The sequence below is a fragment of the Faecalibacterium intestinale genome (assembly GCF_040096575.1).
Lineage (GTDB): Bacteria > Bacillota > Clostridia > Oscillospirales > Ruminococcaceae > Faecalibacterium > Faecalibacterium intestinale.
Genome location: NZ_JBBMEN010000022.1, coordinates 1 through 42,398 on the forward strand (window position 1 = coordinate 1; position 42,398 = coordinate 42,398).

Genomic DNA, 42,398 nt, shown 5'->3' on the forward strand with positions numbered 1-42,398 from the left:
GATTTTCTACCGCTTTATCGGCCCATTGGATGCCATCGAGTAACAAAGTCAGAAAAGTCACCTCCGAGAACTATCCTGCAGAAATGGGTTCCATGGCAGACACCAGATGGACACCGTTCTTTTCCAACTGGTGCTTGTAGTTCACGGCATCGTAGCGATTTCGGGCAAAGCGGTCGAGCTTCCAGACCAGAACAATGTCAAACAGCTTCTTGTCGCTGTCTTTTATCATCTGCTGGAACTCCGGGCGATTGTCCGTCTTGGCAGAGATGGCACGGTCAATATAGTGCTTGACGATGGTGATGCCATTCTTTTCCGCATAGGCCGTACACTCGCGAATCTGGCCTTCGATAGATTCTTCACGCTGGCTGTCAGAAGAATAGCGGGCATAGATCACAGCGGTCATGGCAGGCACCTCACTTTACACATCATTAAACGGCGAACGGTTCTTTCAAAATGTAGTTTCGTATAATATATATACCATGTTTTACAACGGTTTGCAATGGGAAAATCAGCGAACAGCATTTAATTCTTTTCGTAAATCAGATACCCACCGACCTATGGTTTTTGCCATAAGCTGGTGGACATCTGTTGTTCTGGTTTATAATTCACTGATGGTTGCAGTAATGGGCTGCATGAGGATTCGCCTGACCGGGTTATATACTGCCAGCACCACAGCCGCCAGCACGACTACGACAATCACGGCAAGACAGCCCCACGGCACCTGCCACGCTGCACCGAAATAATGGGTGATGAGCAGGATATACAGCTTCCGATTCAGCACAAGACCCAGCGCAATGCCCACCACAAGACCGGACACCGCATAGGTGCCAGCTTCGGCAGAGATCATGCGTTTCAGCTGTGCATCATCCATCCCGATGGCACGCAGGATGCCATACTGCTTCATTCGTGCCGACACGCTCATGGAAATGCTGTTGACGATGTTCAGAATGGTGATTCCTGCAATCACGATGAGAAACGCATAGACCACCAGATGGAACGCCCAGTAGGTGCTTTGTATCATCCGATTTCCTTCGATTCGGTTGGAAAAAACAACCTGCTTGTTTAACGTGTCGCTCAGCAGGGTGTGTATTTGTGCAATAGCTGCGTCTGCTGTGGTATCTTTTAGTTGAATATCGATCACCGCATAGCGGTTTTGCCCGGTCAGCTGATGGAAGGTTTCTTCGGTGCAGATAACAATCGGGGAATCGGTACTACTGAACGGGCTGTCGTTCAATACACCCACGACTGTGAGCTTTGCATCCTCCATCTGAATGGTATCACCCACGGTCAGGGAGTTGCTTTTGTCGAATACCGTCAGCACAGGGTATGTGCCATCCTCCGGCTCCTGCGGAAGGGTTCCGCCAATCAGGTCTTTTTTCGCCCAGCCAAACTGTATAGTATCGTATGAAATCAGGTCGATGGACCCCTGTTTTCCCTGATATTCCGCCGGGAGCGGGCAATACATCCGCCCGAATGCGTGTTTGACTTCCGGCAGAGCTTCCAGCTGCTCCACCAGCACCGGGTCAAGGACATTTTGCCCGGATGTTTCAGCCACCGATAAGTCCGGTGTGTAGGGCTGCAACGGATTCAGCGCAAATCCAACCCATCGAAGCAAAACCGAAAAGCTCAAAAACAGGAGAATGCTTAACGCAAAGGAACCTGTCATCAGAAGCAAGTTCTTTTTGGACGAGGTTGCATGGCTCACGCCCAAAGAAAGCTCTGCACGACTTCCAAACAACCGAGCATGACACGAAGAATCCGCTGCATTTTCTACCGCATTCCCAGTTGCTGCTGTGATCGGAGAAGCTTTTGCCGCCCGCCGTGCCGGAGAAGATGCCGCGAACCAAACCGTGATAAGTCCCAGCGCGGAACCACAGATAATACCGACCGGGCTGATGCCAAGCACTGGTAAAGAACTGAACTCCTCGCCGATAAATCTACGCAGAAAGGAACACAATCCCCATGTGGAAACGATTCCCAGCACACATCCTGCTGGAACAGCAGTTTTACACCAGAAAAGGGCTTCCAGCCGGACAAGCATCCGAACCTGATTTTTTCCTGCCCCAAGACAACGCAGCATTCCATAATAGCTGGTACGCTGCGCTACATTGCTGTTGATGCTGCCTGTGATCATAAAAATTCCGGCAAGGACGACCATGCCAGCCAACACAGCCGCTACCGCATATAAGCCTACAATATAATCGTTGTTGCTGCTTGCGTTCAACGCCATCAGGTAAGTATTTTCGGAGATTTTTTCTTCTGAAATTCCGTACTTGTTTTCGATGTTCACAATGGACTGTCGCAAATTGGTACCTGGCTTGAACTGGATGAAATACTGTGTTTCAAAGGATTCTTCTACCTGTGCGGCAATCTGAGAAAATGTACTGCGGTTCATCACCAGCACAACAGCATCATACTGGTTCGCATCGGAGGTATCCTCATTGAAACCTGCGACAGTAAGCGAAATGGTCTGTCCATCCGGGAGCGTCAGCGGAATCGCTGTACCGACCGTAACATCCAGCCAATCCCGAATGTTTGCTGTCACGAGCACTTCGCCATCCGCCGGGGCAGTGCTACACTGCATTCCCGGAAAGATTTGAAGGATCGCATCATCTGCTCCTACCAGTGCGGCACGTTTATCTCCGGCAAAGTAGTTTTCCTTAAGGGAAGCGTTGATGTCGCTATACGCCGAAAATGCAGCAACATCCTCCTGTGCGGCAAGCTCTGCGGCTGTTTCAGGGGAGATGTCCTTTACCATGATATGCCAGTTTCCGTTTTTGTTCAGCTGGTTTGAGGTTTCCATCCGAATCGCCATATCTGCCATACTGAACACCGCCGTGACCAGAAACACCGCAAGGACGATGCACAAAATCGTCATGCGGTTCTGCCGTCTGCGCACCTTGGCAGAAATCGGGATCAGGCTCAGATAGCTTTTCATTTCTGTGCTACTCATTCCCGGCACCTCCCAAAATCGGTCAGGCAGCCGTCCGATACCTGCAACACCCGGTCTGCCGTCTGCGCAATGCTGCGGTTGTGGGTGATCATCAGAATGGTCTGCTCGTATTTCCGGGATGTTTCTTTTAGCAGGGCAATGACCTCGCTGGTGTTCTGGGTGTCCAGATTGCCGGTCGGCTCATCCGCCAAAATCAGGGAAGGGCGGGTCATCAGGGCGCGGCCAATGGCTACCCGTTGCTGCTGCCCACCGGAAAGCTGACTTGGCAGATGCTTCCGACGGTCTTTCAGATTCAGCACGGTCAGCAGTTCTTCCAGATATGCCCTGTCCGGCTTTTGGTAGTCCAGCAGCACCGGGAACAGGATATTCTGTTCTACGGTCAGTTCCGGGATGAGGTTGAATGCCTGAAAGATAAAACCGATATTGCGGCGGCGGAAGATCGTCAGCTCCCGGTCTTTCATGGCAAAAACATCCTTGCCATCAATCAGCACCTTGCCGGAAGTCGGCGTATCCAGTCCGCCAATCAGGTTGAGCAGGGTGCTTTTGCCGGAGCCGGATTCGCCAACGACCGCCACATATTCGCCTTTTGGCACTGAAAAGCTAACATCTTTCAGCGCATGGACAGCGGTTTCTCCGCTGCCGTAGGTCTTGCAGAGATGGTTGACTTCTAATAGTTCCATAGTGTATCCCTCACTTTGCAGGTTCCTTCGATTCAGACGGATGATCTCTGTCTGTGCAGAAAAGGATAACACGTCAACCTTACTGCAAGCCTACACGCAGCCTACAATTTTGTAGGAATCGGAAAATTCAGCGTAAAGGTCGTGCCCTTTCCCAGCTCGCTGTCTACTTCAATGGTGCCGTGATGGGCTTCCACAACGGCTTTTGCCAGCGGCAGACCCAGCCCGATGCCCTGTGTATCCTGTGAAAAGCGGCTGCGATAAAACCGTTTGAAGATATGGTACAAATCTTCCGGGTGGATGCCGCTGCCGTTGTCGCGCACTTTGATCTGAACCATGGACGGCAGTGCATTCCACTCTACCTGAATCGTATCTCCGCTCTTTGTGTGGTCAAGGGCATTCTTTACAAGATTGTCCACAGCTTCCTGCATCCAGTCACGGTCGCACCAAAGTGTAACCGCCTCTGAGCCGGACAGAACGAGCTTTTTCTGTTCCTGCTTGGCACGATAGTGATACTGCCGCGCGATGTCCTGCACCATTTCAGCAACATTTTCGTTTTTCTTCTCCAAGACGACCGAACCGGCATCCAGCCGGGTGATTTTGAGCAGATTCTGCACCAGCGTTTCGATGCGGTCCAACTCCTGTTCGGACAGGTCTGCAAACTCTTTGACCTCCGACGGCGAAACAACTTCGTCCTGAAGCAGACCGTTGTAGATATTCAACGCCGCCAGCGGTGTTTTGAGCTGGTGCGAAATATCTGCAATGGTATTTTTCAAAAAACGCTTCTCCCGTTGCTCGTTGTCTGCGTGTGCGCTCAGAACTGCCGCCAATGCATTAACGGAGTGAAACAGACGGTAAAATTCTCCCTCCCGGTCGCAGTCCAGTCGTGCATCCGGGTTGCCATCCAGACAGCTTTGGATTTGCTGGACTGCCTGTTCCAGAAGCGCGCTCTGCCTTTGGAAATAGCGAAAAAGCACGCCCCAGAGACAGCCGCCCAGAAGCAGAAAAACCAACAGTAATGCGAAAGAGAATGCGTGCGTCGTATGCCATACGATGCCCTGCGTGAGAGCCAATGCCACCGCCCAGACCGCCAGCACGGCTTGGAACAAATTTCGGGTCTCCCGGTTTGCGAATACTTTCATACGGCACCTTTACCCATTCCATTTATAGCCCATGCCGCGGACAGTCAGCAACATCTGCGGTTTGCCGGGGTCGTCCTCAATCTTCATCCGCAGCCGCCGGATGTACACTGTTAAGGCACTGCTGTCAATGTAATCCCCATCGCAGTCCCACAGTGCATCCAGAATTTGTTCCTTGGATAGCACGGCATTCGGATGCTGCATAAAGAAGCAGAGCAGTTTGTACTCTGCGCCGGTCAGTTCCAGCAATACTCCGTTTTTGTATGCCTGCCCCTGCAACAGCCGGACGGTGATGCTACCCGATTCCAGTACGGGTTCTCCTGCGCTGGACGCATTTGCACGGCGAAGCAGTGCATTGACCCGCGACAACAGGACACCCAGCTTAAACGGCTTGGTCAGGTAATCATCCCCGCCCAGTTCCAGTCCCATGATGATATTCATTTCCTCATCCGAAGCAGTCAGGAACAGAATCGGCACGTTGGATGTGCGCCGCACCTTCTGGCAAAAATCGAAGCCAGAGCCATCCGGCAGGGAAACATCCAGCACCAGCAGGTCATATTTTCTGTCTGACCACAGCACCTCGGCTTCTGCCAGCGTCCGGGCTGTATCCAGTGCAAAGCCCTGTTTCTTGAATGCAAAGGTCAGCCCACTGATCAGGCTCAGATCATCTTCCAAAAGGAACAGTTTTCTCATGATTCCCTCTCTTTTCCGCGTTTTGTGTGTCCTACAGGTTCAAAAGCATTATAAGTTTTTTCTGCGAACATTACAATGTGCGAAACGGAAATTGTTTCTTGCCGGGTGTTAAATATAAGTCCTACTATCACTGCTTTACTGCAATAAAATTTGCAAAACCATCTTGACGTGCCCTGCGATCCGTGATACCCTCTATCGCAAATCCCACCGAGCTTGTCGGGGCAAAGCCCCTCCATCTTGCTGCGCAAGACCGCTCTGCCGCTTAAAAGCCCCACTGGGGCTTTCATTGCTACGCAAACGCGGTCCAGCCCAAAACCCTGCTCATGGTTCGCACCTGACGGTGCGAACAGCAACGGCGTGTCGTGCTTACATAACTTCACCGAGGAGTTATCGAACAGACAGGAGGTACAATGACCAAAACGAATGTTCAACCGACCCCTAGCAATTCCCAGCACCACGACACGCCGAACAACAAAACAAGAATAGAGTAGACCGTTCTTCTTTTACACATCCCTCAAATAATTTTTCTGAATCTGCTTGACGAATATTACGGTTAGTGATATATTTATTACGGTAACCGTAATAAGGAGGTCAAACCATGCGAGATAATACAAAAGGTGGTGCGCTTACAGAAGTCACCTTTTATATTTTGCTCTCTCTTTATACGCCAAAACACGGATACGCCGTCATGCAATTTATTGAAGAAAAAACAGGCGGACGGCTTTCCCTAGGCGCAGGCACTTTATATGGAGCATTAAACTCTTTGCAGGACAAGAAGTGGATTGAACCTTATGGAGATAGTGAGGGAAGAAAAAAAGAATACCACATTACATCACAGGGAAAAGAAATTGCAGAAAAAGAGCTTGCAAGACTAAACGAACTTGTATGCGTCGCAAGTGAAATTATTGGAGAGGTACAGTATGAGTAAAAAATGCTATCGCTTCTTTGGTGGATTGCTAAATGCACAGGCAAACTGGTTAAATCAAATGTCTCAAAAAGGCTATCGACTTGTCCGGACAGGAAGAATGCTCTATGAATTCGAAAAATGTAATCCCGACGAAGTGACCTATTGTGTAGAGTTTATCGGAGAAAAATCAAAAGATAACGCAACAGACTATGCTAACTTTTTGGAGGATATGGGTTACAAGGTGTTTTTCAAGAATATCAATCTAAACTATTCTGTCGGAAAAGTTCGATTGCGTCCATGGGCGGAAATGGGCGGTTATATTGCAACAAACGCAACAACTTTTAACCGAGAACTATTGATTGTAGAAAAAGCAAACGACGGAAAGCCTTTTGAACTTCATACCTCTTATGCCGATAAAGAAAAATACTACCGCACTTTGCGTAACCCATGGCTATTCCTGCTGCTTCTATTTGCACTGTTTGCCATTATTAAGCATTCTATTGCCTTGGGTATTTTTTCATTGGTTTCAGCAATTCCCAGCATTCTGTACCAGCTCCAAATTATAAATGTCCGACAAAAAGCCAAAACGTGGGAAAAATAAATAACAATCAAGAGGGTGACAACAAAAGCTGTCGCCCTCTTGATTGTTATTTATAGGAATACAAAAAGATTGCTCTGCAGTCTTTGAGGAGCAGCATCGTGCAGAGCTGACAGCGTACCGGACAGCAGCAGCCTATTTTAAGGCAAACAACATCACCAAGCTGCCCAGCCCGAAAAAGCTGGAAGCCGAGTACGCGCAGCTGGCATCCGAAAAGGCAAAGTTCTACGAGCAGTACAAGGAAGCTAAAGAGGAACTGCTCAAACTGAAAACCGCAAAGCAGAATGTTGCGTCCTTTTTCCGGGAGGAAGAACAGACGCAGCAGGAGAGATAAAGGAGTGTGCGTATGATCAACCTGAAAATCGATCCGGAGTTCCAGTCCCAGATTCCGCCGTTGACTGATGATGAATTTAAGCAGCTTGAAGAAAACATCTTGAAAGAAGGCAAGCTGATTTCTCCTTTGATCGTGTGGAACAACACACTTGTTGACGGACACAATCGTTATGCAATCCTCCAAAAGCATCCAGAGATTTATTTCTCCACCATGCCGCTCCCGTTTGAAAGCCGGGAAGAAGTTCTCGCTTGGATTTGCAAAAATCAGCTGGGACGGCGCAACCTCACACCGGAGCAGAAGAAGTTCCTCATTGGAAAACAGTACAGTATGGAGCATCGAAAGCCCGGTGGAAACGGCAACAACCAGCACACGGCTGCTGCCAAGAAAACCGCCCCGGAGGAATTGTGTCAAATTGACACAATTCCTCCCACCTCTGCGGAAGCGAGCATCCGCAAGCAGATTGCAGAGCGGAACAATGTCAGCGAATCCTACGTTGCCCGTTCTGAAAAGTTCATGCACGGCGTAGAGATCATGGAACAGATGGTGCCCGGTATACAGGAAAAAATCCTGTCCGGGCAGTTCAAAGTCCGTGATGCCGATATGCACCGCCTTGCCAAAGCTGATTTTCCGAACCACAAGCAGATCGTGCACGAGATTCTGCATCCGGAGGGCCGCCCCGCTCCGCAGTCGAGCTACTCACACTACTCTGGAATCAACTACTCCGCGCTGGAAGTCGCTGTCCGGCGGATTCAGCAGGACTTTGATTTTTTGATGAGATACTTGCCTAAGCTGCCGGACGATTCCTACGCCAAAACTGAAACGCTAAAAATCCTCAAGCAGCACAAGGCGTATATGGCACAGTTTGAAGAAATGCTGAACGATAAAGAAATCGCATAACGATAGGCACTTGTAAGCCATCAACGAGCCACCAACCGCAAGTGCAGGGCGGAAAGCATCCGCGCCCTTGCGCCTGATAGAAACTAGAACTTTGATTTTCTCGCCCGACTTTGCTGCGGTGGGACGATCAAAGGAGCGTGCGTTTGAACAAAAAGAAAAAGTCCACAAATACTTCCTCTTATCCCGATGAAGTCATTGACCGTCTGGCGCGGGCATTCTACCCGGCCATCCTTGCCTGCTGGAACAGCGAGGAAGGCCAGAGGGAGTTTGCCGCGTGGCAGGCGGAGCAGGCTCATCACGCAAACAAAAAAGAAATCCAGGAAGTTCCCGCTGGGGAACTCCCTGGTATACATATCGCTATTGTCTGTGGTCTTTGGCAGGGTGCGTCCGGGTGGGCGCACCCTGTTTTTGTTTTATGCAGCAAGGTTATAACCTACAAGATTTTTTTCTATAACTCCAAGCATATATAACTTTTGGATTCCCTCGATAATTTCTTGTTCAGTAAACCTCTTTGCCTTTTCCTCAGACCAATTCTTAAATCCGGAAACAATTCCTTCTGCTGTTAAGCCTCCTGAATTTTCAATTAGAAAACAAATTGTTGCCAAACATTCTAGTTCATGATCAGTTTCAATAGAGTTTACAAAATCACAAGACTTTATGATCCAAGGGAGCAATGCTTGTAAAGTATTATTTACCGACTCACTCGTAAGTTTATTAAATAGAATTTTCTCAGCTTCTTTTGTAGAAGATGTTCCATGAAACTGCTGAAATTCACGAATTCCCTTACTAACTATATCAATGGAATGATCATAAGGACCGTATTTATGAGGAACAAAACGAAAATATTTTTTTGAGGAAAACAAATCCATGAAATACGCCGCTTTTTGCAAACGAAGACTGTTAAACTTTTTTAAATGCCCCTTTAATTCCATTAACACGAGTGCTGATGTGCTCAGTTTTGGCTCCTGCGTTGGCGTTGTGGCAAAGTTTCGAGAAGGCTCATAAATATAAATCGCTACCTGTTTGGCTATGTCCTCTAGTTTTTTTGCCAAAACTTGCTTAACGTCATTCCAAATAAGACCACCATTACCACTTCCCAACGGTGGAATAGCTATACTCTTTATGTTGAGTTCTTTTATTAGTAAAACAAGCGCATCCAACCCGTCCTCAATATATTCCATTCGTGATTTTTCACGCCATTTATCTTTGGTCGGGAAATTAATGATGATTTTTTCACTTTCCTTATAAATATGAAGTTTTCCGGGACGTAGTGTACCATTTTTACACGCCTTAACATAGTCTTTGTTGTTGTTTGGAAATTTAAGTTTAAATTGATAGGCGATTCCCTTTCCCATATAACCTTCACAGTTTACTGTGTTGACAAGAGCTTCCGCATCGGACTGGAGCAAATCTCCTGTTGTATAGAAAAACACTTGAATCACCTCCCAATTTAATTATCGACTTATGGGAAACATACTAGGCATAACCTGTATCCTATCCTTAATAGCTACGGCATTTTCCATTTTTAAAATCTTTTCTTTTGCCCTTTCACTATAAAGATAAATATATGCAAAATCTGATACCGGAACACATCCCTTCACAACACATTCTGCCATACATGCTTTCCGGATCTCTGCATTTTTATAATCGCGATGCTCTCTATCGTCTAATATATTCCATCGAACCTTCTTGAAACCTTCTCCATAAGAATAAAGATCTGGAGCATCACTATCCAATGGATGTGATGGAATTATTTGATAATTATTATGTTCACAAATACTTCTCCAAACAGCGATGATTGCCATATTTTCTGATCCATACTTTTCGCACACTGCACCATCAAATGGATTTTTTGCAAAAAAATGAAATAAGACATATTGTGAAAGAGCTTCCTTATATCGCTCACGTTTACTTAAGATTTCTGGATCGGCAATATCAGTAAAGTGTATGTCGTGGTTTTGTAATATGCATTTTCGAGAGAGCAGACCAAACTTTAAAATCGAAGGAAGATTATCTATAGATGTTATATGATAGATTAGTTTTCCCATGCTTGGCGCAGTAGCCATGATTTCACCTCCGCACATCATCAAATCACGATATATTTACCCATATTGATTATATCATAAAAAGAAAGGCTTTTCAACATAGACCAGAAATTTTCTAACAAGGCGAAATTCCCAAACAAGCAAAAGGCAGGATACCACCGTCATAGTGATACCCTGCCTTTGCTCGTTTACCGTTCCGAGTAGTCCTTCCGCAGAACCTCCGATAAATAAAAAACGTACCCGAACCCTTTTTCGTAAAGAATCGGGTTCGAGTACGAACTGTATGGTGGACGGTACAGGACTCGAACCTGTGACCTCCTGCACGTCAAGCAGATGCTCTACCAGCTGAGCTAACCGTCCATGTCATATCGACTTGGATAGTTTACCACAGCTTTTTGCAAAAAGCAAGACCTTTTGTGCTTTTTTATGTGTTCTTTTTTACTTTTCCGGCGAGAGCGCCCGGCGGATGATGTCGTACAGTACCGGCTTCATGGCGTCGATGTTGTCCGGCTTGCCCTCCAGAATGCTGGAATAGCACACCGACATACACATACTGCCAAGGGCGGTGATGCGCTGATAGACCTCCCGCTCGGTGCGGCCGGCCATCTCCGGGCTGGAAAGCACGATGGCCAGCAGCTTGCGCATCAGGGGCTCGGCTTCCCTGCTGGCTTCGATCTGGTCCAGCCCGGGCCAGACGAAGTTGCGCTCCAGAAACCGCAACACCAGCACATCCTGCCGCAGCGCCTCGATGATATGGTCGATGACGAACACTACCTGCGCGGTAAAGTCGGGCAGCTCGGGGTGCTGCTCGACTGCAAGGCAGGCATCGCTCAGCAGCTGGTAGCTCACCCTGCCCAGCAGCGCCTGCATCACCGCGCCCTTATCCTGAAAATACAGATAAAACGTGCCTTTGCCCACCTTTGCCCGGCTGGTGATATCCTCCACGCTGGTCTTGGCGGTGCCCCGCTCCAGAAACAGCTCGTAGGCTGCATCCAGCAGGGCGCGGCGCTTTTCCTGTTTCTTACCTTCCACGGTGCTCATGCTCTGGGTAGATTCCTCTTTTCTCTGAATTTAGACGCAGGTATGTGCTGCGTCCGGCCTGTGCTACTTAGTTTAGCAGTCCTTTGCCGTTTGTGCAAGCCTGATTTCTTATACAATTTTTTGCAGGTGATAAAAAAACTGACTTTCAGTCACTTTTTCTGCTTGACACTCTGCCCGGGGTGGATATAATAGTGTTTGCCCGGAAGATGACCGGCGGTCAGTTTCGCGGGCTTTCCCAATCAACTTTCTATTCTGGAGGGTTCTCATGAAAAAGATCGCACAAGGCATCGTGCGTCTGCGCAAGCTGATCTTAACAGTGGCCGTGCTGCTGTTGATCCCTTCCGCGATCGGCGCCATTGCCACCCGCATCAATTATGACATCCTCACCTACCTGCCGCAGGATCTGGACTCCATGATCGGCGAGGTAGCCCTTGAGGACGATTTCCATCTGGCCTCCACCGGTATGATCACGGTAGAGGGCCTGCCAACCAATGAACTCATCGCTATGAAAAAGGAGATCGAAGCCGTGCCCGGCGTCACCCAGACCTTCTGGCTCAGCGATGTGATCGACCCCAGCATCCCCACCGCCATGCTGCCTGCCGATGTACAGCAGTTCATGTTCGGCAAAAACGATTCCACCATGCTGATCGTCCGCTTTGACGCCCCCAGCGCCAGCGACGAGACCATGGAAGCCGTCAAGCAGATCGAAAAGCTGCTGCGTAAGGACTGCTTCTTCGGCGGTATGAGCGTCATTCTGCAGGACACCAAGGCGCTGGTCAATCAGGAAATGCCCCTGTACATCCTGATCGCCGTGGGTGCCAGCCTGCTGGTGCTGTTCCTCTCGCTGGAAAGCACCCTCACCCCGCTGCTGTTCATGCTGGGTCTGCTGTTCCCCATCGCGTACAACTTCGGCACCAACATCTTTTTGGGGCAGATCAGCTACATCACCGAGGCGCTTGCCACTGTGCTGCAGCTGGGCGTTACGATGGACTTTTCTATCTTCCTACTGCACCGCTATCAGGAAGAAAAGGAGCTGCGCTCCACCAATGAGGAGGCCATGACCAGCGCTATCTGCAAGACCATGACCTCCATCTCCGCTTCCAGCCTGACCACCATTGCAGGCTTCCTTGCACTGTGCGCCATGCGTCTGACGCTGGGCCGCGATATCGGCCTTGTCATGGCTAAGGGCGTGGCACTGGGCGTCATTTGCACCGTGGTCATTCTGCCCTCCCTGATCCTTACCTTTGATAAGTGGGTGGAAAAATACAAGCACCGCACCGTTATCCCCCGGCTGACCAAGCTGAGCTACTTTGTTTCCAAGCATTCCGTGCCCATCGTGGTCGTCTTTATCCTCATCCTCATCCCCTTTGCCATTGCGCAGAACAAGACCAGCGTGTACTACACCCTGTTCGATTCCCTGCCCCAGGACCTGACCGGCATTGTGGGCACCAACAAGCTGGGCGAGGACTTCGGTATGACCACCAGCCACTTCATTTTGGTGCATGACGATCTGACCGCTACGCAGGTGTCCGACCTGTGCGACGAGTTGAAGGACGTGGATGGTATCACGCAGGTGGTAAGTCTGGACTCCATTACCGGCCCCGGCTTTGACACCGAGCTGCTGCCCGACAGCGTGATGGAGATCCTGCAGTCCGGCGGCTACAAGCTGATCCTTGCCAACAGCTCCTACAAGACCGGCACGGACGCCATCAACAGCCAGCTGGACGAAATGATCGGCCTGATCAAAAACGTAGACCCCGAGGGCGTCATCACCGGTGAAGGCGCTATGACCAAAGACCTGATCGAGGTGGCAGACGTGGACTTCAAGAACGTCAACGTCTGGTCGATCATGGCCGTTCTGGTCATCATCGCCATCTCCTTCAAGAGCATTTCCATCCCGGTGCTGCTGGTTGCCAGCATCGAAGCCGCTATCGCCATCAATATGGGCATCCCGTACTTTACCGGTACGCAGCTGCCCTTTATCGCCAGCATCGTCATCGGCACCATCCAGCTGGGCGCTACCGTGGACTACTCCATCCTGATGACCACCCGTTATCACGAGGAGCGCGCCTTTGGCCGCACCCCCAAGGAAGCTGCCCAGCAGTCGCTGGAACACTGCAGCCAGTCCATCCTGACCAGCGGCCTGACCTTCTTCGCCGCTACGGTCGGCGTGGCAGCCATCAGTAAGATGGAGCTGCTGCGGAGCATCTGCCTGCTGATCTCCCGCGGCGCGCTGATCAGTATGCTGGTCATTCTGGTGGTGCTGCCCGCCGCCCTGATGCTGTGTGACTGGCTCATCCGCCACACCACCCTGAAGTGGATGGTACCTGAATCTGCCAACGCCAAGAAGTCTGAAAAGGAGTAATGCGTTATGAAAAAATCGCTTCGTTTCGCCAGTGCGGCGCTGGCAGTTGCCCTTGCCGCCAGCTGTGCAGCCCCGGCTTTTGCCGCAGGCGGCAGCAGCTTTACCAAGTCTGAGACCGTGTACGCTGTGATGAACGCCGATGGCTCCATCCAGAGCACCACCGTCAGCGAGCACGTTTACAGCGCCTCCGGTCTGTCCAATGTGACCGACCAGAGCACCCTGACCAATATCCAGAACACCGAGAGCAGCGCCGAGTTCACACAGGACGGCGAAAAGCTGGTGTGGAACACCGACGATACCGATGTGTATTATAAAGGTGACACCGACCGCGCCCTGCCCATTCAGGCTACCGTTACCTACGCGCTGGACGGTCAGGAAGCCGCACTGGAAGATCTGATCGGCAAGAGCGGTCATCTGACCATGACTATTGCCCTGAAGAACAACGAGACCGGCACCGTGAACGTGAACGGTACTGACCGCACCATCGTTACCCCGCTGGTCACCGCTGTGGGCGTGATCTTCGGACAGGATGCCACCAACGTGGTGGCTGCCCACGGTCTGGTGGAAAGCGCCGCCAAGAGCAATGTGGCTGCCTTTGTCACCCTGCCGGGCGTGAAGGATTCCCTGTCCGGTCTGCTGCCGGACGAACTGGACACCATTGAGGACTATCTGCAGGACACCATCACGGTGGAAGCAGATGTCACCGGGCTGACCTGCCCGCAGGTGATGATGGCCTGCGCCACCAGCGCTGCGGCTCTGGGCACCGACAATGTGTTTGACCTGAGCAGCATCAACGACCTGACCGATGGCATCAACCAGCTGAACGATGCCATGAGCCAGCTGCTGGACGGCGCTTCTCAGCTGGAAGATGGTACCACCCAGTTGGCCAGCGGCGTGCTGGCACTGCTGGACGGTGCCAACACCCTGAACAATGGTGCAGCCGCACTGGACGAGGGTCTGGGGCAGCTGACCACCGGTCTGGACACCCTGAGCGCCAACAACAGCGCCCTGAACAGCGGTGCACAGCAGGTGGCTGACGGCGTGCTGGCTTCTGCCAACAAGACCCTGAAAGAGGGCGGTCTGATCGACACCGACATGACTTGGGACAACTACGCCGCCGTCATCGACAACATCCTGACCATGAACGACAAGACGCTGGCTGCCGGCCGCCGCAAGATGGTGCGCACCATCTGGGAACAGGCTCCCAGCTTCAAGGACAGCCAGCTGGATCTGGCGCTGTACCTTTCCGCTACCAAGACGAACCATGATCTGGAGGCTGCTCTGCACCTGATGCAGAACTACGATCCCTCCATGCTGTGCGGCCTGGTGCAGCTGCTGACCAGTCAGGAGGCTAAGGACACCGCCAAGGCAGAGCTGAAGTATCAGGTAGAGAACAGTCAGGATATCGCGGATGTACGTGCCCTGAAGGACAGCCTTTCCAAGATCCAGCTCTTCGTTTCCAGCGTGGGCCAGTACACCGCCGGTGTGCAGACCGCCGCAGACGGTGCCCACTCTGCCAAGGACGGCAGCGCAAAGCTGGCCGCCGGTACCAAGACCCTGTACGATGGCGTGAACACCCTGAGCGATGGCGCAAGCCAGCTGAATGACGGCACCCACCAGCTGAACGATGGTCTGAACCAGTTCAACGAGGAGGGCATCTCCAAGCTGACCGGCGCACTGGATCAGGATCAGCTGCACGGCCTCAAGACCGTGCTGGACGAGATGACCGACCGGCTGGAAAACTACACCAGCTTTGCCGGTGCACCCGAGGACGCCGAGAGCAGTGTGAAGTTTGTCTACAAGACCGCCGAGACCGTGGCCGCTGCCGACAATGTTGTGGCTGAGACCGAGACGGTGAAGGAGGGCAACATCTTCACCCGCCTGTGGCAGCGCATCGTGGACCTGTTCAAGTTCTGATAATGCCAACATCCTTCCAGAATCGTATATAGATGCACAAGGAGCGCCCCGCAGCCATTCGGCTGCGGGGCGCTCTTTGTCTCTGCGGGAATATTTCAGGATGAAAGGCATACAATAAAAAGAAAGCATCTTGATTGCATTTTGCTTTCTCTTGTGGTAAAATCAAAGAAAGAAGGAGGTGCTGGATATGGCACAGATCAGTGTACGCGTAGATGATGCCGTGAAGCATGAAGCGGAGCAGACCTTTGACGAGATCGGTCTGAGCATGAACACGGCCATCACCATCTTTCTCAAGGCCTGCGCCCGGGAAAAACGTATTCCGTTCGAGCTGACCGCAGACCCCTTTTATTCCTCTGCCAATCAGCGTTATCTGGAAGGCATCATGCGGGATGTGCGCAGCGGCAAGGCGCATTTTGCCCCGCATGATCTCATCGAGGAAGCCTGATGCGGCTGCTGTGGGAAGATCGCGCATGGGAGGATTATCTTTATTGGCAGATGCAGGACAAAAAGACATTGAAACGCATCAACGCGCTGATCAAAGATATCGCCCGCAACGCCTTTGACGGCATCGGCAAGCCGGAACCGCTGCGCGGTACGCTCAGCGGCTGGTGGAGCCGCCGTATCGACGATGTGAACCGCATCGTTTACTACGAAGAAAACGGCATTGTGTTTATCGTTTCCTGCCGCGGACATTACGATGACACCTGACAGCAGCTGCTGTATCTTCACGATCTACCTAAAAAAGGACACCGGACAGCCCGCAGGCTGTCCGGTGTCGCTTTATCTTTTATTTACCGCTTACTGGTCCTTTTCCACCATCATCTTGCTGGCTTTATAGATATCGCCGCAGCCGAGGGTGATGACCAGATCGCCGGGCTGGGCGTTCTGCTTTACCCAGTCGGCGGCTTCCTGCAGGCTGTTCACCAGCACGGAGCCGGGGATCTGTGCTGCCAGCTTTGCGCTGGTAATGGTGGGGTCGTTGGGCTCGCGGCTGCCCATGATGGGGGTCAGCACCGTGATGTCCGGGATCTTGAGCACATCCACAAAGTCGTTGAACAGCATCTTGGTGCGGCTGTATGTAAACGGCTGGTGGACGGCGATCAGGCGCTTGTAGCCCATCTCCTTGGCGGTGTTCAGGGTGGCGCGCAGCTCGGTGGGGTGGTGGGCGTAGTCGTCGATGACCAGCGCACCGTTGCACTCACCGTACACCTCAAAGCGGCGGCCTGCGCCCTTGAAGTTCAGGGCAGCCTCGGCGCACTGCTCTGCGCTCAGGCCCACAAAGCGGCACACGGCGCACATGGCCAGTGCATTATAAATATTGTGGCGGCCGGGCACGGACAGGCGGATGCGGGTGGTGTCGGTCGTATTCCACTCCTTCAGGTCGAACTCGAAGAAGCCGGGCTTATACTCGTTGACATTGACAGCGCGGTAATCGGCGTGGTTGTCGATGGCAAAGGTGCGCACCCGGCGGTCCAGTGTGTACATCACGTCCATGGTGTTCTTGTCATCGGCGTTGGCAAAGATCATGAACTGGGTCATCAGGGCAAAGCGCTTGAAGGCGAACTTCAGCTCACCCATGCTGCCGTAGTAGTCCAGATGGTCGTTGTCGATGTTCAGCACCACGGACAGGTAGGGGGTCAGCTTCAGGAAGGTTTCGGCAAACTCGCAGGCCTCGATAACGATATCATCGCCCTTGCCGGCCTTGCCGTAGCCGTTGATGAGGGGCAGCTTACCGCCGATGACGGCAGAGGGGTCGCGCCCTGCCAGTTCCAGCGCAGTGGTGATCATGGAGGTGGTAGTGGTCTTGCCGTGGGTGCCGGACACGCAGATGCTCTGCTTGTACAGACGGCTCACATAGCCCAGCAGCACGCTGCGCTCCACGGTGGGGATGCCGTAGGAGGCGGCTGCGTTCAGCTCCACGTTGTCCTTGGAGATGGCGGCAGAGTACACCACCATGTCCGCACCGACAACGTTATCCGCATTGTGGCCAAGGCTGACCTTTACGCCCATCTCCCGCTCGTAGCGGATGATGCTGCCGTCCAGCACATCGCTGCCGGACAGCTCGTAGCCCTTGGCGGCAAGGATCTGGATCAGCGGGTACATTCCGCTGCCGCCGCAGCCGATAAAATGGATCTTCTTTACATGGTCCAGCAGATGCTGGCTATAATCCGAGTACATGAACATAGTAAGGCTCTCCTCCAAATATTAACGGCTGCAGCGCAGACCGATTCCTTCCAAATATGGGGACACACCCTTATTATATAATTTTTGCAGCATAAAATAAACAGGTAAGGCCGAATTTTCGGAAAGAACCATAAATCTTTTGTGGATTTTGTGATATGTGTACAACAAAATCCCGGCAGTATTACTTTTTTGCCCGCCGCCGCAGGATCTCGTCCAGAATGGCATCGGCCACGTCTGCCTTGCTCATCAAAGGCAGCTCCCGGGTGCCGTCCGGGGTGATGAAGGTGACCACGTTGGTGTCTACGCCAAAGCCTGCACCGGCCACCTTAAGGTTGTTGGCCACCACCATGTCCAGATTTTTCTTGGCAAGCTTTGCGGAAGAGTTTTCCACAAGATCCCGGGTCTCCATGGAAAAGCCGCACAGGAACTGGTGGGTCTTGCGGGGGCCGATGGTGCCAAGGATGTCCTCGGTGCGCTCCACCGGGATGGAGAGGTCGCCTTCCTTCTTTTTGATCTTGTCGTCCGCCACGGTGGCGGGGCGGTAGTCCGCCACGGCAGCTGCCATGATGAGCACATCGGTGGCGTCAAAGCGGCTGGTCACCGCCTCGTACATCTGCCGGGCACTTGTCACCGGCACATCGGTGGTGAATTTGACCGGCGGCAGCGCGGTCTGCCCGTGGATCAGGGTCACCTCTGCGCCCCGCATGGCGGCGGCGCGGGCAAGGGCGTAGCCCATCTTGCCGGTGGAGTGGTTGGTCAGGTAGCGCACCGGGTCCAGCGCTTCCTGCGTGGGGCCGGCGGTCACCGCAATGCGCAGCCCTGCCAGATCCTTCGGGCGGGCAATGGTGTGCAGGATGTACTCCAGCAGCACTTCCTCCTTGGGCAGGCGTCCGCTGCCCACATCCTTGCAGGCCAGCACGCCGCTTTCCGAGGGGATGACGGTAAAGCCGTACCGCTCCAGCGTGGCAAGGTTATCCTGCGTGATGGGGTTTTCCAGCATGCCGGTGTTCATGGCGGGGGACACAAGCTTTGGACACTTGGCAGCCAGCACCACGGTGGTAAGCATATCGTCTGCAATGCCGTGGGCCATTTTGGCAATGACGTTGGCGGTGGCGGGGGCGACTAAGATCACATCTGCCTTTTTTGCCAGCGAGATGTGGGTGACCTCAAACTTGAAATCCCGGTCAAAGGTGTCCACCATGCACTTGTGGCCGGTCAGGGTCTCAAAGGTGAGAGGGGTGATGAACTGGGTGGCGTTTTTGGTCATGATGACCTCCACATCCGCCCCCAGCTTGCGCAGTGCACTGGCCACATTGGCCATCTTATAGGCGGCAATGCCGCCGCTCACGCCCAGCAGGACGCACTTGCCGTTCAGATCCATGGTTCGTTTACCTCCCGGAAAAACAGTTCTTTTCCACATATCTTACCTTAGTATAATGCAAAACTTCCACCAGCACAACAAAATCTTTGCCGGGAACTTGTATCCGGAGCAAAAATGCGGTAAAATACGCTTGACAAAGAGCAAACCGGTTCTTTTCTTTTACTTTGAAAAGGAAAACAGAATTATGATCTTAGCCATTGATATAGGCAACACCACCGTCGCCCTTGGGGGCATCCGGGACGGACGTGTATGCTTTGTGGCGCGCATGGACACGGTGCGCACCCGCACGGCTGCGGAATATCGTGCCGAAATGGATAAAATTTTTGCGCACCGCCGCCACCCGGAGCGCCCCATGCGCTTTGAGGGTGCGGTGCTTACCAGCGTAGTGCCCCAGATCACCGGGGCACTGGCGGAGTGTGCCCGTCACTACACCGGCAAAAAGCCGGTCATTGTTTCGCCGGACATCCGCACCGGGCTGACCATGGGGGTGGACGAGCCCCGCGCCGTGGGCAAGGACCGGCTGGTGGATGCCGCCTACGCGGCGGCAAACTTTCCGCTGCCGGTCGTCACGGTAGACCTTGGCACCGCCACCACCTTTAATGTGGTGGATAAAGACCGGGTGTTCCGGGGCGGCGTGATCTGTCCCGGCCTTTCCACCGGGCTGCGCGCATTGGGCGAGCGCTGCGCCCAGCTGCCGCAGGTGCATCTGGGCTCCCCGAAAAAAGCCATCGGCACCAATACCGAAAGCTGTATGCTGTCCGGCTCGGTGCTGGGCACCGCCGTGCTCATTGACGGCATGGTGCAGCGCATCGAAGAGGAGCTGGGCAGCCCGGCTACGCTGGTGGTCACCGGCGGGCTGGCAAAATACGTCACCCCGCTGTGCCGCCACCCCCTGGCCTATGACCCGGAGCTGCTGATGAAGGGGCTGGCATTGCTGTACCAGCTGAACGCCCCGCAGGAGCACGGCCGCAGCCATGGCGGCGGCAGACACTACGGTCAACAGGGACGCCCCCGGGCAAAGCACCCGCACCCCAACCGCCGCACCCGCCGCGAGCCGGAGACGCTGGTAGGCTGAGGGGACAAGAGGATAAGGGAGAGCATTATGAAACTGGGCATTCTTGGCACGGGTAAGATCGTGCAGGAATTTTTGCCATGGCTTGTGGAGCACACGCCGTTTACTGTGCAGGCGGTGTGCAGCACCCCACGCTCGGCGGCAAAAGCCGCAGAGCTGTGTGCGCAATATCAGATCCCACAGCACACCACCAATTATTTTGAGCTGCTGCAATGGGTAGACGTGGTCTACATCGCCGTGCCCAATTTGCAGCACGCCCGCTACGCCCGGGTGGCGCTGGAGGCGGGCAAGCACGTCATTGTGGAAAAGCCCATGGCGGTGACCGCCGCCGAGACCGAGGAACTGGCAGCGCTGGCACAGCGCAAGCGGCTGTTCCTCTTTGAGGCGATGACCACCCAGTACCAGCCCAACTACGCAAAGCTCCGGGAGCTGCTGCCCCGGGTGGGCACGGTGCGTATGGTGCAGTGCAGCTTCAGCCAGTATTCCAGCCGGTACGACGCCTTTTGCGCCGGGCAGACCCCGCCGGTGTTCGACCCGCTGTGCGCGGGCGGCGCACTGATGGATTTGGGCGTGTACAACGTCAGCTACATCGTGGGTCTGTTCGGTGAGCCCAACAAGGCAGTGTATGCCGCCAACATGGAGCGCAACATCGACACCAGCGGTGTGCTGATGATGGATTACAGCGGCTTCAAGGCGGTAAGCCTTGCCGCCAAGGACTGCGCAGCCCCTGCCCGCTGCATCATTCAGGGCACAAAGGGCTACATTTTGCAAAAATCCACCCCGAACTACTGCGGCGGCGTGACCTTCCATCCCAACGAGGGCAAGGAGGAGCACTACAACCTGAACGGGGATCGTCCCCGGCAGGCGGCAGAGTTCGAGACCTTTTACCGCGCCATGACCACCGGAGATCAGGAGCTGTGCGCCCGGATGCTGGACACCAGCATCGCGGTGAGCCGGGTGCTCACGGTGGCGCGCCGCAGCGCCGGGGTGCGCTTCCCCGGTGACAGATTTTAACGCATTTTTCTCTGGAACACGCCCTGACAACCACGCGCTTCCAAAGATTTGAATATTCACCTTAAACCCGCACAGAGCGGGCAGGTTTGCGCCGTATCCGACAAAAAGGGCGGAACGGCAGCAGGAGGAAAACTGAATTATGAAGAATACCAATACGAAGACTCTGACTCGTGTGGCCCTGCTGGTGGCCATTGAAGTGGTGATGAAGCTTGTCGGTCTGGGCAGTGTGCCCATGGGCCCGCTGTACATGAGCTTCCTCACCCTTCCCATCGCCGTGGGCGCTATCACCATGGGTCCCGCCGTGGGTGCCCTGCTGGGCGGCGTGTTCGGCGCTGTGAGCTTCTACGATGCCATCACCGGCGCATCTGCCATGACCGGCGCACTGTTTCAGGTCAGCCCGCTGAACACCTTTATCCTGTGCGTGGGTATGCGTGTGCTCATGGGTCTGTGCTGCGGCCTGATCTTCAAGGGCCTGCAGAAGCTGGATAAGTCCCGCACCTGGAGCTACATCGTCAGCGCCATGACCGCACCCGCCCTGAACACCCTGTTCTTCATGGGCTACATCGTGCTGGCCTTCTACGGCTGCGATTACGTGCAGAAGCTGGTGTCCGTCAAGGGCGCTGCCAACCCCTTCATGTTCGTAGTGCTGCTGGTTGGCGTGCAGGGCGTAGCCGAGTTTCTGGTGTCCGGCATTCTGGGCGGCATCGTTGCCCGCGCCGTGGCAAAGTTCCTGAAGTAAGACCGGCTGCGCACCATGTCAGGGCGGCGCATCCGTGTTTAGAATAGAAAAATGAATGCTCCTCCGGCAACCCGCCGGGGGAGTTTTTTGTTGGTAGACTTAGAAAGAACCCCCTCAGGCTCACTGCGTTCGCCAGATTCCCTCTTTTGTCACCGCAGGTGACAAAAGAGGGAATCTGGCATCGCCGCAGGCGATGACGGAAGGGGTGCCCCGCAACGCGGAGCGCATTCAAAATTGTCCCCCTCACGCATTTTCATCTTCCTGCATAGGATGGCGCACAGCGGAAAAGGGGAGATGACGGCATGAGACAGACAAAGCGGTTTGCGGTGGTGGGCAGCGATGCCCGGCAGGCGGCGGCAGGGCGTGCACTGGCGCGGGCAGGGTATACGGTGGGCGGCGTGCAGCAGCTGCCGCAGGCAGACTGCATCCTGCTGCCGCTCCCGCTGGAACAGGCTGATTTGCCGCTGGCGCAGCTGCTGGGTACGGCAAAGCCCGGTGCGCTGGCGCTGGGCGGTAAGGTGACGGAGAGCGCGTTGTCCATCGCCCGGGCGGCGGGGGTGGAGCTGGTGGATTATTTTGCCCGCCCGGAGCTGACTGTGTATAACGCCATCCCCACCGCCGAGGGCTGCATCGGCATTTTGCTGGAGCGGCGCAGCCGCACCCTGTGGGGCGCGGCGGTGCTGGTGCTGGGCTTTGGCCCGGTGGGGCGGGCGCTGGCGGTGCGTCTGGCGGCGCTGGGTGCGCGGGTGACCGTGGCGGCACGCCGCCCGGTGCAGCGGGCAATGGCAGAGGAGCTGGGTCTGCGGGCGGTGCCGCTGACAGAGCTTGTCGCAGAAGCTGCCGCCTTTGATACGGTGGTCAACACCATCCCCGCGCCGGTGCTGACGGCACAGGTGCTGGCGGCGCTGCCAAAGAAAAGTCTGATCGTAGATCTGGCTTCCAAGCCCGGCGGCACAGACTTTGCCGCAGCCCGGCGGCTGGGACACACAGCGCTGCACGCGCTGAGCCTGCCGACGGTCTGGGCACCGGAAACGGCAGGGGAGGCGCTGGCACGCACGGTGCAAGCCATTTTGCAGGAGCGGGAGGGAACGGTATGACCATAGAGAAAAAGGGCTGTCTTGCGTTTGCGGTGTGCGGCAGCTTTTGTACGCTGGAGGATGCCTTGGGTGCGGCGCAGGCACTGACGGCACAGGGCTGGACGCTGCTGCCCATTATGAGCTTTGCTGCGCAGCAGGATACCCGATTCGGCACCGGGGAAAGCTGGCGGCAGCGCCTGCAGGCCGTTGCCGGGCAACCGGTGCTGGACACCCTGCAGGCGGTGGAGCCGCTGGGACCCCGGCGGCTGGTGCAGGCGCTGGTGGTCGCCCCCTGCACCGGCGCAACGCTGGCGCGGCTGGCGGCAGGGCTTTCGGATACGCCGGTGACCCTTGCTGCCAAAAGCCTGCTGCGGGTGGGCAGCCCGGTGGTGCTGGCAGTCTCCACCAACGACGGCCTTGGCGCTTCCGGCGAAAACATGGCGCGGCTGTGCCAGCGTAAGCACTATTATTTTGTGCCCTACGGGCAGGATGACCCCTTTGCCAAGCCCCAGAGCCTGAAGGCAGATCTTGCCCTGCTGCCCGCCGCCGTGGACGCTGCTTTGCGGGGTGAGCAGCTGCAGCCGGTGCTGCTGGGACAAAGGATGAAGATGTAGCTTTTGGTTGGCAGAAAAAGGCTTCCCCCGGTCGGGGGAAGCTGTCACCGCAGGTGACTGATGAGGGCGCAGACAGGCCGCTGCTTGCGGGAAATTACCCCTCATCCGGCGCTGCGCGCCACCTTCCCCCCAAGGGGTGAAGGCTATTTGCGCTTGGTGGGGCTGTGGAAGCTGATTCCTGTGAAGGAATGCGTAAATCCCTTTTCAGAGGGGAAAAAATGTGGTATACTCCAAATGATGCCTTACTGGCATAAAACTGACAAGCGGAGTATACCAGATGAAAAAATTTACCGCAGCACTGTGCACTGTGCTGCTTTTGATAGGCACTGTGCTGGTGCCCGGCGCGGCAGCAGCCGGCCCGGCGCTGGCCAATACCCGGGCATACTGCATTATGGACGCAGACACCGGCCTTGTGCTGGCGCAGCAGAATATGGACGAAGAGCTGCACCCGGCCTCCATTACCAAGGTGATGACCCTTGGTCTTGCCTGCGAAAAGGCGCAGGGAGACTGGGATGACGTAAAGCTGACCGTGAGCCACGAGGATGTCTATTCGCTGGCGGGCACGGATTCCAGCCATATCGCCCTGCGGGAAGGGGAGGAAGTCCCCTTGGTGGATGCGCTGTACGCTACCCAGATGGCCAGCGCCAACGATGGTGCCAACCTGCTGGCAGAGTATTTTGGCGGCGGCACCATCGCGGACGGCGTGGCGGCCATGAATGCACAGGTGGAGGAGCTTGGTCTTGCCCACACCCACTTTTCAAACCCCCACGGCATCAGCGATGAGGATCACTACACCAGCTGCTATGATATGGCACAGATTTTGCGCTGGGCGCTGCAGCAGCCGGGGTTTGAGGATGTGTTCACCCGCAACAAGATGTACACCATGCAGTCCACCAACATCCAGCCAGTGATCCGTTACTTCTCCCAGCAGGATAAGATCCGCATCGGCTCCAGCCGCTACCACATCGGCAGCGTGCTGGGCTCTAAGCTGGGCTACACCAACACCGCCCGGTACAGCTATGTCTGTCTGGCGGAGCAGGACGGGGTGCGGCTGATCTGTGTGACGATGCAAAGCCAGCTGAGCACCGACAAATATAATGATGTGCGCACCCTGCTGGACTACGCCTTTGCCACCTACAAAAACTACACCCAGCTGCCCGGCGGCAGCGTCACCGCACAGCTGGCAGTGGCGGGCGGCGGGCAGAGCCTTGGTACGGTCACCGTGGCCGACCCCGGGGTGAAGCTGCTGCTGGCCGAGGGCTTATCCGCGCAGGATGTGACCGTGGATTTGGAACTGCCGGAGCAGTATCTGCTGGGCGCAGAACCCGCCGTGTATGCGGTGTATACCCTGAACGGCGGCGCAAAGCAGGAGAGTACCAGCGTGCGGGTGAAGGCCGAGATCACCGGTCTTGCTGAGCTGCTGGAACAGAGCGCCGGCAAAAAGCTGGATACTGCCAAGGACGTGGAGCCGGGCAGCAGCGCATGGCTGCTGGCGGGCATCTCGGTGGGGTGTACCATAGGCGCAGCCGTGGTCACGGTGCTGGTGCTGCGGCTGCACGCCCGCCTGAAAAAGCGCCGCAAAACGGCAAAGCACCATAACAAAGCGTAAAAGCCTGTTTAAAACCAGACTTTTCCAGATAAAGAAAAAACTTTCAGAAAAAAAGAGAGGTACAATATCATGGGCAAGTTTATTTTTACGCAGACCGAGATCCTCGGCGTGGTGGTCATTGAGCCGCAGGTGTTCGGCGATGACCGCGGCTATTTTATGGAGACCTACCAGAAGGACCAGTTCGCAGAGGCCGGCATCGACAAGGAATTCGTGCAGGATAACCAGAGCCGCTCCACCCGGGGCGTGCTGCGCGGGCTGCACTTCCAGAAGAACCATACCCAGGGCAAACTGGTGCGCGTGACCAAGGGTGAGGTGTATGACGTAGCTGTGGACTGCCGTCCCCACAGCGCTACCTTTGGCAAGTGGGTGGGCGTCACCCTCTCCGAGGACAACAAGAAGATGTTCTATATCCCGGAGGGCTTTGCCCATGGTTTTCTGGTGCTGAGCGATGTGGCAGAGTTCTGCTACAAGTGCACCGATGTCTACGACCCCACCAGCGAGGGCGGCATCCCCTACGACGACCCCACCGTCAACGTGCAGTGGCCGGACTGCGGCTGCGAGCACAAGACCAGCGCAAAGGACAAGCTGCACGAGCCCTTTGCCGCCCAGAAGTTCGAGTATTTTGAAAAGTGGTGATCGCCCGTGGCAAAACTCAAAGGGATGTGGAACGGCTTCTGGCGCTACCGCTATCTGCTGTGGAACCTTGTAAGCCGTGATTTCAAGCTGAAATACCGCCGCAGCGTGCTGGGCGTGGTGTGGAGCGTTTTGAACCCGCTGCTGATGTGCCTTGTGTACTGGGCGGTGTTCAGCAGCCTGATGGATATGCGGGGCAGCGGCATCGACAACTTTGCCGTCTTTCTGATGTGCGGTCAGCTGCTGTTCAACTTCTTCAACGAAGCTACCTCCACCAGCATGAGCAGCGTACTCAGCGCCGCCCCGCTGCTGAAAAAGGTGTATATCCCCAAGTATATCTTCCCGCTGGAAAAATGCTGTTTTGCCATGGTGAACTGTGTGTTCAGCTTTGTGGCGCTGCTGCTGGTCATGATCTTTACCGGCGCGCCCTTCCATCTGACTATTTTTGAAGCGCTGTATCCGCTGGTGACCTTGTTCTTCTTCAGTCTCGGGGTCAGTATGTTCTTAGCGGCGGCTACCGTGTTCTTCCGGGATATCATGCACATCTGGAGCGTGTTCATCACCGCGCTGCTGTATTTCTCTGCCATCTTCTACGACCCCACCCAGATGACCTTTTCCATCGGCGGCTTCAATATGCAGCAGATCATCAAGCTGAACCCCATGTACTGGTATATCACGGGCTTCCGCCGTACGGTGATGTGGGGCATTCCGCTGGACGGGAATATGTTCCTTGTCTGCGGTATCTGCGCGGTAGTGTCCATGGTAGTGGGGCTGTGGGTGTTCCGCAAAACGCAGGACCGCTTTGTGCTGCACATTTAAGGAGGGGTGAACAATGGAACCGATCATCAAAGTGGACAATGTTTCCATGTGCTTCAACCTTTCCAAGGAAAAGCATGAGAGCCTGAAGGAATACTTTCTGGCCATGGTGCAGGGACGGCTGCAGTACGACGAGTTCTACGCTTTAAAGGACGTCAGTCTGGACATTATGCCCGGCGATTTTTACGGCCTTGTGGGCTTGAACGGCTCGGGCAAATCCACCCTGCTCAAGACCATTGCCGGGGTGTACAAGCCCAGCAAGGGCAAGGTGACCGTAAACGGCACCATCGCCCCGCTCATTGAGCTGGGTGCGGGCTTTGATATGGACCTGACCGCCCGCGAGAACATCTACCTCAACGGCACGGTGCTGGGCTTTTCGCCCAAGTATCTGGACGAAAAATTTGACGAGATCGTGGAATTCAGCGAGCTGGAAAACTTTCTGGATGTGCCGCTGAAAAACTACTCCTCCGGCATGGTGGCGCGCATTGGTTTTGCCATTGCCACCATCACCAAGCCCGATATCCTCATTGCGGACGAGGTGCTGTCGGTGGGCGATTTCCTGTTCCAGCAGAAGTGCGAAAAGCGGATGCAGGAGCTGATGGCGGGCGGCACCACGGTCATTCTGGTGTCCCACTCTATCGAGCAGATCGAGCGGATGTGCACCAAGGTGGCATGGCTGAGCCACGGCCACCTGAAAATGAACGGGGATACCGCAACAGTCTGCGCCGCCTACAAGGCGACCCAGCGCGGCGAGGTCTGATATGAATGTACGGTTGAAACGCGCCAAGGAGCTTGTCGGCTATGCCGTGCAGCTGACAAAGGACGAGGGTCTGCCCACCATGGTCATGCGCGGTGCGGGCTTTGTTAAACGCCGCTGCTTTGGCAAACGCGCACGCTACCTGCCCGCCAAAAAGGTGCTGGAAGCGCAGCGTGCAGAGATGGCAGGCAAAACGGCGGCAGACTGCGGTCTGCCTACCATCTCGGTGCTGACCCCGCTGTATAATACCCCTGAAAAATACCTGCGGGAGTTTCTGGATTCCTTTGCGGGGCAGACTGCGCCCAACGGGCAGCTCTGCCTTGCCGATGCTTCGGACGCCGCCCACGGGGACGTGGAACGAATCGTAAAGGAATATCAGCAAAAAAATCAACGAATCGTATACAAAAAGATCGAAAATAAGGGCATTGCCGCCAACACCAATGCCGCCGCGCAGCTGGCAACAGGGGAATATCTGGCGCTGGCAGACCACGACGATATTCTGGCACCCCATGCTCTGTATACCATGGGCAAGGCCATCCTGCAGCTGCGGCAGCGCGGAGAACCGGACGGTTTTCTGTACAGCGACGAAGCGCTGTTCACCAAGAGCATCCGCCGCCCCATGGTGGCGCACTTCAAGCCGGACTACGCCCCGGACTACCTACTGTGCTGCAACTACATCTGCCATCTGGCGGTGTTTAAAAAGACACTGTGGGAGCAGCTGGGCGGCGAACGCCCGGAATGCGACGGCAGTCAGGATCATGACCTGTTCCTGCGGTTGCTGGAAAAGACCGGCGGTGCCGCCCATGTGCCGCAGGTGCTCTACTACTGGCGGGTGCACGCGGGGTCTACCTCCGGTGGTGCCGATGCCAAGCCCTATGTGGCGGCAGCGGCTAAAAAGGCGCTGGCAGACCACCTGACCCGCACCGGGCACACCGGCACGGTGGAGGACGGTCTGTTCCCCAGCACCTACCGGGTGAAGTGGGATATTGTGGGCGAACCGAAGGTGAGCATCCTCATCCCCAACAAGGACCACACCGAGGACTTGGAAAAGTGCCTGCACAGCATCTGGACAAAGACCGAATGGGAGCACTTTGAGGTCATCGTGGTGGAGAACAACTCCACCGACCCCGCTACCTTTGCCTACTATAAAAAGGCGCAGCAGCGCTACGACGGATTGCGGGTGGTCACCTACCCGAAAAAGGGCTTCAACTTTTCCGGCATCAACAACTTTGGCCGCAAGTACGCCACGGGCGAGTATCTGCTGCTGCTGAACAACGATGTGGAAGTGCGCAGCAGCGACTGGCTCACTGAACTTCTGCGCCAATGCGCCCACCCCGGCGGGGCGGCAGTGTGCGGTGCCATGCTCTTTTACCCGGACGAGACCATCCAGCACGCGGGCGTCATTACCGGGCTGGGGGGCTACGCGGGACACAGCCACAAGTACAAAAAGGCTGGCGGCAGCGGCTATCTGTTCCGCACCGCCACGGTGCAGGACTTTTCTGCCGTTACTGGTGCCTGCCTGCTGGTAAAGACCAGCGTGTGGGACAAGGTAAAGGGGCTGGACGAAGCCTTTGCGGTGGCCTTCAACGATGTGGACTTCTGTCTGCGGGTGCGGGATGCGGGCTATCGCATTGCGTGGACGCCCTACGCCCAGCTGACCCACTACGAGAGCAAGAGCCGCGGCGGGGACGAAAAAGACCCGGTAAAGGCACGGCGCTTTGCCGCCGAGCAGCAGCGCCTGTACGATGTGCACGGCAAGGCGAACATCCTGCATGACCCCTACTACAACCCCAATCTGACCATGGACCGGGAGGATTTTTCCGAAAGCGATGATCTGCGCGGGCTGAAAGAGGGACGCATTACGGTGCAGTGGAGGGAATAACAGCATGAACATCAAAGGCCATTTCGAGACCATCACCCGGCACAAGCTGCTGGTGATGAAATACTGCTTTGAATGCGGGCTGTATGAACAGGGGCTTGCCCACGACCTGAGCAAATACAGCCCCACCGAGTTCATCCCCGGGTGCATCTACTATCAGGGCGACCACAGCCCCAACGAGGCCGAGCGCGCAGCCAAGGGCTACACCTCGGCGTGGCTGCACCACAAGGGGCGCAACAAGCATCATCTGGAATACTGGATCGATTACAGCACCACCAAGACCGGCCTGACCGGCATGAAGATCCCCCTGCGGTACGTCTGCGAGATGGTGTGCGACCGGGTGGCGGCAAGCCAGATCTATCTGGGCGATAAGTACACCGATGCCTCCGCGTGGGAGTACTACCAGCGCAGCAAGGATCACTACCTGATGCACCCGGAGACCCGGGCGCTGCTGGAAAAGCTGCTGTGCATGGTGCGGGACCTCGGGCGGGAGCGCACCTTTGCCTACATCAAATTCCTGCTTGGCTGCGAGACGGATTACTGAGTATTTTTGCGCAAACGCCGCTGACGAAAAGTCGGCGGCGTTTTTGTGTGGTCTGCCGGACAACGCAAAAACACCCCGGCCGGGCGGTTTTACTGCCTGACCGGGGTGTTATTTTTGCAAGAAAAATATTACTGCTCGTTTTCGTAGATCTTGATATAGCGCGGAGCGCTTTTATCCTGCCAGAACAGCAGAATAGCGGTCAGGGCGACAGCCAGAGTGGTGAGGACGGCGAGCAGAGCTTTGAGAACTTTCATGGTTTGGTGCCTCCTTGTGAAGTTCGGGAGCGGAGCGGGGGACGTTCCGCCTGTCATGTTAGGTATAGTATAGCATATTCCCGCAGCAAAGGCAAACGGCAGAGAGGGGAGAACAAAAAGAAAAATACGGTGGTTAGTTAAAACTAATTGTCGAAAACGAATAAGAAAGTTCAGGAAAATTCATCATTTGGGGCGTGATGTCGTTGACTTCCCGCGCCAAAATGATACAATAAGTGTGTTAAGCAGCTGCTGTCCCTGTACCAGTGCGCCTGCATGGGCGAGGGGATGGCAATTCAAGCAGAATGGGGGATTTGAAATCCATGTTGAACAAGCTGAAACGTGCGGCGCTTGGCGCGCATACGCCGCATGACAAGGCAACTGCTGCAAGCAAACCTGTCCCGATGCCTCTGCCCGCGCAGGTACGCATCCTTATGAGCCAGCACATTGGCGCACCCGCCAAGGCACTGGTGAAAAAAGGCGATGAAGTGTTCGTCGGCACCAAGATCGGTGAGGCGGGCGGCTTTGTCTCCGCAAACATCCACTCCAGCGTTTCCGGTACGGTAGCTGCAGTGGAAGCTTTCCGTCTGTCCAATGGCCGTATGTGCGATTCTGTTGTCATCAAGACCGATGGCAAGCAGACCGTAGACCCGGCTGTCAAGGCACCGGAAGTCACCGATAAGGCCAGCTTCCTTGCCGCCGTGCGCGAGTGCGGTCTGGTCGGTCTGGGCGGCGCAGGCTTCCCCACCGATGTGAAACTGCAGCCCAAGCAGAAGGTGGATACCCTACTGATCAACGCCTCCGAGTGCGAGGTGTGGCTGACCAGCGACACGCAGGAGATGCTGGAGTGCAGCGATGATATCATCCGCGGCATCAAGGCTGTGCTGCAGTATACCGGCATCCCGAAGTGTATCATCGGCATTGAGAACAACAAGCCCGAGTGCATCGACCTGCTGTGCAAAAAGACCAAGGACGACAGCACCATCGAGGTAAAGCCCCTGCCCAGTGTTTACGGCACCGGCGCAGAGCTGATCCTGATCGAGAAGTGCCTCGGCCGCGAGGTGCCCCACGGCGGTCTGCCCGCCGATGCAGGCGCCATCGTGATGAACGTGACCAGTGTTTCCACGCTGGGCAAGTATCTGGCTACCGGTATGCCGGTGGTCCAGCGTACCATCACCGTGGACGGCGATGCCTGCGCAAAGCCCCAGAACGTTGTTGTGCCCGTGGGTACTGCTTATCAGGATATTCTGGACTATGTGGGCGTCAAGGGCGAGCTGGGCAAGGTGGTTGCCGGCGGTGCCATGATGGGCCCTGCTGTGGAGAACCTTTCCTACCCCACCACCAAGACCACTTCCGGTCTGATCCTGCTGAGCAAGGCGGCTGCACAGCCCGCACAGGTCAACCCCTGCATCCGCTGCGGCCGCTGCGTGGAGTACTGCCCCATGGGTCTGGAGCCCGTGGAGGTCAATCAGGCCTACGCCGCCCGCGATGTGCAGGAGCTGGGCAAGCTGCACGCTGACTACTGCTTCAACTGCGGCAGCTGCTCCTTCGTCTGCCCGGCAAAGCGCCCGGTCACCCAGATGATGAGTCTGGCCAAGGCCTTCTATCTTGGCGAAATCAAAAAAGGAGGCAATAAGTAATGGATACGAAGCTTATTGTTTCGGCTTCCCCGCACGTCCGCAGTGACGAGACCACCCAGAGCCTGATGGCTAACGTGATCGTTGCACTGTGCCCCTGCGTGGTTGCCTCTGCAATCATTTTCGGCGTGCGCGCCCTGCTGGTCACCGCCGTTTCCGTGGTGGCCTGTGTGGCTTTTGAGTGGCTGTACTGCAAGCTGCTGAAGCGTGCAAACCCCATCAGTGACCTGTCCGCTGTGGTCACCGGCATCATTCTGGCCATGAACGTGCCCGTGGGGATGCCCATCGGTCAGCTGATCATCGGCGATCTGGTGGCTATCATCGTTGTCAAGCAGCTGTTCGGCGGCATTGGCATGAACTTTGCAAACCCCGCTCTGGTGGGCCGTATCGTGCTGTTCATCAGCTTTGCCGGTTCCATGAATAAGTGGGTGTTCCCGGATGCAGCGGTGGATCAGCTGTCCAAGGCTACCCCGCTGGCTGTGGCAGATCCTTCCAAGCTGAGCCTGCTGGATCTGTTCATGGGCATCCACGGCGGTGTGCTGGGCGAGACCTGCGCACTGGCTATCGTGCTGGGTCTGATCTATCTGGTGGCTACCAAGACCATCAGCATCGCCATTCCGGCTTCCTACGTTGGCAGCGTGTTCGTGTTCTACCTGATCGCTACCAAGGATCTGCACAGCGCACTGGTTGCCGTGCTGAGCGGCGGCCTGCTGTTCGGCGCTGTGTTCATGGCTACCGACTACGTTACCAGCCCCTTTACCCTGAAGGGTAAGCTGGTGTACGGCGTGTGCCTTGGCATCGTTACCTTTGCCATCCGCTACTGGGGCAGCTACACCGAGGGCGTGTCCTTCGCACTGCTGTTCATGAACCTGTGGGTTCCGTACATCAATGATCTGACCCGTCAGACCCCGTATGGCTATGTGAAGCCTGCAAAGAAAGCGAAGGAGGGTGCTGGCAAATGAGTAAGACTGCAAATTCCAGCTGGGAAACCACCGGTAAGCCGATCGTTGTGCTGACCGTTATCTCTCTGATCGTCAGCCTGCTGCTGGCTCTGGTGAACGGCATGACCGCTCCCGTTATCAAGGAGAACACCCGCCGCACCACGCTGGCTGCTTATGTCAGCGTGATGCCCTCTGTTTCGGACGCAGCTACGCTGGAGGAAGTGACCGACTACACCACCGCCAATGTTACCGGCGTGGTAAAGGCTCCGGATGGCGGCATTGCCATCAAGGCTGAGGAAAAGGGCTTTGACGGCGGCATCCTGACCGTCATCATGGGCTTCGACGCCAACGGCGCCGAGACCGGCATTTGGGTGGACGCTTCTACCCAGACCAAGGGCATTGGCTCCAATGTGTCCACCGAGGACTTCCTGGCACAGTTCAACGGCATGGACGGCACCAAGAACATTGTGATGAATCAGGATTTCGATGCGTACAGTGGCGCAACCATTTCGTCCACCGCTCTGTTTGCTGCCATCAATGATTGTATCAACTGCTTCAACGAGCTGGCATAAAAGGAGGTTGGTAAGAAATGGCACAAGAAAATAAGTCCAAGGTAAGCATCCTTACCAACGGCATCATCAAAGAAAACCCTGTTCTGCGTCTGGTTCTGGGCACCTGCTCCATTCTGGCCGTTACCACGGCAGTTTCCAGCGCACTGGGCATGGGCGCCGCCTTCACCTTCGTGCTGGTGTGCTCCAATATCATGATCTCCCTGCTGCGGAAAGTCATCCCCGGCAAGGTGCATCTGCCCTGCTACATCGTTATCATTGCAGGCTTTGTGACCATCGTGCAGATGTTCATGCAGGCCTACATGGAAAGCCTGTACAACGCACTGGGCGTGTTCCTGCCCCTGATCGTTGTCAACTGTATCATTCTGGGCCGTGCCGAGATGTTCGCCTGCAAGAACAATGTGGTGGATTCCGCACTGGACGGCGTGGGCATGGGCCTCGGCTACACCCTCACCGCTACCCTGATGGCCTCCATCCGTGAGATCCTGGGCAGCGGCACCTGGCTGGGCTTCCAGATCATTCCGGAAAGCGTTGCCAAGGTCTCCATCATGACGCAGGCTCCCGGTGCATTCTTCTGCTTTGGCCTGTTGATGGCCGGCTGTGTGTGGCTGGAAGGCAAGCTGGACGCTCGCATCGAGCGCAAGAGCTGCTGTGATCTTGACAATCTGAAGAAGGAGGCGGAATAAGATGCTCGTCAAACTCGCTGCGATCTTCTTCAGCATGATCCTTGTCAACAACTATGTGCTGGTGAAGTTCTACGGTATCTGCCCGTTCCTGGGCGTTTCCAAAAAGCTGGATTCCGCTGTTGGTATGTCCGGTGCTGTCATCTTCGTCATGTTCATGGCAACGGCTGTTACCTTCCCCATCCAGATCTTCATTCTGGACCAGGCTGGTCTGAGCTACCTGCAGACCATCGTGTTCATTCTGGTCATCGCTGTGCTGGTGCAGTTCATCGAGATCTTCCTCAAGAAGTACGTCGTTGCACTGTATAACTCACTGGGCGTTTATCTGCCCCTGATCACCACCAACTGCTGCGTGCTGGCTGTGACCATTCTGGTCGTGGGCGACTACGGCGCAGATGTGGCTGCACACGGCTTCGGCTACGCCTACATCGAGGCTCTGATCTGCGCCATCGGCGCAGGCTGCGGCTTTATGCTGGCCATGGTCATGTTCAGCGGCGTGCGTAAGCGCGTGGAAGCCTGCGATCCCCCGGCACCCTTCAAGGGCCTGCCCATCACCCTGATCGCAGCTGCAATCACCAGCCTGTCCTTCATGGGCTTCGGCGGCATCGTCGAAAACCTGTTCAATGTTACGCTGTAAGGGAGGAACAGGACTATGAATATTGTATCTGCTGTTATCCTGTGCACCATCGTGGGCGCTGTGGGTGCTATCGTTCTGGTGGCTGCCGCAAAGTTCATGGCGGTGGAGGAAGACCCCCGCATTGAGGAAGTTTCTGCCTGTCTGGCCGGCGCAAACTGCGGCGGCTGCGGCTACGCCGGCTGTGCAGACTACGCCAAGGCTGTCGTTCTGGACGGCGTGCCCTGCGACAAGTGCGCACCCGGCGGCCCCAAGGCTGCCGCTGCCATTGCCAAGATCATGGGCGGCGAAGCAAGCGCCGTAGAGAAGAAGGCTGTTGTGCAGTGTCAGGGCAGCTCCGAGCACTGCAAGCCTGCCTACGACTACAAGGGCATCCAGACCTGCGCTGCTGCGGCAGCTCTGTACGGCGGCCCCAAGACCTGCTCCTTCGCCTGCATCGGTCTGGGCGACTGCACCAAGGTGTGTAAGTTCGACGCCATCCACATTGTGGACGGTGTGGCCAAGGTGGACAAGGACAAGTGCACCGGCTGTGGTGCCTGCGCCAACATCTGCCCCAAGCAGGTGATCATGATCGACGCTGCCGGCCCCCGCAAGCCGGTGGTCATGTGCTCCAACAAGGACAAGGGTGCTGTGGCAAACAAGCTGTGCACCACCTCCTGCATCGCCTGCGGTATGTGCGAGCGCACCTGTAAGTTTGACGCCATCCACGTTGTGGACGGTGTGGCACGCGTTGATTACGACAAGTGCAAGGGCTGCGGTATGTGCGCCCAGAAGTGCCCCAAGCACATCATCCTGTTCCCGCTGAAGGACGACCCCAATCCCCCGAAGCCCGTGGTGAAGCCCGCCGCTCCTGCTGCTGCACCCGCAGCAAAGCCGGAAGCCAAGGCTGAGGCAAAGCCTGAGACCAAGGCAGAATAAACTGTAAACCAAAGCCCGCCGTGCAGCAATGCCCGGCGGGCTTTTTGTATAGAAAATGATTGGGAATGCCCTCCGCTTGCGCTCTGGGCATCTTCAGCGGAAAAATCATTTTTAATTTCGCGTTTGTCGCGCTCTGCGGAGCGCTCCAAACGCTTTTTTCACGAGAGGGGCTGTGACGGAAAAATGCATTTTGTCTCTGCGACCCTTCTTGTGAAAATGGCAGAACGGAACGCCCGCAGGCGTTCCGTTCTGTCGAGATATAAAATATTCTTTCCTTAAATTATGCCCAGAGCGCAAGCGGAGGGCATTTTAAATCGTCCGAACCCGGCGGGCTTTTTGCAACTTTTTGTAAGAAAATCCGGTTGCAAAGCCGCGAAAATATGGTTAAATAGAAAAAGGATATTTCCACAAAGAGAGGAACAACATGGAACAACAGAACACACGCCTGCGCAATGCGGGCTTTGCAACCTTTTTCTTCAGCGGCATCTGCGCTATCAGCGCAGGTGTGGTGGTCAGTCTGCTGCAGGAGCGCTACGGCTTTGCCTACGGTATGACCGGTACGCTGCTCTCCCTGATGAGCGTGGGCAACCTGCTGGCAGGTCTGCTGATGGGGATGCTGCCCAGTGCGCTGGGCATGAAGCGCAGCGTGCTGCTGCTGACCATCGGCTACGCGGTGGGCTACGCCGTCATGGGGCTGACCGGCGCAGTGGCGCTGCTGGCGGTGGCTTTTTTTGTGGTGGGCATCGCCAAGGGCAGCGTGATCAATACCTGCACCATTCTGGTCAGCGACAACTCCGCCGACCGCACCCGGGGCATGAATCTGATGCACAGCTGCTACGCCTGCGGTGCGCTGCTGTGCCCCTTCCTTATCGCGGCAGCAGCCCGGGTAAGCACCGAACTGGCCGTGTTTCTGCTGGCAGCCATGGGTCTTGTGCTCTGGCTGGTATACGTTTTTACCCCGCTGCACGGCGGTAAGAGCAAAAGCAGCACAGAGAAGGAAACCATCGACTGGAGCTTTCTGCGGTCTGCCCGCTTCTGGCTGCTGACCGGTCTGCTGTTCTTCCAGAATGCCGCCGAGCAGAGCGTCAACGGCTGGATGGTGACCTACTTCAAGGGCAGCGGCATCATTGCGGGCACGCTGGCTGCCTACACCGTCACCGTGATGTGGGGCGCTACGCTGGTGGGACGGCTGCTCATCGCCTTTGTATTCCCCTTTAAAAAGCCCCGCAAGGCCATGGTGGGTATGAGCGTGCTGTGCACTGTGTTCTATGTGCTGCTGGTGATGGCGCACACGCAGGGCGCAGCCATCGCGCTGCTGTTCGCCTTTGCCATCTCAATGTCCGGCCTGAACCCCACTGCCGTGGCCAGTGCGGGCCGCATGACCAGCGTGACCAGCATGGGTATCATGCTGCCGGTGGCTTCCAGCGGCGCCATCCTGATGCCGTGGATCATCGGCATGGTGGCCGAGCGCGCTGGCCTTGCCGCCGGTATGGTGTCCAACATCGTGCCCTGCGTGGGGCTGGTGGTCTTTGCCATTCTGGTGGCAAAGCTGCCGGAGGAATAAACAAAAAGCCCATCCGCACACTTTGCCGTGCGGATGGGCTTTCTTTGCGTTATCCCTCGATACCTCTTGCCTTTGCGCTGAACTCGCAGCCGCAGTAGTCCTGCCGGTACAGACCGTACTGCTCCGAAAGCTGCAGGCTGCGCAGATAGCCGTTGTGCTTTTTGAAGTCCGAGGGCAAATGCTTGACCCCGAATTCTGTCTCCAGTTCCTGCCCGATGGCGTTGATGCGCGCAGCGTCCTTGTGGGGGCTGATGGACAGGGTAGTGGTGAACCAGTCAAAGCCGTTGTCCCGGGCGTACTGCGCTGCACGGCGCATCCGCAGCCGGTAGCAGACGGTGCAGCGGCTGCCGCGCTCCGGCTCATTTTCCAGCCCGGCGACAGCGGTGTAGAACTGCTGCGGGTCGTAAGTGTCCTCCACCACGGTCACGCCAAGCGGGTGCGCTGCCGCCACGAACTTCTGCAGTTCCTCGCCCCGGCGGTGGTATTCTGCTGCCGGCCATGTGTTGGGGTTGTAGTACAGCACCGTGATCTCAAAATACCGGCACAGCTGCTCCAGCACGGCACTGGAGCAGGGGCCGCAGCAGGCGTGGAGCAAAAGGCGCGGGCGGGCATCGCCAAGACCCGCCAGCACGGCGTCCATCTGCTGGGCATAGTTGCGTTGTGTTGCCATTGGTATCATCCTTTGCTATAATGGTCTTGCCTACATTATAACATATTTTACGATGAAATACAGGAGGTTCCCTTATGACGGAAGAAAAGATCGCCCGCATCAATGCGCTGGCCAAAAAAAGCAAGACCACCGGTCTGACCGAGACCGAAAAGGCTGAACAGCAGGCACTGCGGCAGGAGTATTTGGCCGACATCAAGGCCAGCCTGCGCAGCCAGCTGGAGCGCACGTCCATTCAGGAGCCGGACGGCACCATCCATAAGGTGACCCGCCGCACCGACCTGACCGGGGAACGCAGCTGAAAGCAGGACGATTTAGAGTGCGCTCTGCGTATGCGCAGCAGAAAGATTATTTTGATTTCGGGGTTCGGGAACGCCTGCGGGCATTTCTGGACCCTATTTTCACAGCAGGAGTCGTTGTTGCTGTTCAAGTCCTTTTATCCGCTGTTGCTGCTAAAGAGAAATTGCCGTATAAAACAAAAAAGACAGCTATCAAAAGCTGTCTCTCTTGTGGTGCAGTAAAGCAATCCAAATCCGAACCATTTTCCTTTGATGCGGCTTGGGCCGCTTCCTCAAACGTGATGGTCTGTGTACCTTCTTTATAGTTAAAGGTTATCAAAACCTTATCATCGTACAGATAAATCGAATTGATGAACGTATCCACCAACGCTTGCCTCTGGTCTTTCAGGCTCATGTCCAGTTTACGGAAGCGCATCAGCCAGAAACGGATAAATTCCTCTTTGATTTTTGGCTTTGCCAGCTTTTCTTCCGCAATGCGGGCTTCAAGCTCACGCTTGGTTTCTTCGAGCTGTTCCAACCGTTCCTTGGTGGAACTGGTGAGGATTCCGGCTTGAATTGCGTTGAGCATATTCTGGATACCCGATTCTGCATCCCGGAGCTGTTTCTCATAGAGAGGAAGGTTGGTGTTCTCTCGGTCTTGCAGCTCCATGACCTTGGCGATAATGGATTCCATGGCGGCATCGTCCCGGACAAGCTGCATGGTCTGGTTCACCACCAGATCTTCCAGCCACTGTTTGCGGACAGTTTTCTTCTTGCAGCCCTTCTTCTTTTTGGCCGTGGCACATTTATAGTAGCGGTGGACTTCTCCCGTCCGGCTTGTGCCGCTTTCGCCAAACATCAGCGCACCGCAGCAACCACAGTGCAGCTTGGTTGTCAGCAGGTAATCGTCCTCTGCCTTTCTTCGGGCAGGGGCTTTCTTGTTTTTGGCAATCTTTTCCTGCACATCATCGAACAGTTCCAGTGGCACGATGGGCGGGATCGCATCCGGCACGACCACATCCCGGAATTTCAACTCCCCGATGTACCGCCGATTCTTGAGCATATGTTCGACACTGTTATAGGTGAACGCACCGCCGACCGGGTTCTTGATGCCATTTTCGTTCAGCCAGTCCCGAATCTCTTTCATCGTGAGGCCATCCCGATACTTCGTGAACGATTCCAGCACGAAAGGGGAGGCAAGCGGGTCGATGTGAAATTTCCGCTCGGAATCCAGCGTATATCCAAACGTTCCACGACCACCGTTGCAGCGGCCTTTCAGGATGTTCTCTGTCTGTCCACGGACAACCTTTTCGGCAAGGTCGGCAGAGTAGTATTCTGCATAGCCCTCCAGAACCGATTCCAGAATGATACCCTCTGGCCCCTCGGAGATGATCTCCGTAGCCGACATGAGCTTGACACCGTTCTTCTTCAGCTGGGTCTTATACCGGGCACTGTCGTAGCGATTCCGGGCAAAGCGGTCAAGTTTCCAGACCAGAACAATATCAAACAGCTTCTTGTCGCTGTCCTTTATCATCTGTTGGAATTGAGGGCGATTATCCGTCTTGGCAGAGATGGCGCGGTCAATGTAGTGCTTGACGATAGTGATGTCATTCTTTTCGGCATAGGCCGTGCATTCACGAATCTGGCCTTCGATGGATTCTTCGCGCTGGTTATCACTGGAATAGCGGGCGTAGATTACAGCGGTCATGACGGACACCTCTCATTCTACATCATTGAACGGTGGAGCGTTCTTTCAAAGCACTGTTTCGTATAATGTATATACCATGTTTTGATGGAGAAATCAAGACTTTTTATTATCTTCAGTTTTTCTTTTTGAACAATTGACCCAACAGCCACCCCTCTCGTTGAAATGAGGTGACTGTTGGGCCGACTTGCTCGGATTCCTTTATTCTTCGTTTAGCTGGACGATGGTATTATAAAAGATTTTGTTTGGAATAACGACTTGAAGAACACCCTTTTTCAAAAGTGCTTCTATGCGTTTCATGACATACCAGTCACTTACCGGAGCAGAAATCGCTTTTAATACGTCTGCGGTAAGTTCACCAACCGAAATAGGAATTCTCGATACTAAACTAATAATTCTCTGGTCGAAATAATCTATGTTAACGCTTTTAACATCGTTCGCATGCCAAATACGCATGGAGGTGTTTTCGTTTAATAGCTTTCCCCATCTTTTGGCATACTCAGTAATAGTTTCTTCCGTCAAATACTTTTGTGAGATCTTATCGGTTTTCCCTTCCATAAATTCTTTCAGACCTTCTCTGGATGCAAGCAAAATTCTATTTGTACCATACTTTGCTGCATAGTAACAAATATAATAAATGCCGCACCAACAATCGGCAGAACTCCTGACCCAAACACGCAGTGGCTTATGATTTATCATATCACATTGAACCGCATTCGCTGTACCATGATATTTCGACCACAGTTGTCTAGCTTCAATTTGGCTGTCAGGATAATATTCTGAAAGGCAATTCACGAATTGTTTGCAACGATATTCTGAATCGCAAGCATATTGAAGTTCTCCCATTGATAACATAAACGGAAACAACTTTACACTTTCGACGATGCCTAAAGCTGCTAACATATTGACATCACTGGGTTCAAAAACAATTTCATCCATAGCTGGTCAAAATCATAATTTCGGGATGGTAACTTGTGTAGTTGCACTCCAATAGATTGGTTTGCTTGAGCCAACCACTCCAAAATAACACCCAACGCTGCAATCAAGATAAGTTCCAACATCATAGAAGTCATATGTATAGGTTGTATTATATATACTTTGTTCTGGAACTAGTGCTGTCGTTGAAAATGGGCAGCTTCGTTCGATGTTATCGGAATAGCTCGTGTAGTAATCCGTTCCTGAAACATTTTTTATTAAATCCGGGCCAATACCGACGGTAGTTCCACTCATATAAAAGCCCAATCCATTGGCCTTTGTATAAAGAACTCTCCATGTTACCTTACACTGCTTTGGGTGATTACTTTGCTTTCCTTCATTGAATAGCTAGAACAACAGCTACTATCAAGAACAAAGTTGAAAGCCCAAGCTGAACCCATGCAATTTTTTCGTTTTCGGCATTGTTACAGCCTTTGGAGGATACTGCCACTTGGATATAATGCACTGCTACGATTCCATATGAGAAAAACAAAGAAGCCCAAGCATAAGGTACTGCGCTTTTATCTGTCAATCGGACAAGATTACTAGTCCATACTGAAATGCAGCCCCAAAGAGCAAAAGGAGCAATAAGAAAAAAGTTGCTTTTGCCTTTTTTCATTCTTAGCCTCCCACAGCTTGATGGTACGATTTTGTAGTATCCATAAGGTGTCCACCGGAATCATACGAATACAAAATATCATGATAGCAATGGGTAATGTCTATCATATGAGTTTAGTTGCGATCAAGCGATTCAGGGACATCCGGCTGATACGCTGTAAAGCAGCAGGTGCTATTCACACTTAAGACTGCAATCGCCATTGCAAAAGCACATGTAATTTTACTCAGGAAAAAAATCAGTTTTTGTGAATTCTGTTTCATATTGTCCTCCACATTACATAGAATACGTTACATCGACTTCATTGTTTGTTCCGCGAGGAGTTCCCTTCAGCCAGCAAGTATGAGAAGCAATACCATTATAAGCGTTACTGGTAAAGGTGAGTTTTGCCGAACTGGAGTTATACGTCAAACTTGCATCACTATATGTGGAACCCAAAGTTGTAATCGAATAGTCCCATGCATTTGTGACTTTGTTATTCGTCACTGTCATATAAAAATATGCATGAATCACCACTCCCTTATACGAAACCTTCCAAGAATTCGACGATTTCGCTGCACGAGAAATTGAATTGTCCACTGACTCGATAGTAATAGTTGCTGGATCACCATTACTGTCAACTACCGCAATTGTGAGCTTCTCGTTTGCCTTCAGTTGATCGAGATTGCTAAAAGTAACAACGTTGTTCTTAACGGTAGCTTTCGGTGAATTCGATTCAGCGAAGGCAGACTGAACGCCAAACGACATTACAACCGCAATAAAAAGCAGACTCGCCGTAAGTTTTTTGATAAATTTTCTTGTACTAATGATCACATTTTCCTTTCCTTATTTTGATTTGATTGCTTTTACGACTAAATAAATGACCAGTATGCCGATGCAGAGAGAAATAATTGTCAATGCCTCTGCCGTTGCATTAAGGCAAGCACCAATAAAATAAACCAATACCAAAAATGCAACAAAAGCGATAAGAAGCAGCACCCATTTGTTTTTTTTCATGTTATCACCTCGTATAATAAAATAGTAGTATTTATAGACCGCTCTCCAGCGGAATGCTACAATAAGTTCAGGATGCTGTG

General features: G+C 54.5%; 45 protein-coding genes, 1 tRNA gene and 1 pseudogene. 28 read left to right on the forward strand and 19 right to left on the reverse strand.

Going from position 1 to position 42,398, the window contains the following annotated elements:
- Positions 1 to 73 precede the first annotated feature (73 nt).
- The 5 genes and pseudogenes from WMO20_RS11835 to WMO20_RS11855 form a co-directional block, all read right to left on the reverse strand.
- A pseudogene (locus WMO20_RS11835) lies at positions 74 to 403 on the reverse strand (recombinase family protein); the annotation flags it as partial.
- A 195-nt stretch (positions 404 to 598) separates the two neighbouring features.
- Entirely contained in the window at positions 599 to 2,953 is a 2,355-nt protein-coding gene (locus tag WMO20_RS11840; RefSeq protein ID WP_349186979.1) for an ABC transporter permease, read from the reverse strand.
- Positions 2,950 to 3,633, reverse strand: a complete 684-nt coding sequence (locus tag WMO20_RS11845) for an ABC transporter ATP-binding protein (RefSeq protein ID WP_005942816.1) — start codon at positions 3,631 to 3,633, stop codon at positions 2,950 to 2,952. Before WMO20_RS11845 ends, WMO20_RS11840 begins: the two co-directional genes overlap by 4 nt.
- A 101-nt stretch (positions 3,634 to 3,734) precedes the next feature.
- Positions 3,735 to 4,772, reverse strand: coding sequence for a sensor histidine kinase (locus WMO20_RS11850; RefSeq protein ID WP_349186980.1), 1,038 nt, complete (start codon positions 4,770 to 4,772; stop codon positions 3,735 to 3,737).
- Positions 4,773 to 4,781: 9 nt separating this feature from the next.
- The gene (locus WMO20_RS11855; RefSeq protein ID WP_112146629.1) at positions 4,782 to 5,462 is read right to left on the reverse strand and encodes a response regulator transcription factor; all 681 of its coding nucleotides are present in this window, start codon (positions 5,460 to 5,462) and stop codon (positions 4,782 to 4,784) included.
- Positions 5,463 to 6,060: 598 nt separating this feature from the next.
- On the opposite strand from WMO20_RS11855, the gene WMO20_RS11860 reads away from it, so the two are divergent.
- The 5 genes from WMO20_RS11860 (at position 6,061) to WMO20_RS11880 (ending at position 8,668) form a co-directional block, all read left to right on the forward strand.
- On the forward strand, positions 6,061 to 6,390 hold the full coding sequence (locus WMO20_RS11860) for a PadR family transcriptional regulator (protein WP_349186981.1): 330 nt from the start codon (positions 6,061 to 6,063) through the stop codon (positions 6,388 to 6,390).
- Positions 6,383 to 6,970 (forward strand): DUF2812 domain-containing protein, encoded by a 588-nt coding sequence (locus tag WMO20_RS11865; protein ID WP_349186982.1) that lies wholly within the window; start codon positions 6,383 to 6,385, stop codon positions 6,968 to 6,970. The genes WMO20_RS11860 and WMO20_RS11865 overlap by 8 nt, the downstream gene beginning before the upstream one ends.
- Positions 6,971 to 7,013: 43 nt before the next feature.
- The gene (locus WMO20_RS11870; RefSeq protein WP_349186983.1) at positions 7,014 to 7,301 is read left to right on the forward strand and encodes a hypothetical protein; all 288 of its coding nucleotides are present in this window, start codon (positions 7,014 to 7,016) and stop codon (positions 7,299 to 7,301) included.
- A 12-nt stretch (positions 7,302 to 7,313) separates the two neighbouring features.
- Positions 7,314 to 8,198, forward strand: a complete 885-nt coding sequence (locus WMO20_RS11875; protein WP_349186984.1) for a ParB N-terminal domain-containing protein — start codon at positions 7,314 to 7,316, stop codon at positions 8,196 to 8,198.
- Positions 8,199 to 8,335: 137 nt separating this feature from the next.
- Positions 8,336 to 8,668, forward strand: a complete 333-nt coding sequence (locus WMO20_RS11880) for a transposase (RefSeq protein ID WP_349186985.1) — start codon at positions 8,336 to 8,338, stop codon at positions 8,666 to 8,668.
- On the opposite strand, the gene darG is transcribed toward WMO20_RS11880, so the two are convergent.
- The 4 genes from darG to WMO20_RS11900 form a co-directional block, all read right to left on the reverse strand.
- Positions 8,612 to 9,631, reverse strand: a complete 1,020-nt coding sequence (gene darG, locus WMO20_RS11885) for a type II toxin-antitoxin system antitoxin DNA ADP-ribosyl glycohydrolase DarG (RefSeq protein WP_349186986.1) — start codon at positions 9,629 to 9,631, stop codon at positions 8,612 to 8,614. The two genes, WMO20_RS11880 and darG, sit on opposite strands and share 57 nt — an antisense overlap.
- 21 nt (positions 9,632 to 9,652) lie before the next feature.
- On the reverse strand, positions 9,653 to 10,264 hold the full coding sequence (locus WMO20_RS11890) for a DarT ssDNA thymidine ADP-ribosyltransferase family protein (RefSeq protein WP_349186987.1): 612 nt from the start codon (positions 10,262 to 10,264) through the stop codon (positions 9,653 to 9,655).
- A 263-nt stretch (positions 10,265 to 10,527) separates the two neighbouring features.
- Positions 10,528 to 10,603: transfer RNA gene (locus WMO20_RS11895), tRNA-Val, on the reverse strand.
- Positions 10,604 to 10,681: 78 nt separating this feature from the next.
- The gene (locus tag WMO20_RS11900; protein WP_015537362.1) at positions 10,682 to 11,284 is read right to left on the reverse strand and encodes a TetR/AcrR family transcriptional regulator; all 603 of its coding nucleotides are present in this window, start codon (positions 11,282 to 11,284) and stop codon (positions 10,682 to 10,684) included.
- Positions 11,285 to 11,549: 265 nt separating this feature from the next.
- On the opposite strand from WMO20_RS11900, the gene WMO20_RS11905 reads away from it, so the two are divergent.
- From WMO20_RS11905 to WMO20_RS11920, 4 genes are all read left to right on the forward strand, one after another.
- Positions 11,550 to 13,649: an efflux RND transporter permease subunit gene (locus tag WMO20_RS11905; protein ID WP_349186988.1), complete on the forward strand. Its 2,100-nt coding sequence runs from the start codon at positions 11,550 to 11,552 to the stop codon at positions 13,647 to 13,649.
- Between the two features lie 6 nt (positions 13,650 to 13,655).
- Positions 13,656 to 15,566, forward strand: a complete 1,911-nt coding sequence (locus WMO20_RS11910) for a hypothetical protein (RefSeq protein ID WP_349186989.1) — start codon at positions 13,656 to 13,658, stop codon at positions 15,564 to 15,566.
- A gap of 187 nt (positions 15,567 to 15,753) precedes the next feature.
- The gene (locus tag WMO20_RS11915; RefSeq protein ID WP_112090901.1) at positions 15,754 to 16,011 is read left to right on the forward strand and encodes a type II toxin-antitoxin system RelB/DinJ family antitoxin; all 258 of its coding nucleotides are present in this window, start codon (positions 15,754 to 15,756) and stop codon (positions 16,009 to 16,011) included.
- Entirely contained in the window at positions 16,011 to 16,274 is a 264-nt protein-coding gene (locus WMO20_RS11920) for a Txe/YoeB family addiction module toxin (protein WP_097778442.1), read from the forward strand. The genes WMO20_RS11915 and WMO20_RS11920 overlap by 1 nt, the downstream gene beginning before the upstream one ends.
- A gap of 90 nt (positions 16,275 to 16,364) precedes the next feature.
- Here the strand turns inward: WMO20_RS11920 and murC are convergent, their stop codons facing one another.
- Positions 16,365 to 17,750, reverse strand: coding sequence for a UDP-N-acetylmuramate--L-alanine ligase (gene murC / locus WMO20_RS11925; protein WP_097783039.1), 1,386 nt, complete (start codon positions 17,748 to 17,750; stop codon positions 16,365 to 16,367).
- Positions 17,751 to 17,931: 181 nt separating this feature from the next.
- Entirely contained in the window at positions 17,932 to 19,131 is a 1,200-nt protein-coding gene (gene coaBC / locus WMO20_RS11930; protein ID WP_256266912.1) for a bifunctional phosphopantothenoylcysteine decarboxylase/phosphopantothenate--cysteine ligase CoaBC, read from the reverse strand.
- A gap of 184 nt (positions 19,132 to 19,315) precedes the next feature.
- Here coaBC and WMO20_RS11935 point away from each other — a divergent pair, with 184 nt between their 5' ends.
- The 11 genes from WMO20_RS11935 to WMO20_RS11985 all read left to right on the forward strand — a co-directional run bounded on the left by WMO20_RS11935 (position 19,316) and on the right by WMO20_RS11985 (position 29,884).
- A complete protein-coding gene (locus WMO20_RS11935) occupies positions 19,316 to 20,206 on the forward strand; it encodes a type III pantothenate kinase (protein WP_349186990.1) in 891 nt (296 codons plus the stop codon).
- A gap of 27 nt (positions 20,207 to 20,233) precedes the next feature.
- Positions 20,234 to 21,217, forward strand: a complete 984-nt coding sequence (locus tag WMO20_RS11940; RefSeq protein WP_349150857.1) for a Gfo/Idh/MocA family protein — start codon at positions 20,234 to 20,236, stop codon at positions 21,215 to 21,217.
- A 139-nt stretch (positions 21,218 to 21,356) separates the two neighbouring features.
- Complete coding sequence (locus WMO20_RS11945; protein WP_256266915.1) at positions 21,357 to 21,956, forward strand: ECF transporter S component; 600 nt, start codon at positions 21,357 to 21,359, stop codon at positions 21,954 to 21,956.
- Between the two features lie 302 nt (positions 21,957 to 22,258).
- Entirely contained in the window at positions 22,259 to 23,053 is a 795-nt protein-coding gene (locus WMO20_RS11950) for an NAD(P)-dependent oxidoreductase (RefSeq protein ID WP_316540164.1), read from the forward strand.
- A complete protein-coding gene (locus tag WMO20_RS11955) occupies positions 23,050 to 23,646 on the forward strand; it encodes a dipicolinate synthase subunit B (protein WP_349186991.1) in 597 nt (198 codons plus the stop codon). Before WMO20_RS11950 ends, WMO20_RS11955 begins: the two co-directional genes overlap by 4 nt.
- A gap of 277 nt (positions 23,647 to 23,923) precedes the next feature.
- The gene (locus WMO20_RS11960; protein ID WP_316540162.1) at positions 23,924 to 25,255 is read left to right on the forward strand and encodes a D-alanyl-D-alanine carboxypeptidase family protein; all 1,332 of its coding nucleotides are present in this window, start codon (positions 23,924 to 23,926) and stop codon (positions 25,253 to 25,255) included.
- A 69-nt stretch (positions 25,256 to 25,324) separates the two neighbouring features.
- A complete protein-coding gene (rfbC, locus tag WMO20_RS11965; RefSeq protein ID WP_349186992.1) occupies positions 25,325 to 25,891 on the forward strand; it encodes a dTDP-4-dehydrorhamnose 3,5-epimerase in 567 nt (188 codons plus the stop codon).
- A 6-nt stretch (positions 25,892 to 25,897) separates the two neighbouring features.
- Positions 25,898 to 26,707, forward strand: a complete 810-nt coding sequence (locus WMO20_RS11970) for an ABC transporter permease (RefSeq protein ID WP_349186993.1) — start codon at positions 25,898 to 25,900, stop codon at positions 26,705 to 26,707.
- A 13-nt stretch (positions 26,708 to 26,720) separates the two neighbouring features.
- Positions 26,721 to 27,464: an ABC transporter ATP-binding protein gene (locus tag WMO20_RS11975; RefSeq protein ID WP_097782992.1), complete on the forward strand. Its 744-nt coding sequence runs from the start codon at positions 26,721 to 26,723 to the stop codon at positions 27,462 to 27,464.
- Between the two features lies 1 nt (position 27,465).
- A complete protein-coding gene (locus tag WMO20_RS11980) occupies positions 27,466 to 29,343 on the forward strand; it encodes a glycosyltransferase family 2 protein (protein ID WP_349186994.1) in 1,878 nt (625 codons plus the stop codon).
- Between the two features lie 4 nt (positions 29,344 to 29,347).
- The gene (locus WMO20_RS11985) at positions 29,348 to 29,884 is read left to right on the forward strand and encodes a DUF5662 family protein (RefSeq protein WP_154252467.1); all 537 of its coding nucleotides are present in this window, start codon (positions 29,348 to 29,350) and stop codon (positions 29,882 to 29,884) included.
- A 128-nt stretch (positions 29,885 to 30,012) separates the two neighbouring features.
- Here WMO20_RS11985 and WMO20_RS11990 read toward each other — a convergent pair whose 3' ends face one another.
- Complete coding sequence (locus tag WMO20_RS11990; RefSeq protein WP_256466526.1) at positions 30,013 to 30,138, reverse strand: hypothetical protein; 126 nt, start codon at positions 30,136 to 30,138, stop codon at positions 30,013 to 30,015.
- A gap of 320 nt (positions 30,139 to 30,458) precedes the next feature.
- On the opposite strand from WMO20_RS11990, the gene rsxC reads away from it, so the two are divergent.
- From rsxC to WMO20_RS12025, 7 genes are all read left to right on the forward strand, one after another.
- Entirely contained in the window at positions 30,459 to 31,775 is a 1,317-nt protein-coding gene (gene rsxC, locus WMO20_RS11995; RefSeq protein WP_243138348.1) for an electron transport complex subunit RsxC, read from the forward strand.
- On the forward strand, positions 31,775 to 32,734 hold the full coding sequence (locus WMO20_RS12000; protein ID WP_097782996.1) for an RnfABCDGE type electron transport complex subunit D: 960 nt from the start codon (positions 31,775 to 31,777) through the stop codon (positions 32,732 to 32,734). Before rsxC ends, WMO20_RS12000 begins: the two co-directional genes overlap by 1 nt.
- Positions 32,731 to 33,285, forward strand: coding sequence for an RnfABCDGE type electron transport complex subunit G (locus WMO20_RS12005; RefSeq protein ID WP_349186995.1), 555 nt, complete (start codon positions 32,731 to 32,733; stop codon positions 33,283 to 33,285). Before WMO20_RS12000 ends, WMO20_RS12005 begins: the two co-directional genes overlap by 4 nt.
- 17 nt (positions 33,286 to 33,302) lie before the next feature.
- Positions 33,303 to 33,968 carry an electron transport complex subunit RsxE gene (rsxE, locus tag WMO20_RS12010; protein ID WP_005923040.1) on the forward strand — a complete coding sequence of 222 codons (666 nt, stop codon included), beginning with the start codon at positions 33,303 to 33,305 and terminating at the stop codon, positions 33,966 to 33,968.
- 1 nt (position 33,969) lies between these two features.
- Entirely contained in the window at positions 33,970 to 34,602 is a 633-nt protein-coding gene (locus WMO20_RS12015; protein ID WP_223450757.1) for an electron transport complex protein RnfA, read from the forward strand.
- 15 nt (positions 34,603 to 34,617) lie between these two features.
- Positions 34,618 to 35,517, forward strand: coding sequence for an RnfABCDGE type electron transport complex subunit B (locus tag WMO20_RS12020; RefSeq protein WP_112090888.1), 900 nt, complete (start codon positions 34,618 to 34,620; stop codon positions 35,515 to 35,517).
- 424 nt (positions 35,518 to 35,941) lie between these two features.
- Positions 35,942 to 37,081, forward strand: a complete 1,140-nt coding sequence (locus WMO20_RS12025) for an MFS transporter (protein WP_349186996.1) — start codon at positions 35,942 to 35,944, stop codon at positions 37,079 to 37,081.
- A gap of 49 nt (positions 37,082 to 37,130) precedes the next feature.
- On the opposite strand, the gene WMO20_RS12030 is transcribed toward WMO20_RS12025, so the two are convergent.
- Positions 37,131 to 37,760 carry an epoxyqueuosine reductase QueH gene (locus WMO20_RS12030; RefSeq protein WP_308563296.1) on the reverse strand — a complete coding sequence of 210 codons (630 nt, stop codon included), beginning with the start codon at positions 37,758 to 37,760 and terminating at the stop codon, positions 37,131 to 37,133.
- A 65-nt stretch (positions 37,761 to 37,825) separates the two neighbouring features.
- Between WMO20_RS12030 and WMO20_RS12035 the strand changes: the two genes are divergently transcribed.
- Positions 37,826 to 38,050, forward strand: a complete 225-nt coding sequence (locus tag WMO20_RS12035) for a DUF896 domain-containing protein (RefSeq protein WP_112090885.1) — start codon at positions 37,826 to 37,828, stop codon at positions 38,048 to 38,050.
- A gap of 124 nt (positions 38,051 to 38,174) precedes the next feature.
- Here WMO20_RS12035 and WMO20_RS12040 read toward each other — a convergent pair whose 3' ends face one another.
- The 6 genes from WMO20_RS12040 to WMO20_RS12065 form a co-directional block, all read right to left on the reverse strand.
- Complete coding sequence (locus WMO20_RS12040; protein ID WP_349186997.1) at positions 38,175 to 39,734, reverse strand: recombinase family protein; 1,560 nt, start codon at positions 39,732 to 39,734, stop codon at positions 38,175 to 38,177.
- A 198-nt stretch (positions 39,735 to 39,932) separates the two neighbouring features.
- Entirely contained in the window at positions 39,933 to 40,670 is a 738-nt protein-coding gene (locus tag WMO20_RS12045; RefSeq protein WP_223387800.1) for a DUF3658 domain-containing protein, read from the reverse strand.
- A 373-nt stretch (positions 40,671 to 41,043) separates the two neighbouring features.
- Positions 41,044 to 41,325 carry a hypothetical protein gene (locus WMO20_RS12050; RefSeq protein ID WP_005943373.1) on the reverse strand — a complete coding sequence of 94 codons (282 nt, stop codon included), beginning with the start codon at positions 41,323 to 41,325 and terminating at the stop codon, positions 41,044 to 41,046.
- Between the two features lie 113 nt (positions 41,326 to 41,438).
- Positions 41,439 to 41,585 (reverse strand): cyclic lactone autoinducer peptide, encoded by a 147-nt coding sequence (locus WMO20_RS12055; RefSeq protein ID WP_081027705.1) that lies wholly within the window; start codon positions 41,583 to 41,585, stop codon positions 41,439 to 41,441.
- Positions 41,586 to 41,598: 13 nt separating this feature from the next.
- Positions 41,599 to 42,135, reverse strand: a complete 537-nt coding sequence (locus tag WMO20_RS12060; protein ID WP_349186998.1) for a DUF5626 family protein — start codon at positions 42,133 to 42,135, stop codon at positions 41,599 to 41,601.
- A gap of 12 nt (positions 42,136 to 42,147) precedes the next feature.
- A partial coding sequence (locus tag WMO20_RS12065) for a hypothetical protein (RefSeq protein ID WP_349186999.1) occupies positions 42,148 to 42,398 on the reverse strand: 251 nt, incomplete at its 5' end.

What these genes read in the sequence shown, in the direction of transcription:
- WMO20_RS11840 (WP_349186979.1), bottom strand. Translation starts at nt 2,953, where the DNA reads ATGAGTAGCACAGAAATGAAAAGCTATCTGAGCCTGATCCCGATTTCT.
- WMO20_RS11845 (WP_005942816.1), bottom strand. Translation starts at nt 3,633, where the DNA reads ATGGAACTATTAGAAGTCAACCATCTCTGCAAGACCTACGGCAGCGGA.
- WMO20_RS11850 (WP_349186980.1), bottom strand. Translation starts at nt 4,772, where the DNA reads ATGAAAGTATTCGCAAACCGGGAGACCCGAAATTTGTTCCAAGCCGTG.
- WMO20_RS11855 (WP_112146629.1), bottom strand. Translation starts at nt 5,462, where the DNA reads ATGAGAAAACTGTTCCTTTTGGAAGATGATCTGAGCCTGATCAGTGGG.
- WMO20_RS11860 (WP_349186981.1), top strand. Translation starts at nt 6,061, where the DNA reads ATGCGAGATAATACAAAAGGTGGTGCGCTTACAGAAGTCACCTTTTAT.
- WMO20_RS11865 (WP_349186982.1), top strand. Translation starts at nt 6,383, where the DNA reads ATGAGTAAAAAATGCTATCGCTTCTTTGGTGGATTGCTAAATGCACAG.
- WMO20_RS11875 (WP_349186984.1), top strand. Translation starts at nt 7,314, where the DNA reads ATGATCAACCTGAAAATCGATCCGGAGTTCCAGTCCCAGATTCCGCCG.
- WMO20_RS11890 (WP_349186987.1), bottom strand. Translation starts at nt 10,264, where the DNA reads ATGGCTACTGCGCCAAGCATGGGAAAACTAATCTATCATATAACATCT.
- WMO20_RS11900 (WP_015537362.1), bottom strand. Translation starts at nt 11,284, where the DNA reads ATGAGCACCGTGGAAGGTAAGAAACAGGAAAAGCGCCGCGCCCTGCTG.
- WMO20_RS11905 (WP_349186988.1), top strand. Translation starts at nt 11,550, where the DNA reads ATGAAAAAGATCGCACAAGGCATCGTGCGTCTGCGCAAGCTGATCTTA.
- WMO20_RS11910 (WP_349186989.1), top strand. Translation starts at nt 13,656, where the DNA reads ATGAAAAAATCGCTTCGTTTCGCCAGTGCGGCGCTGGCAGTTGCCCTT.
- WMO20_RS11915 (WP_112090901.1), top strand. Translation starts at nt 15,754, where the DNA reads ATGGCACAGATCAGTGTACGCGTAGATGATGCCGTGAAGCATGAAGCG.
- WMO20_RS11920 (WP_097778442.1), top strand. Translation starts at nt 16,011, where the DNA reads ATGCGGCTGCTGTGGGAAGATCGCGCATGGGAGGATTATCTTTATTGG.
- murC (WP_097783039.1), bottom strand. Translation starts at nt 17,750, where the DNA reads ATGTTCATGTACTCGGATTATAGCCAGCATCTGCTGGACCATGTAAAG.
- coaBC (WP_256266912.1), bottom strand. Translation starts at nt 19,131, where the DNA reads ATGGATCTGAACGGCAAGTGCGTCCTGCTGGGCGTGAGCGGCGGCATT.
- WMO20_RS11935 (WP_349186990.1), top strand. Translation starts at nt 19,316, where the DNA reads ATGATCTTAGCCATTGATATAGGCAACACCACCGTCGCCCTTGGGGGC.
- WMO20_RS11940 (WP_349150857.1), top strand. Translation starts at nt 20,234, where the DNA reads ATGAAACTGGGCATTCTTGGCACGGGTAAGATCGTGCAGGAATTTTTG.
- WMO20_RS11945 (WP_256266915.1), top strand. Translation starts at nt 21,357, where the DNA reads ATGAAGAATACCAATACGAAGACTCTGACTCGTGTGGCCCTGCTGGTG.
- WMO20_RS11950 (WP_316540164.1), top strand. Translation starts at nt 22,259, where the DNA reads ATGAGACAGACAAAGCGGTTTGCGGTGGTGGGCAGCGATGCCCGGCAG.
- WMO20_RS11955 (WP_349186991.1), top strand. Translation starts at nt 23,050, where the DNA reads ATGACCATAGAGAAAAAGGGCTGTCTTGCGTTTGCGGTGTGCGGCAGC.
- WMO20_RS11960 (WP_316540162.1), top strand. Translation starts at nt 23,924, where the DNA reads ATGAAAAAATTTACCGCAGCACTGTGCACTGTGCTGCTTTTGATAGGC.
- rfbC (WP_349186992.1), top strand. Translation starts at nt 25,325, where the DNA reads ATGGGCAAGTTTATTTTTACGCAGACCGAGATCCTCGGCGTGGTGGTC.
- WMO20_RS11975 (WP_097782992.1), top strand. Translation starts at nt 26,721, where the DNA reads ATGGAACCGATCATCAAAGTGGACAATGTTTCCATGTGCTTCAACCTT.
- WMO20_RS11980 (WP_349186994.1), top strand. Translation starts at nt 27,466, where the DNA reads ATGAATGTACGGTTGAAACGCGCCAAGGAGCTTGTCGGCTATGCCGTG.
- WMO20_RS11985 (WP_154252467.1), top strand. Translation starts at nt 29,348, where the DNA reads ATGAACATCAAAGGCCATTTCGAGACCATCACCCGGCACAAGCTGCTG.
- WMO20_RS11990 (WP_256466526.1), bottom strand. Translation starts at nt 30,138, where the DNA reads ATGAAAGTTCTCAAAGCTCTGCTCGCCGTCCTCACCACTCTGGCTGTC.
- rsxC (WP_243138348.1), top strand. Translation starts at nt 30,459, where the DNA reads ATGTTGAACAAGCTGAAACGTGCGGCGCTTGGCGCGCATACGCCGCAT.
- WMO20_RS12000 (WP_097782996.1), top strand. Translation starts at nt 31,775, where the DNA reads ATGGATACGAAGCTTATTGTTTCGGCTTCCCCGCACGTCCGCAGTGAC.
- WMO20_RS12005 (WP_349186995.1), top strand. Translation starts at nt 32,731, where the DNA reads ATGAGTAAGACTGCAAATTCCAGCTGGGAAACCACCGGTAAGCCGATC.
- rsxE (WP_005923040.1), top strand. Translation starts at nt 33,303, where the DNA reads ATGGCACAAGAAAATAAGTCCAAGGTAAGCATCCTTACCAACGGCATC.
- WMO20_RS12015 (WP_223450757.1), top strand. Translation starts at nt 33,970, where the DNA reads ATGCTCGTCAAACTCGCTGCGATCTTCTTCAGCATGATCCTTGTCAAC.
- WMO20_RS12020 (WP_112090888.1), top strand. Translation starts at nt 34,618, where the DNA reads ATGAATATTGTATCTGCTGTTATCCTGTGCACCATCGTGGGCGCTGTG.
- WMO20_RS12025 (WP_349186996.1), top strand. Translation starts at nt 35,942, where the DNA reads ATGGAACAACAGAACACACGCCTGCGCAATGCGGGCTTTGCAACCTTT.
- WMO20_RS12030 (WP_308563296.1), bottom strand. Translation starts at nt 37,760, where the DNA reads ATGATACCAATGGCAACACAACGCAACTATGCCCAGCAGATGGACGCC.
- WMO20_RS12035 (WP_112090885.1), top strand. Translation starts at nt 37,826, where the DNA reads ATGACGGAAGAAAAGATCGCCCGCATCAATGCGCTGGCCAAAAAAAGC.
- WMO20_RS12040 (WP_349186997.1), bottom strand. Translation starts at nt 39,734, where the DNA reads ATGACCGCTGTAATCTACGCCCGCTATTCCAGTGATAACCAGCGCGAA.
- WMO20_RS12045 (WP_223387800.1), bottom strand. Translation starts at nt 40,670, where the DNA reads ATGGATGAAATTGTTTTTGAACCCAGTGATGTCAATATGTTAGCAGCT.
- WMO20_RS12050 (WP_005943373.1), bottom strand. Translation starts at nt 41,325, where the DNA reads ATGAAAAAAGGCAAAAGCAACTTTTTTCTTATTGCTCCTTTTGCTCTT.
- WMO20_RS12055 (WP_081027705.1), bottom strand. Translation starts at nt 41,585, where the DNA reads ATGAAACAGAATTCACAAAAACTGATTTTTTTCCTGAGTAAAATTACA.